Annotated in this window: 53 protein-coding genes and 1 tRNA gene (2 of these 54 cut by a window edge); 28 read left to right on the top strand and 26 right to left on the bottom strand. The window is 59.5% G+C overall.

What is annotated here, in order from left to right; translation table 11 throughout:
* Positions 1-12 carry the 3' portion of an I78 family peptidase inhibitor gene (locus JOE29_RS13900; RefSeq protein WP_004418197.1) on the top strand. 330 nt of this gene lie to the left of the window's left edge, so only the last 12 of its 342 coding nucleotides appear in the window; its start codon lies beyond the left edge, outside the window; the stop codon is at positions 10-12.
* Between the two features lie 66 nt (positions 13-78).
* On the opposite strand, the gene JOE29_RS13895 is transcribed toward JOE29_RS13900, so the two are convergent.
* Together JOE29_RS13895 and JOE29_RS13890 are read right to left on the bottom strand one after the other, a co-directional pair.
* Complete coding sequence (locus JOE29_RS13895; RefSeq protein WP_003315566.1) at positions 79-291, bottom strand: cold-shock protein; 213 nt, start codon at positions 289-291, stop codon at positions 79-81.
* A gap of 295 nt (positions 292-586) precedes the next feature.
* Positions 587-892: a hypothetical protein gene (locus JOE29_RS13890; protein ID WP_210080015.1), complete on the bottom strand. Its 306-nt coding sequence runs from the start codon at positions 890-892 to the stop codon at positions 587-589.
* A gap of 349 nt (positions 893-1,241) precedes the next feature.
* Here JOE29_RS13890 and thrS point away from each other — a divergent pair, with 349 nt between their 5' ends.
* The 16 genes from thrS (at position 1,242) to JOE29_RS13810 (ending at position 16,748) form a co-directional block, all read left to right on the top strand.
* Positions 1,242-3,164, top strand: a complete 1,923-nt coding sequence (gene thrS, locus JOE29_RS13885) for a threonine--tRNA ligase (protein ID WP_003315564.1) — start codon at positions 1,242-1,244, stop codon at positions 3,162-3,164.
* Positions 3,164-3,715, top strand: a complete 552-nt coding sequence (gene infC / locus JOE29_RS13880; RefSeq protein WP_170855886.1) for a translation initiation factor IF-3 — start codon at positions 3,164-3,166, stop codon at positions 3,713-3,715. The genes thrS and infC overlap by 1 nt, the downstream gene beginning before the upstream one ends.
* Positions 3,716-3,775: 60 nt before the next feature.
* Positions 3,776-3,970: a 50S ribosomal protein L35 gene (rpmI, locus tag JOE29_RS13875; RefSeq protein WP_002553160.1), complete on the top strand. Its 195-nt coding sequence runs from the start codon at positions 3,776-3,778 to the stop codon at positions 3,968-3,970.
* 29 nt (positions 3,971-3,999) lie between these two features.
* On the top strand, positions 4,000-4,356 hold the full coding sequence (gene rplT, locus JOE29_RS13870) for a 50S ribosomal protein L20 (RefSeq protein WP_002553161.1): 357 nt from the start codon (positions 4,000-4,002) through the stop codon (positions 4,354-4,356).
* 104 nt (positions 4,357-4,460) lie between these two features.
* A complete protein-coding gene (pheS, locus tag JOE29_RS13865; RefSeq protein WP_003367019.1) occupies positions 4,461-5,477 on the top strand; it encodes a phenylalanine--tRNA ligase subunit alpha in 1,017 nt (338 codons plus the stop codon).
* Between the two features lie 27 nt (positions 5,478-5,504).
* Complete coding sequence (gene pheT, locus JOE29_RS13860) at positions 5,505-7,883, top strand: phenylalanine--tRNA ligase subunit beta (protein WP_024647869.1); 2,379 nt, start codon at positions 5,505-5,507, stop codon at positions 7,881-7,883.
* A gap of 3 nt (positions 7,884-7,886) precedes the next feature.
* Positions 7,887-8,189, top strand: a complete 303-nt coding sequence (gene ihfA / locus JOE29_RS13855) for an integration host factor subunit alpha (protein WP_002553164.1) — start codon at positions 7,887-7,889, stop codon at positions 8,187-8,189.
* Entirely contained in the window at positions 8,170-8,526 is a 357-nt protein-coding gene (locus tag JOE29_RS13850; protein WP_003315559.1) for a MerR family transcriptional regulator, read from the top strand. Before ihfA ends, JOE29_RS13850 begins: the two co-directional genes overlap by 20 nt.
* An 88-nt stretch (positions 8,527-8,614) precedes the next feature.
* Positions 8,615-8,691: transfer RNA gene (locus JOE29_RS13845), tRNA-Pro, on the top strand.
* 403 nt (positions 8,692-9,094) lie between these two features.
* Positions 9,095-9,376 (top strand): hypothetical protein, encoded by a 282-nt coding sequence (locus tag JOE29_RS13840; RefSeq protein ID WP_235387510.1) that lies wholly within the window; start codon positions 9,095-9,097, stop codon positions 9,374-9,376.
* Positions 9,377-9,685: 309 nt separating this feature from the next.
* Positions 9,686-10,408 (top strand): GntR family transcriptional regulator, encoded by a 723-nt coding sequence (locus tag JOE29_RS13835; RefSeq protein WP_003347608.1) that lies wholly within the window; start codon positions 9,686-9,688, stop codon positions 10,406-10,408.
* Positions 10,405-11,193, top strand: coding sequence for an SDR family oxidoreductase (locus JOE29_RS13830; protein ID WP_210079614.1), 789 nt, complete (start codon positions 10,405-10,407; stop codon positions 11,191-11,193). The genes JOE29_RS13835 and JOE29_RS13830 overlap by 4 nt, the downstream gene beginning before the upstream one ends.
* Positions 11,194-11,283: 90 nt before the next feature.
* Positions 11,284-12,216: a 3-keto-5-aminohexanoate cleavage protein gene (locus JOE29_RS13825; protein ID WP_004410649.1), complete on the top strand. Its 933-nt coding sequence runs from the start codon at positions 11,284-11,286 to the stop codon at positions 12,214-12,216.
* Positions 12,217-12,263: 47 nt separating this feature from the next.
* A complete protein-coding gene (locus JOE29_RS13820) occupies positions 12,264-13,142 on the top strand; it encodes an SMP-30/gluconolactonase/LRE family protein (RefSeq protein ID WP_044311528.1) in 879 nt (292 codons plus the stop codon).
* An 83-nt stretch (positions 13,143-13,225) separates the two neighbouring features.
* On the top strand, positions 13,226-14,548 hold the full coding sequence (locus JOE29_RS13815) for an MFS transporter (RefSeq protein WP_044311527.1): 1,323 nt from the start codon (positions 13,226-13,228) through the stop codon (positions 14,546-14,548).
* A 577-nt stretch (positions 14,549-15,125) separates the two neighbouring features.
* Positions 15,126-16,748, top strand: coding sequence for a methyl-accepting chemotaxis protein (locus JOE29_RS13810; protein ID WP_016567915.1), 1,623 nt, complete (start codon positions 15,126-15,128; stop codon positions 16,746-16,748).
* A 195-nt stretch (positions 16,749-16,943) separates the two neighbouring features.
* On the opposite strand, the gene JOE29_RS13805 is transcribed toward JOE29_RS13810, so the two are convergent.
* Positions 16,944-17,279, bottom strand: coding sequence for a helix-turn-helix domain-containing protein (locus tag JOE29_RS13805; RefSeq protein WP_074997724.1), 336 nt, complete (start codon positions 17,277-17,279; stop codon positions 16,944-16,946).
* A gap of 59 nt (positions 17,280-17,338) precedes the next feature.
* Between JOE29_RS13805 and JOE29_RS13800 the strand changes: the two genes are divergently transcribed.
* Positions 17,339-18,430, top strand: coding sequence for an NADH:flavin oxidoreductase/NADH oxidase (locus tag JOE29_RS13800; protein ID WP_003396141.1), 1,092 nt, complete (start codon positions 17,339-17,341; stop codon positions 18,428-18,430).
* Between the two features lie 38 nt (positions 18,431-18,468).
* Here the strand turns inward: JOE29_RS13800 and JOE29_RS13795 are convergent, their stop codons facing one another.
* Positions 18,469-19,941 carry an efflux transporter outer membrane subunit gene (locus JOE29_RS13795; protein WP_099315019.1) on the bottom strand — a complete coding sequence of 491 codons (1,473 nt, stop codon included), beginning with the start codon at positions 19,939-19,941 and terminating at the stop codon, positions 18,469-18,471.
* Positions 19,942-20,028: 87 nt separating this feature from the next.
* Here JOE29_RS13795 and JOE29_RS13790 point away from each other — a divergent pair, with 87 nt between their 5' ends.
* The 3 genes from JOE29_RS13790 to JOE29_RS13780 all read left to right on the top strand — a co-directional run bounded on the left by JOE29_RS13790 (position 20,029) and on the right by JOE29_RS13780 (position 24,939).
* Entirely contained in the window at positions 20,029-20,643 is a 615-nt protein-coding gene (locus JOE29_RS13790) for a TetR/AcrR family transcriptional regulator (RefSeq protein ID WP_044311523.1), read from the top strand.
* Between the two features lie 76 nt (positions 20,644-20,719).
* Entirely contained in the window at positions 20,720-21,823 is a 1,104-nt protein-coding gene (locus tag JOE29_RS13785) for an efflux RND transporter periplasmic adaptor subunit (RefSeq protein WP_044311522.1), read from the top strand.
* Positions 21,820-24,939, top strand: a complete 3,120-nt coding sequence (locus tag JOE29_RS13780; protein WP_210079613.1) for an efflux RND transporter permease subunit — start codon at positions 21,820-21,822, stop codon at positions 24,937-24,939. Before JOE29_RS13785 ends, JOE29_RS13780 begins: the two co-directional genes overlap by 4 nt.
* 226 nt (positions 24,940-25,165) lie before the next feature.
* Here JOE29_RS13780 and JOE29_RS13775 read toward each other — a convergent pair whose 3' ends face one another.
* From JOE29_RS13775 to urtA, 11 genes are all read right to left on the bottom strand, one after another.
* Complete coding sequence (locus tag JOE29_RS13775) at positions 25,166-26,023, bottom strand: urease accessory protein UreD (protein WP_044311520.1); 858 nt, start codon at positions 26,021-26,023, stop codon at positions 25,166-25,168.
* On the bottom strand, positions 26,020-26,691 hold the full coding sequence (ureG, locus tag JOE29_RS13770; protein WP_044311519.1) for an urease accessory protein UreG: 672 nt from the start codon (positions 26,689-26,691) through the stop codon (positions 26,020-26,022). Before ureG ends, JOE29_RS13775 begins: the two co-directional genes overlap by 4 nt.
* 27 nt (positions 26,692-26,718) lie before the next feature.
* Positions 26,719-28,431 carry an urease subunit alpha gene (gene ureC, locus JOE29_RS13765; protein ID WP_044311518.1) on the bottom strand — a complete coding sequence of 571 codons (1,713 nt, stop codon included), beginning with the start codon at positions 28,429-28,431 and terminating at the stop codon, positions 26,719-26,721.
* A 3-nt stretch (positions 28,432-28,434) separates the two neighbouring features.
* Positions 28,435-29,130, bottom strand: a complete 696-nt coding sequence (locus tag JOE29_RS13760) for an urease subunit beta (protein WP_024960127.1) — start codon at positions 29,128-29,130, stop codon at positions 28,435-28,437.
* A 33-nt stretch (positions 29,131-29,163) separates the two neighbouring features.
* Positions 29,164-29,895 (bottom strand): urease accessory UreF family protein, encoded by a 732-nt coding sequence (locus JOE29_RS13755; RefSeq protein WP_044311517.1) that lies wholly within the window; start codon positions 29,893-29,895, stop codon positions 29,164-29,166.
* Positions 29,892-30,332 (bottom strand): urease accessory protein UreE, encoded by a 441-nt coding sequence (gene ureE / locus JOE29_RS13750; protein WP_044311516.1) that lies wholly within the window; start codon positions 30,330-30,332, stop codon positions 29,892-29,894. The genes JOE29_RS13755 and ureE overlap by 4 nt, the downstream gene beginning before the upstream one ends.
* A gap of 22 nt (positions 30,333-30,354) precedes the next feature.
* Entirely contained in the window at positions 30,355-31,044 is a 690-nt protein-coding gene (gene urtE / locus JOE29_RS13745; RefSeq protein WP_004410673.1) for an urea ABC transporter ATP-binding subunit UrtE, read from the bottom strand.
* A gap of 2 nt (positions 31,045-31,046) precedes the next feature.
* Complete coding sequence (gene urtD, locus JOE29_RS13740; RefSeq protein WP_003367067.1) at positions 31,047-31,784, bottom strand: urea ABC transporter ATP-binding protein UrtD; 738 nt, start codon at positions 31,782-31,784, stop codon at positions 31,047-31,049.
* A complete protein-coding gene (gene urtC / locus JOE29_RS13735; RefSeq protein ID WP_004412531.1) occupies positions 31,781-32,923 on the bottom strand; it encodes an urea ABC transporter permease subunit UrtC in 1,143 nt (380 codons plus the stop codon). Before urtC ends, urtD begins: the two co-directional genes overlap by 4 nt.
* 1 nt (position 32,924) lies before the next feature.
* On the bottom strand, positions 32,925-33,827 hold the full coding sequence (gene urtB, locus JOE29_RS13730) for an urea ABC transporter permease subunit UrtB (protein ID WP_044311515.1): 903 nt from the start codon (positions 33,825-33,827) through the stop codon (positions 32,925-32,927).
* 66 nt (positions 33,828-33,893) lie between these two features.
* Positions 33,894-35,075 (bottom strand): urea ABC transporter substrate-binding protein, encoded by a 1,182-nt coding sequence (gene urtA, locus JOE29_RS13725; RefSeq protein ID WP_016567925.1) that lies wholly within the window; start codon positions 35,073-35,075, stop codon positions 33,894-33,896.
* A gap of 728 nt (positions 35,076-35,803) precedes the next feature.
* On the opposite strand from urtA, the gene JOE29_RS13720 reads away from it, so the two are divergent.
* From JOE29_RS13720 to JOE29_RS13710, 3 genes are all read left to right on the top strand, one after another.
* Entirely contained in the window at positions 35,804-36,952 is a 1,149-nt protein-coding gene (locus JOE29_RS13720) for a transporter substrate-binding domain-containing protein (RefSeq protein WP_058444949.1), read from the top strand.
* Positions 36,949-37,581, top strand: a complete 633-nt coding sequence (locus JOE29_RS13715; RefSeq protein WP_003407311.1) for an ANTAR domain-containing protein — start codon at positions 36,949-36,951, stop codon at positions 37,579-37,581. The genes JOE29_RS13720 and JOE29_RS13715 overlap by 4 nt, the downstream gene beginning before the upstream one ends.
* A gap of 223 nt (positions 37,582-37,804) precedes the next feature.
* Entirely contained in the window at positions 37,805-39,340 is a 1,536-nt protein-coding gene (locus JOE29_RS13710) for an amidase (RefSeq protein WP_027902985.1), read from the top strand.
* Positions 39,341-39,400: 60 nt separating this feature from the next.
* On the opposite strand, the gene JOE29_RS13705 is transcribed toward JOE29_RS13710, so the two are convergent.
* From JOE29_RS13705 to JOE29_RS13695, 3 genes are all read right to left on the bottom strand, one after another.
* Positions 39,401-40,375: an aliphatic sulfonate ABC transporter substrate-binding protein gene (locus JOE29_RS13705; protein WP_024960122.1), complete on the bottom strand. Its 975-nt coding sequence runs from the start codon at positions 40,373-40,375 to the stop codon at positions 39,401-39,403.
* A 76-nt stretch (positions 40,376-40,451) separates the two neighbouring features.
* Complete coding sequence (locus tag JOE29_RS13700; protein ID WP_044311513.1) at positions 40,452-41,411, bottom strand: D-isomer specific 2-hydroxyacid dehydrogenase family protein; 960 nt, start codon at positions 41,409-41,411, stop codon at positions 40,452-40,454.
* Positions 41,408-42,754: an LLM class flavin-dependent oxidoreductase gene (locus tag JOE29_RS13695; RefSeq protein WP_058444953.1), complete on the bottom strand. Its 1,347-nt coding sequence runs from the start codon at positions 42,752-42,754 to the stop codon at positions 41,408-41,410. Before JOE29_RS13695 ends, JOE29_RS13700 begins: the two co-directional genes overlap by 4 nt.
* 832 nt (positions 42,755-43,586) lie before the next feature.
* On the opposite strand from JOE29_RS13695, the gene JOE29_RS13690 reads away from it, so the two are divergent.
* Genes JOE29_RS13690 through JOE29_RS25590 form a run of 3 tightly spaced genes read left to right on the top strand, consistent with a single transcriptional unit; the run spans position 43,587 to position 47,384 of the window.
* Positions 43,587-45,719: a PAS domain S-box protein gene (locus JOE29_RS13690; RefSeq protein WP_210079612.1), complete on the top strand. Its 2,133-nt coding sequence runs from the start codon at positions 43,587-43,589 to the stop codon at positions 45,717-45,719.
* On the top strand, positions 45,716-47,203 hold the full coding sequence (locus JOE29_RS13685; RefSeq protein ID WP_210079611.1) for a chemotaxis protein CheW: 1,488 nt from the start codon (positions 45,716-45,718) through the stop codon (positions 47,201-47,203). Before JOE29_RS13690 ends, JOE29_RS13685 begins: the two co-directional genes overlap by 4 nt.
* A gap of 55 nt (positions 47,204-47,258) precedes the next feature.
* Positions 47,259-47,384, top strand: a complete 126-nt coding sequence (locus tag JOE29_RS25590; protein ID WP_003315538.1) for a hypothetical protein — start codon at positions 47,259-47,261, stop codon at positions 47,382-47,384.
* A gap of 73 nt (positions 47,385-47,457) precedes the next feature.
* Here JOE29_RS25590 and JOE29_RS13680 read toward each other — a convergent pair whose 3' ends face one another.
* From JOE29_RS13680 to JOE29_RS13670, 3 genes are all read right to left on the bottom strand, one after another.
* Positions 47,458-47,943, bottom strand: coding sequence for a GNAT family N-acetyltransferase (locus JOE29_RS13680; RefSeq protein WP_029572484.1), 486 nt, complete (start codon positions 47,941-47,943; stop codon positions 47,458-47,460).
* Between the two features lie 61 nt (positions 47,944-48,004).
* Positions 48,005-48,403 (bottom strand): hypothetical protein, encoded by a 399-nt coding sequence (locus tag JOE29_RS13675; protein ID WP_024693942.1) that lies wholly within the window; start codon positions 48,401-48,403, stop codon positions 48,005-48,007.
* 122 nt (positions 48,404-48,525) lie between these two features.
* Positions 48,526-49,401, bottom strand: coding sequence for an MBL fold metallo-hydrolase (locus JOE29_RS13670; RefSeq protein ID WP_010410232.1), 876 nt, complete (start codon positions 49,399-49,401; stop codon positions 48,526-48,528).
* A gap of 108 nt (positions 49,402-49,509) precedes the next feature.
* Between JOE29_RS13670 and JOE29_RS13665 the strand changes: the two genes are divergently transcribed.
* Complete coding sequence (locus JOE29_RS13665) at positions 49,510-50,400, top strand: LysR family transcriptional regulator (protein WP_348635021.1); 891 nt, start codon at positions 49,510-49,512, stop codon at positions 50,398-50,400.
* A 104-nt stretch (positions 50,401-50,504) separates the two neighbouring features.
* On the opposite strand, the gene JOE29_RS13660 is transcribed toward JOE29_RS13665, so the two are convergent.
* From JOE29_RS13660 to JOE29_RS13640, 5 genes are all read right to left on the bottom strand, one after another.
* A complete protein-coding gene (locus JOE29_RS13660; protein ID WP_004418077.1) occupies positions 50,505-52,445 on the bottom strand; it encodes a methyl-accepting chemotaxis protein in 1,941 nt (646 codons plus the stop codon).
* Positions 52,446-52,667: 222 nt separating this feature from the next.
* Complete coding sequence (locus JOE29_RS13655) at positions 52,668-53,240, bottom strand: sarcosine oxidase (protein ID WP_044311509.1); 573 nt, start codon at positions 53,238-53,240, stop codon at positions 52,668-52,670.
* Positions 53,241-53,243: 3 nt separating this feature from the next.
* Positions 53,244-56,150, bottom strand: coding sequence for a 2Fe-2S iron-sulfur cluster-binding protein (locus JOE29_RS13650; RefSeq protein WP_210079609.1), 2,907 nt, complete (start codon positions 56,148-56,150; stop codon positions 53,244-53,246).
* Positions 56,147-56,452, bottom strand: a complete 306-nt coding sequence (locus tag JOE29_RS13645; protein ID WP_003396121.1) for a sarcosine oxidase subunit delta — start codon at positions 56,450-56,452, stop codon at positions 56,147-56,149. Before JOE29_RS13645 ends, JOE29_RS13650 begins: the two co-directional genes overlap by 4 nt.
* Positions 56,453-56,465: 13 nt before the next feature.
* Positions 56,466-57,083 carry the 3' end of an FAD-dependent oxidoreductase gene (locus JOE29_RS13640; protein WP_058444962.1) on the bottom strand. It continues 624 nt past the right edge of the window, so only the last 618 of its 1,242 coding nucleotides appear in the window; the start codon falls outside the window, past its right edge; the stop codon is at positions 56,466-56,468.

Raw genomic sequence — 57,083 nt, 5'->3', positions numbered from 1 at the left:
AATTGCGGTTGAGCCGGTACTTTCTTTTGCGCATAAAAAAACCCCGTCAATGACGGGGTTTTTTTTGTGTCAGGTGAATCAGGCCACCTGAACTTCTTCTGCTTGCATGCCTTTCTGGCCTTTAGCAGCAACAAAAGTAACGGTCTGGCCTTCTTTCAGGCTTTTGAAACCGTCGCTCTGGATTGCTTTGAAGTGTACGAACAGGTCGTCACCGCCACCTTGTGGAGTGATAAAGCCGAAGCCTTTTTCATCGTTGAACCATTTTACGGTGCCGGTTTGGCGATTAGACATGGTGTATCTCCAGAAACATAATTTTCAGTAACGTGCTGCTCAGGCCAACTGGGCACACCGGGCTATCATAGTCGAAATGAGCAAAAAAACAGCTATTAAGGTAGGCGCTTTGCGTAAAGGTCCCGTATATGCAGTTCACCATACTCTGTAAACCGCCCTCCGAGGTGCCAGACCCCGTACAGAACAGGCTTTATCAATGGCGCTTAAAGCCATGATTTCAATGGCTTTCAGAACAGTCTGGGCCAACCGCCATCAGTGCTTGCCGCGCGCGGTTTAGCCCAGCTGAAAAAAATGATTATTTTGTCGCCGTGCAGTTTTCCGCGACCAGTTTTTGCAGTTTTGTCGTCAAGGCAGCGGGAGTCTCTGCCTTGGTGTCCTTGAGCGAGGCTATTTCCTTGTCGGTGAAATGACTGTCCACCTGCTTTGCACCGCATTCGCAGTGAGTCGCGGCGGTCTTGTCATTCAGCCCCTGTTTCTTGGCCGCAGCAACGCATTCCTGAGTGAAAGTGGTGCGTGTCGCTCCGTCCATCGCGGCGTGAGCACCCAGCGGGATGAGGGCGGCGCTGCAGAAGAGGAGGCTGGTCAGGCGTGAAAACTTCATGGTGTTCTCCTTATTGCTGGAAAAAACGTACGGGGTTTCGCTGGTTTCTGACGCCCATGAAGCCTGCCAGTTCAGGCGCCGTGTTAATTCCATTTGATTTGCGTGGATGTGCATCCCGGTCGGCCTGGCTGTGGTAGGATGCGCGTCCTGTTATTTTCAAGCGCCCCATGGCCTATGGCTTTCGGTGCAGCGCAGGCAGGTTTTTTCGTACATTCCAGTCATCTGGTCCGGTTCAAGGTTGGCCCCAAGGCTCCTGCCACTGTGAGGCAGGCATACCACCGGATCACGTACTGGCTCATCCCAACCCACGTGACCTTTGGTAGGGGTCACCACTAGGAGAGGAGGCGCCATGCCAACTATTACTCTTCCCGACGGCAGTCAACGTTCATTCGATCATGCGGTTTCCGTAGCCGATGTCGCGCTTTCAATCGGTGCCGGTCTGGCCAAGGCCACCGTTGCCGGCAAGGTCGACGGCAAGCTCGTCGACGCCTGCGACCTGATCGAAAACGATGCCAGCCTGCAGATCATCACCCCCAAGGATCAGGAAGGACTGGAAATCATCCGTCACTCCTGCGCGCACCTGGTAGGACACGCGGTCAAGCAGTTGTATCCGACTGCAAAAATGGTCATCGGCCCGGTGATCGACGACGGTTTCTATTACGATATCGCCTACGAGCGCCCGTTCACGCCTGACGATATGGCGGCGATCGAGCAGCGCATGCAGCAGTTGATCGAAAAAGATTACGACGTCATCAAGAAAGTCACCCCGCGCGCTGAAGTGATCGAGGTGTTCACCGCCCGTCACGAAGATTACAAGCTGCGCCTGGTCGAAGACATGCCGAACGAGCAGGCCATGGGCCTGTATTACCACGAAGAATACGTCGACATGTGCCGCGGTCCGCACGTGCCGAACACGCGTTTCCTGAAGTCATTCAAGCTGACCAAGCTGTCTGGCGCCTACTGGCGTGGCGACGCCAAGAACGAGCAACTGCAGCGTGTCTACGGCACCGCCTGGGCTGACAAGAAGCAGCTGGCGGCCTACATTCTGCGCATCGAAGAAGCCGAGAAACGCGACCATCGCAAGATCGGCAAGCGTCTTGGTCTGTTCCATACCCAGGAAGAAGCGCCGGGCATGGTCTTCTGGCACCCGCAGGGCTGGACCCTGTACCAGGTGCTCGAGCAGTACATGCGCAAAGTGCAGCGTGAAAACGGCTACCTCGAGATCAAGACTCCGCAAGTGGTCGATCGCTCGCTCTGGGAAAAATCCGGGCACTGGGCCAACTACGCCGACAACATGTTCACCACCGAGTCCGAAAGCCGCGACTATGCGATCAAGCCGATGAACTGCCCTTGCCACGTGCAGGTGTTCAATCAGGGCCTGAAGAGCTACCGCGAGCTGCCGATGCGTCTCGCCGAGTTCGGTGCCTGTCACCGTAACGAGCCGTCGGGCGCCTTGCACGGCATCATGCGCGTACGTGGCTTCACTCAGGACGATGCGCACATCTTCTGTACCGAAGACCAGATGCAGGCCGAGTCCGCCGCGTTCATCAAGCTGACGCTGGATGTCTACGCCGATTTCGGCTTCAAGGATATCGAACTCAAATTGTCCACTCGCCCTGAAAAGCGTGTAGGCTCCGACGAGCTTTGGGACCGTGCCGAATCGGCGCTGGCTTCTGCACTCGATAGCGCAGGTCTGCCTTATGATCTGCAGCCGGGTGAAGGCGCGTTCTACGGTCCGAAAATCGAGTTCTCCCTCAAGGATTGTCTCGGTCGGGTATGGCAGTGCGGCACCTTGCAGCTGGACTTCAATCTGCCGATCCGCTTGAGTGCCGAGTACGTGTCGGAAGACAACAGTCGCAAGAATCCGGTCATGTTGCACCGCGCGATTCTTGGATCCTTCGAGCGTTTCATCGGAATTCTGATCGAGCATTACGAAGGCGCATTCCCGGCCTGGCTGGCGCCTACCCAGGCAGTGATCATGAATATCACTGACAAACAGGCCGATTTTGCCCTCGAAGTGGAAAAAACTCTGGCCGAAAGCGGGTTTCGTGCCAAGTCCGACTTGAGAAATGAAAAGATCGGCTTTAAAATCCGTGAGCATACTTTGCTCAAGGTTCCTTATCTCCTCGTGATTGGAGATCGGGAGGTTGAAATGCAAACTGTCGCTGTGCGTACACGTGAAGGCGCTGACCTTGGCTCGATGCCGGTCGCCCAATTCGCTGAATTCCTCGCACAAGCGGTTTCCCGGCGTGGTCGCCAAGATACGGAGTAATTATTATTAAGCGTGAAATGAGACAAGATAAACGAGCTGCACCCAAGGCCCCGATCAATGAAAATATCTCGGCCCGCGAGGTTCGTTTAATTGGCGCTGACGGCGAGCAGATTGGCATCGTCTCGATTGATGAAGCGCTTCGTATTGCCGAAGAGGCGAAGCTGGATCTGGTAGAGATTTCTGCCGACGCACTCCCTCCGGTCTGCCGTGTGATGGATTACGGCAAATCGATCTTCGAGAAGAAGAAGCAGGTTGCTGCAGCGAAGAAGAACCAGAAGCAGATCCAGGTTAAAGAAATCAAGTTTCGTCCAGGGACGGAGGAAGGGGATTACCAGGTAAAACTACGCAACCTGGTACGTTTCCTGAGTGACGGGGACAGGGCCAAGGTATCGTTGAGATTCCGCGGTCGTGAGATGGCCCACCAGGAGCTGGGTATGGAGCTGTTGAAGCGGGTTGAAGGTGACCTGCTCGAATACGGTTCCGTCGAACAGCATCCTAAGATGGAAGGACGCCAGCTGATCATGGTCATCGCCCCGAAAAAGAAGAAATAACCACCAGGGCACGGCAGGCCTTGCGGTTATATTTATCAACTGAATGCGGAGTATCCGAACATGCCAAAGATGAAGACTAAAAGTGGTGCAGCTAAGCGGTTTTTGAAAACCGCCAACGGCATCAAGCACAAGCACGCTTTCAAGAGCCACATCCTGACCAAAATGTCGACAAAGCGTAAGCGTCAATTGCGCGGTAGCAGCTTGCTGCATCCGTCTGACGTGGCAAAAGTCGAGCGCATGCTGCGCCTTCGTTAATTTTGATCAAGATATAGAGGAAGTAACTCATGGCTCGTGTAAAGCGTGGCGTCATTGCCCGTAAGCGTCACAAAAAAATTCTGAAACTTGCAAAAGGCTACTACGGCGCGCGTTCACGCGTATTCCGTGTTGCCAAGCAAGCGGTAATCAAGGCAGGCCAATACGCCTACCGTGACCGTCGTCAGAAAAAACGTCAGTTCCGCGCTCTGTGGATCGCTCGTATCAACGCTGGTGCTCGTGTTAACGGTCTGTCCTACAGCCGTTTCATTGCCGGCCTGAAAAAAGCGTCCATCGAGATCGACCGTAAGGTTCTGGCTGATCTGGCAGTGAACGAAAAAGCGGCGTTTGCTGCGATTGTCGAGAAAGCTAAAGCCACCTTGGCCTAAGTCCCCGACAATCACTTGCCCCGGTTCTCCGGGGCCGGTGTTAAACGTCATAAATAGGGGAAGAGCCTTCAGCTCTTCCCCTATTTTGTATCTGGAGTCTGTACATGGAAAACCTGGACGCGCTGGTCTCTCAAGCTCTTGAGGCTGTGCAAAGCGCCGAAGATATCAATGCCCTGGAGCAAATCCGGGTTCACTACCTCGGCAAGAAAGGCGAGTTGACTCAGGTGATGAAGACCCTGGGGAACCTGCCTGCTGAAGAGCGTCCGCAAGTCGGTGCGCTGATCAACGTTGCCAAGGAACGTGTCACAGAGGTTCTCAATGCACGCAAGGCATCGTTTGAGCAGGCAGAACTGACTGCCAGGCTCGCAGCCGAATGCATCGATGTGACCCTGCCGGGCCGCGGTCAGACCTCAGGTGGTCTGCACCCGATTACCCGTACTCTGGAACGTATCGAACAATTCTTCACGCACATCGGCTACGGCATCGCCGAAGGCCCTGAAGTCGAAGACGATTACCACAACTTCGAGGCGCTCAACATCCCAGGCCACCACCCGGCCCGGTCGATGCACGACACCTTCTATTTCAATGCGAACATGCTGCTGCGCACCCATACCTCGCCGGTACAGGTACGCACCATGGAATCGCAGCAGCCGCCGATCCGCATCGTCTGCCCAGGCCGTGTGTACCGTAGCGACTCGGATATCACCCACTCGCCGATGTTCCACCAGATCGAAGGTCTGCTGGTCGATCGCGACATCAATTTTGCCGATCTGAAAGGCACCATCGAAGAGTTCCTGCGTGTGTTCTTCGAGAAAGAGCTGGCCGTACGCTTCCGTCCTTCGTATTTCCCGTTCACCGAGCCCTCGGCGGAAGTGGATATGGAATGCGTCATGTGCAGTGGCAAGGGCTGCCGCGTCTGCAAACAGACCGGCTGGCTTGAAGTCATGGGTTGCGGCATGGTCCACCCGAACGTGCTGCGCATGTCCGGCATCGATCCTGAAGAGTTTCAGGGCTTTGCGTTCGGCATGGGTGTAGAGCGTCTGGCCATGCTGCGTTACGGCGTCAATGATTTGCGCCTGTTCTTCGACAACGATTTGCGGTTCCTCGCGCAATTTCGCTAAGTCGTACGAACCTTTCAGGAGAGCAGGATGAAATTCAGTGAACAATGGCTGCGCGGCTGGGTAAGCCCGCAGGTTTCCCGCGACGAGCTGGTTGCTCGTCTGTCGATGGCCGGTCTTGAGGTTGACAGCGTGACGCTGGCCGCCGGCGTTTTCAGCGGCGTGGTGGTGGGGGAGGTGCTGAGCACCGAGCAACATCCCGATGCCGACAAGCTGCGTGTGTGTCAGGTCAGCAATGGTAGCGAAACCTTTCAGGTTGTCTGTGGTGCGCCAAATGTGCGTCCGGGCCTGAAAATTCCATTCGCCATGATCGGCGCCGAGCTTCCCGGCGATTTCAAGATCAAGAAAGCCAAGCTGCGCGGCGTCGAGTCCAACGGCATGTTGTGTTCGGCTGCCGAGTTGCAGGCCGGCGAGGGCAATGATGGTCTGATGGAGCTGGCAGCCGATGCGCCAGTCGGTCAGGACATTCGTGTCTATCTGAGCCTGGACGATGCCAGCATTGAGGTCGACCTGACCCCGAACCGTGGTGACTGCCTGTCGGTGGCCGGTCTTGCGCGTGAAGTCGGTGCGCTGTACGCCGCTGAAGTCACCCGTCCGCAGATCGCTGCTATCAGCGCTGCACACGATGAAGTGCGCCCGGTCGAAGTACTGGCGCCGGCTGCATGCCCGCGCTATTTGGGCCGTGTGATCCGCAATGTCGACCTTTCGCGTCCGACCCCGCTGTGGATGGTCGAGCGTCTGCGTCGTTCCGACGTGCGCAGCATCGATGCCGCTGTCGACATCACCAACTACGTGATGCTGGAGCTGGGTCAGCCTCTGCATGCGTTCGATCTGGCCGAAATCAACGGCGGGATTCGTGTGCGCATGGCCGAGGAGGGCGAGAAGCTCGTTCTGCTCGACGGTCAGGAAGTCAGCCTGCGTGCCGACACGCTGGTCATTGCCGATCACCAGCGCGCGCTGGCAATCGCCGGTGTCATGGGTGGCGAGCACAGCGGTGTGACTGCCGGTACCCGCGATATTTTCCTGGAAAGCGCGTTCTTCGACACCATTTCGGTGGCCGGCAAGGCGCGTTCCTATGGTTTGCATACTGACGCTTCGCACCGCTACGAGCGTGGTGTGGACTGGCAACTGGCCCGTGAAGCCATGGAGCGGGCCACTGGCCTGCTGCTGGAAATCACCGGTGGCGAAGCCGGCCCCGTGATTGAAGTGGTCAGCGAGCAGCATTTGCCGTCGATCGCCCCGGTTACGCTGCGCGCCAGCCGTGTCGAGCAGATGCTCGGTCTGGTGATCGAGAACGCCGAAATCGAGCGCCTGCTGAAAGGTCTCGGCCTGGCTGTGACTGCCGAAGCCGATGGGCAATGGCGTGTCGAAGTGCCAAGTCATCGTTTCGACATCAGCCTTGAAGTCGACCTGATCGAAGAGCTGGCGCGTCTGTACGGCTACAACCGTCTGCCGGTCCGCTATCCGCAAGCCCGCCTGGCTCCCCAGGCCAAGGCCGAAGCCAAGGGCGATCTGCCTGAGTTGCGCCGCCTGCTGGTTGCCCGCGGCTATCAGGAAGCGATCACCTACAGCTTCATCGACCCGAAATGGTTCGAGCTGTTCTCGCCGGGCGCCAAGCCGTTGCTGCTGGCCAACCCGATCTCCAATGACATGGCGGCCATGCGCGCCTCGTTGTGGCCGGGTCTGGTCAAAGCCCTGCAGCACAACCTCAACCGCCAGCAGGATCGCGTGCGGATGTTCGAAAGCGGCCTGCGCTTCGTCGGTCAGCTCGACGGCTTGAAGCAGGAGCCGATGCTCGCTGGCGTGGTGTGCGGCAGCCGCTTGCCGGAAGGCTGGGCGCAAGGTCGCGACGTAGTCGATTTCTTCGACGTCAAGGCTGACGTTGAAGCGGTTCTGGGCTTTGCCGGTGCATTGGGCGAGTTCACCTTCACGCCGGGTCAGCATCCTGCCTTGCACCCAGGCCAGACGGCTCGCATCGAGCGTGATGGCCGTGAAGTCGGTTTCCTGGGCGCCATTCATCCGGAACTGTCGAAAACCCTCGGCCTGGATCGTCCGGTGTTTGTTTTCGAGCTGGTTCTGGCGGAAGTGTCGACCGGCCGTCTGCCGAAATTCCACGAGCTGTCGCGCTTCCCTGAAGTGCGCCGCGACCTGGCGCTGCTGGCCGATCGGGATGTTTCGGCCAGTGCGGTTCTGGACGTTATTCGTGAAAATGCAGGCGAGTGGCTCACAGACCTCAGGTTATTTGATGTTTACCAGGGTAAAGGCATTGATCCGCATAGAAAAAGCCTTGCAGTCGGCTTGACCTGGCAGCATCCATCACGCACTCTTAATGACGATGAGGTAAACGCAACGACACTTGCTATCCTCACCTCGCTTGAGGAGAGGTTAAACGCCACGTTAAGGAAGTAGCGTATGGGGGCTCTGACGAAAGCTGAGATGGCCGAACGTCTGTACGAAGAGCTGGGCCTGAATAAACGGGAAGCCAAGGAACTGGTCGAACTGTTTTTTGAAGAAATCAGGCACGCTCTGGAAGATAACGAGCAGGTGAAGTTGTCAGGTTTCGGCAACTTCGACCTTCGAGACAAGCGCCAGCGGCCTGGGAGAAATCCCAAGACCGGTGAAGAGATTCCGATTACGGCGCGCCGTGTGGTCACCTTTCGTCCAGGGCAGAAGCTGAAGGCCCGAGTTGAGGCATATGCTGGAACCAAGTCATAACGACGAGCTGCCGCCGATCCCCGGCAAACGCTACTTCACCATTGGTGAGGTCAGCGAGCTCTGCGCGGTAAAACCGCACGTTCTGCGTTATTGGGAGCAGGAGTTTCCTCAACTCAACCCCGTCAAGCGACGCGGAAACCGTCGGTATTATCAGCGACAGGACGTGCTGATGATCCGCCAGATCCGCGGCCTGCTGTATGATCAGGGCTTCACCATCGGTGGCGCCCGACTTCGTCTCACCAGCGGTGAACCGAAGGACGACACCCAGCAGTACAAGCAGATGATTCGCGAGATGATTGCGGAGCTGGAAGACGTACTCGTCATGCTCAAGGCGTAATTGAGCAGTCAGGATACTTCCAAAATTCAAATGCTTAGGGTATATTCCTCAACGTTTTCGCACGTTGCAAAACAGATACACGCCTAGTCGGGGCGTAGCGCAGTCCGGTAGCGCACTAGCATGGGGTGCTAGGGGTCGAGTGTTCGAATCACTCCGTCCCGACCATATAATTCAATGACTTAGGCCAATGTTCGCAGCATTGGCCTTTTTCATGCGCGTGACTTTTGCGTGACTCGTTGGTTTTTCATGCCTGCCTCCTTTTCAAAATGTCAGACCCGGCCCACGCGAGTCAATTGCTGACACCATGTTTGCAGCATCCATCAGATATCCAGTATCCGAGCATTGGTCCCGTTCTAAGACCATTTCATGGAACGTTTAGGCGTTGCTGTCAGGCCCAGTCAATCACATTTCCCTGCTGATCTGACGCTCCCACTTTTCACGCATTGGCATGACGTTGCCCCGCCGCTGAGACTCAGTTTGAGAAGGGTATTGGAGCTTCGCGATTCGGTTCGGCTACTATCGCGCAGATCAATTTATGTATGGATGCAATGATGCTCAATGATGCTCAATGATGCTCAATGATTCCGATACCGTGGGAAGTGCTTTCAAGCGTGCCTTTTACCGGGTCGACGGTATAACCATGTATGCGTGTTGGGCGATATGGGTGGGGGTGCTGATTTGGGACCTGCTTGGTTCGGAAGGCTCGGGGATCCACACGGTTGTCCTGATTCTGATAGGCCTTTTAAATCCTTTCCTGTTTCTGCTGCTTGGCCTTTGGCGTTTACCCGGTCTGCTGACGGCGTTGATTATCATCGGCATCAATATCAAGTTTTTATTCGCTTGGCTTTGAACCTTACGACCTATGTAAAACGCGGTATTGAGGGCTGAAACCTTCTCGCGCTGCTTGCTTGCACATAAAAGGCCTGTCGCTTTTTATAACAGGCACAGCCCCGTGCCAGCGTCCTCATCCAGCCACTCGGAATAGCCAATAGCTGTTACCTAAAAGCCGTGGCGACGTTCCCCTGCACCAACGCTTTGCGCGTGTGCCTGCGACGCGAGCTCCGACTAAGGTGCCCACTACCTCCAAAAAAACAATTTGACATATGTTATTTGTGATCACATATTTGCTCTATAAGAACGCCAATATGAGTCACTCCCCATGACAGATCGTCCCATCCTCCTGCCCGCCATGCGGCAGGTCTCTCGCGATACCCTCCAAGACCAGGTCTACCGGCAGATCCGTGAAGCGTTGATGAGCGGGCGCTTTCAGCCGGGTCAGAAGCTGACGATTCGTGGCCTTGCCGAAGCGCTGGGTTCCAGTCCGATGCCGGTGCGCGAGGCGTTGAATCGTCTTAGCGCCGAGAACGCCTTCGAAGTCACCGAAACCGCCCGGTTGCGCGTGCCCATGATGACCCCGGAGCGGCTGCGCGAGATTCGCGATGCGCGGGTTGCGCTGGAAGGTCTGTTGGCCGAGAAAGCCGTGGTTCTGATCAACGACGCCGATCTTGCCGACATCAGCCAGCTCTGCGGGCAGATGCAGAAGGCTGCCGACAGCGTTGATGTCGCGCTCTATCTGTGGACCAACTTTGCCTTTCACCGACGTATTTATGCGGTGGCCAAGGCTGAGCTGATCGTTGCGGCGGTGGAGAATTTCTGGCTGCACATCGGTCCGTGTTTCGCGCTGGTTGCGCCTGACAGGGCGCATCTTCAGCGTTCGATGGAAGCACACAACCGTATCGTCGAGGCATTGGCGGCGCGTGATGGGGCGGCGGCTCGTGCAGCTGTCACCGACGACATCATGCAGGCTGCCGACTCTCTGACGCGCCTGATCGCAAACAGCGACCGCTCCAGGTCGCGTGTCTCGGGAGTGAAAAAAGCATGAGTGTTCTCAATCGGCTGGTTCCCTATGCAGGGCTGCGCGTCCTTATTTCCGGCGGTGCGGCCGGGATCGGTGAGGTGTTGGCGGCGGCTTACCTGGAAGCGGGGGCAAAGGTACACGTGTGCGATGTCAGCGAGGCGGCCATCGCGGCATTCCTCGATCGTCATCCGGGCAGTGTCGCCACCCACGCAGACGTCGCTGATCCGGCGCAGATCGAGGCGGTGTTCAGGGTGCAGCGCGCACGCTTCGATGGTCTTGATGTGCTGATCAACAATGCGGGGATCGCCGGACCGACGGCGGGTATCGATGCCATCAGCGAAGAGGAGTGGCAGCGCACCATCGACATCAATCTCACCGGGCAGTACCGCTTCGCTCATCATGCGGTGCCGTTGCTCAAGGCTTCACCCAATGCCCACCTGATCCATATCGCCTCGGTCGCCGGTCGCCTTGGCTATGCCTGGCGAACCCCATACGCCGCCACCAAGTGGGCGATTGTCGGGCTGATGAAGTCGCTGGCGTCCGAGTTGGGGGAAAGTGATATCCGCGTCAATGCCTTGCTGCCGGGTATCGTCGAAGGTCCACGCATGGACGGAGTGATTCGGGCCCGTGCGCAACAGATGAACGTGCCGGAGGAGGCGATGCGCGAGGGGTACCTGAAAAAGATCTCGCTCAAGCGCATGGTCACCGCCGAGGACGTTGCGGCGATGGCGCTCTTTCTGTGTTCGCCCGCCGCCCGCAACGTCACGGGGCAGGCCATCAGTGTGGATGGCAACGTCGAATACCTTTAAGGATTCGGCCCTATAGCAACGATGACCGGACGACGTCCGAGTCATGTTCCACATCAGACTTCTCGCCAACAACAAGAATGGAGAATGCTCATGCCTAAAAAACGTCCGGTCATCATTACCTGTGCCGTCACGGGAGCAATCCACACGCCGTCGATGTCGCCTCATTTGCCGATCACGCCGCAGGAAATCGCCGATGCAGCCATCGGTGCCGCCGAGGCCGGGGCCTCGATTGTTCATTTGCACGCCCGCGACCCACATGACGGAAGGCCCAGTCAGGATGTCGATCTGTTTCGGCAGTTCCTGCCGCAGATCAAGGCCAAGAGCGACGTGGTGATCAATATCACCACCGGTGGCGCGCCGACCATGGGCGTGGAAGAGCGCCTGCAGCCGGTGGCGCAGCTCAAGCCGGAACTTGCCTCGTTGAACATGGGGTCAATGAACTTCGGGCTGTACGAAATGCTGGATCGCTACAGCGAATTCAAGCACGACTGGGAGCGGCCCTATCTGGCCGACAGCGACGACCGGATCTTCCGCAACACCTTCCGCGACATCGCGCACATCCTCAATACCTGTGCCGAGAACCGCACACGCTTTGAGATTGAATGCTACGACATCGGTCATCTGTATACCGCAGCACACTTCCTGCAGCGTGGGTTGCTCAAGGCGCCGATTTTCATCCAGTCTGTATTCGGTTTGCGCGGAGGGATCGGTGGGCACCCTGAGGACTTGGCGCACATGCGCCGTACGGCTGACCGCCTCTTTGGCGATGCCTATCAGTGGTCGATACTGGGGGCCGGTCGCAATCAGATTCCGCTGGGCACCATGGGCCTGTCGATGGGCAGCCATGTGCGGGTCGGCCTGGAGGATTCGCTGTGGGACGGGCCGGGCAAACTGGCGGCGTCCAATACCGATCAGGTCAAGCGTATCCGCACGGTGATCGAAGCGCTGGGCGGGCAGGTGGCGACGCCGGATGAGGCCCGTGAAATGCTCGATCTGAAGGGGCAGGACAAGGTTAATTTCTAGTCGCCGCAAAATGTGTCATCTCAATAACAACAAGACAGAGGTGAAAAATGCGTATCGAAATCGTTGTCGACGTAAAGACCACGCTGGGCGAAGGTCCGGTCTGGGATGTCGAGCAACAGCGCCTGTACTGGATCGACAGCTTCGACGGCCGCGTCCTGCGCTGCACGGACGACGGGCGTGAACTGCGCGCCTGGGAGGTCGGCCAGAAAATCGGCTCCATGGCCTTGCGCAAGCATGGCGACGCGGCGCTTGTCGCGTTGCAGACCGGCATCTATAACCTCGATCTGCCGAGCGGCGATCTGGAGCTTATCGTCGACCCTGAGCCCGGTTTGCCGAACAATCGCCTCAATGATGGCAAGGTCGATCGGCAGGGCCGGTTCATCGTGGGCTCGATGGACACGCAGGAGGATCAGGCCAGCGCAAAGCTGTATCGCCTCGACCCGGACCTGAGCCTGCACACCCTGGATGAGGGCATCATCGTGTCCAACGGCCCTTGCTGGAGTCCGGGCGGGGAAACTTTTTATTTCGCCGACACCTGGTCAGGAGAGATCTGGACCTACGATTACGACAACGCCAGCGGCGCAGTCGCCAACAGACGCACCTTTACCAAGGTCGACACCTCGGCAGGGGGCGCGGCGGATGGCTGCACCGTGGATGCCGAAGGCTGTCTGTGGCAAGCGCTGGTGTATGCCGGAAAGCTGGTGCGTTACACCCCTGACGGGCGGGTGGATCGCATCATCGACATGCCGGTGAAAAAAGTGACCAGTCTGACCTTCGGCGGCCCGAATCTGGACACACTGTTTGTCACCTCCATGGCCAAGCCGCCGTTGCCGCGCTTTCCGCAAGATGGCCAGCAGCGCGGTGCCCTGTTCGCCATCACCGGGCTGGGTGTGAAAGGCATCGCCGAGCGGCGCTTTGCCAGTTAACCCGCCGACAGACCGAACCTGAACGTTAAGGACGACTGGACCCTTTCTCGCTGGGGCGTGTGCAGCACGCCTGGAGATTTCCCATGCCAAATAACAAGAACGCATCGCTGGGCAAGATTCATCGTTTTTCGTGGGTGTCATTGCTGGTCTGCTGGATGATCTGGATTTTGAACGCTTACGATCGCGAGATCGTCTTGCGCCTGGGCCCGACGATTTCCAAGCATTTCGACCTGTCTGCGGACCAGTGGGGGACGGTGGCGACGGTGGTCATGCTGGCGCTGGCCGTTCTCGATATTCCCGGCTCCATCTGGAGCGATCGCTACGGCGGAGGGTGGAAGCGGGCGCGCTTTCAGGTGCCGTTGGTACTGGGTTACACCGCGCTGTCGTTTCTGTCGGGCTTCAAGGCATTGAGTGGCAGCCTCGCCAGTTTCATCGCCTTGCGCGTTGGGGTGAATCTGGGTGCTGGCTGGGGCGAGCCTGTCGGTGTCAGCAACACTGCCGAGTGGTGGCCAGTAGAACGTCGCGGTTTTGCCCTGGGCGCGCACCATACCGGTTACCCCATCGGCGCGATGCTCAGCGGCATCGTCGCCAGTTTCGTGATCAGCACCTACGGTGAGGAAAACTGGCGTTATGTGTTCTTCTTCGCCTTCGTGTTAGCACTGCCATTGATGATCTTCTGGGCACGTTATTCGACTGCCGAGCGCATCACCCAACTGTACGTGGACATCGCTGCCAAAGGCATGACGCCGCCGGACAGCACGCCGTCGACCAATGTAAAAGGCCAGGTCTGGAAGTCGGTGAAGGCGACGCTGAGCAACCGCAATATCGCCCTGACTGCCGGTAACACCCTGCTCACGCAAGTGGTGTACATGGGCGTCAACATTGTCCTGCCAGCCTATCTGTACAACATCCTCAACTTGTCGCTGGCCGAGTCGGCGGGCATGAGCGTGGTGTTCACCCTGACCGGCATCCTCGGGCAACTGATCTGGCCTTCGCTGTCGGACATCATCGGCCGGCGCATCACCTTGATCATTTGTGGCATATGGATGGCGGTCAGTGTCGGGGCCTTTTACTTCGCCAACACCATCCTGATCGTCATCGCCGTACAGTTGCTTTTCGGCCTGGTCGCCAATGCCGTCTGGCCCATCTACTACGCAGTCGCTTCCGACTCGGCACAGCCTTCGGCGACCTCCACAGCCAACGGGATCATCACCACGGCGATGTTCATCGGCGGCGGTATTGCCCCGGTGCTGATGGGAACGCTGATTTCCATGGGCGGCGGCTGGACCAGCCTCAGCGGTTATACCGTGTGCTTTTTCGTCATGGCCGGTTGCGCGTTGGGTGGGGCGTTTCTGCAACTGTTTTCTCACCGCCCGGAGCTGCTGACAGTGCAGCGGAGCGTGTGAGGGTGGACAGGGATGCCGCCTGGCTTTGATCTGACATGGCAATAAGTGACTAGTAAGGACGCTGGATATCTGACTAATGCGTCAGTCTGCGGGGACAGGAAATATAGCGACATCGCTCAAAGTCCGTCCCCGTTTCAATCAGAAAGTGCCACTTTCAAGAATGGCAGCATTCGCTTGCCGGGCCCTCCAGCCAATTGAAGAGGGGAGAATAAAGTATTACTTTTCCGACCATTACTTGCTGTTAGCGACATTTAGGCTGTCGCAATCAGGACGTACCTTGACTGCTGTGAGCAAAAAATTGACGTCATAAATTCTCAGGTGTCAAGTTTTTTCTGGCACTACAGTCAATCAGATGCCAAGTGTAATAAAAATTTTTTATCCTTGAATATCATTGCTTTAGAGGAGAATAGAGCTTTTATTCAGGTCCGGTGAAGTTGCAGCCCCTAAAGTTACTGAGCTGGCGGGCGACATGAGTAATATCTCAATGACATCAATCATAAAAGTTGGTTCAGCCCATTTTTACGATTGATAGCGCCCATCATGCAAGCCACGGAATGGCTAGTTCAGGACCGACATCATGTTCAGCAAACTCAGCATCTCGCAAAAGCTTTACCTCAGCTTTGCTGCGATCATCGTGCTTATCGCCGTCCTTGTCGCGAGTGCTTACAGAGGTTTCGAGCAGGTCGAAGAAGCTACCAATAGCAATGTTCATACGTATCAGGTGCTGAGCGACGCGCAACTCGCCCTTGAACAGCTGATCAATATCGAGACCGGGATGCGGGGCTTTGTAATCGCTTCGAAGGATGCCTTCCTGGAACCACTGGTGGCGGGGGAGAGGCGTTTCACCGAAGAACTCGATTCGCTCAAGCGCCTGACAGCCGACAATGCGGAACAGCAGCGCCGCCTGGCTGCATTGGGTGAGATGCAGAAGCGCTGGCTCGACGAAGACATCAATCCGATCATCGCTCTGCGCCGTGATCTGACTGCACGCGGTGCAGCTGATGATCAACTGGATGCACGCATCAGCTCGGGGGCCGACAAAGCCAAGATGGACAGCATGCGTGCCCTGCTCTCTGAACTCAGCGGTACCGAGCAAAAGTTGCTGGTTCAGCGCAGTCAGGAAATGGCCGATGCCAAGCGGTTTGCGATCATGATTCTGATGTGCGGCGGCCTGGCCGCGGCTGTTCTCGCGATGATCCTTGCCGCTGTATTGGGGCGCAGCACCACGGCGCGCCTGCAACTGGCCATTGATGCCGCAACGGCAATTGCCAATGGCAAGCTGGACACTGTGATCGACACCAGCAGCCACGACGAACTGCCGAAAGCCTTTGATCGTATGCAGAATCGCCTGCGCGAAATGATTCAACAGATCAGCCAGGCGGCCAATCAACTGGTCGTTGCCGTACAACAGATTTCCGGTGCCTCCGAGCAGTTGTCCGGTGCTATCCAGGAACAGTCGACGTCCGCCTCGGCGATGGCGGCCACAATCGAAGAACTGACCGTCAGCATCCATCACGTATCCGAAAACGCCGACGAGGCGCATGAACTCGCCAGCCGTTCAGGGCAGCAGTCGAAAGATGGTGCGCAGGTCATCGAAAACACCTTGTCCAGCATGAATGGCATCGCCCGGACCGTGCAGCTTTCCTCCACTCAGGTCGCAGGTCTGGGTCAGCACTCCGAGCACATTTCATCGATCGTCAGCGTGATTCAGGGCATTGCCGACCAGACCAACCTACTGGCCCTCAACGCTGCCATCGAGGCTGCTCGGGCCGGTGAGCAAGGCCGTGGCTTCGCAGTGGTTGCCGACGAAGTACGCCTGCTGGCGCAGAACACCGGCAAGTCCACCAAGGAAATCGCCGGGATGATCGAGAAAATTCAGGCGGGCGTGCGGGAAACCGTCGAGAGCATGCGCAGCGGCGTTCAGGAAGTGAACGAAGGTGTTGCAATGGCTGGCACCGCCGGTCAAGCGATCATCGAGATTCGCGACAGTTCGGGCAAGGTTCTGCAGGTGGTCGACCAGATATCCTTCGCGCTGCGTGAGCAAACCGCAGCCAGCCAGGATGTCGCACGTAACGTCGAGCGCTCCGCGCAAATGGCTGAACAGAACAACATGTCGGTTCAGGAACTGCTCAAGACCAGCGGCGGCCTGAAGACCCTTGCCACCAGCCTGCAGACGGAAGTGGGCAAGTTTCGGCTTTAAGGTCTGAAAGCGCATCAGCAGCAGGGTCACCCTGCTGAAAAAACCGGTATTAGTCGAAGCGCTAATGCCGGTTTTTTTGCATATTAAAAAAATGCGCCTAACCTTTGGTGCCTCGATGACGATCCCGAGCAGCGCATCGAAATTCATGCAATGAAATGGCAGCGCAGGCTGTCTCAGGACTGATGCCTTGTTACGTCAGTGCTGAGCCAGAATACTGTCCAGCAGACCCGGGAAACGGCTCTCGAGCACCTGTTTGCGTAGCGAGTTCATGTGCGTGGTGCCCACGTTGCGCGTCTGTACAAGCCCCGCGTCGCGTAGCACGCGGAAGTGATGGGACATGCTGGATTTCGGGCGTCCGCCGTCCAGTTCGCCGCAGGTGGCCTCTGCAACGCCAGCCAGGCAGCGCACGATTCCCATGCGAACGGGATCACTCAAGGCATAGAGTAAGCGTTCGAGGGTGAGGTCTTCAGGATCGGGGTGTTGGAAGGTTCGCATGCTGAGGATGATATCAAGGCTTTCGTTTATTGCCATAGTTCGATTACCATCGAACAACTGAAATCAAAAGTCATCTGGCCTACGGGAGCTTTCCAATGTCTGCATTGTTCGAACCCTTCAAACTGAAAGACGTCACGCTGCGCAATCGAATCGCCATTCCTCCGATGTGCCAGTACTCGGCAACCGAAGGTGTTATCAACGACTGGCACCAGGTGCATCTGGCCAGTATGGCGCGCGGTGGTGCGGGTCTGTTGGTGGTCGAAGCTACCGCCGTTGCGCCGGAAGGGCGTATTACCCCAGGTTGCACCGGTATCTGGAACGACGAGCAGGCGCAGGCATTCGTGCCTGTCGTCAAAGCCATCAAGGCCGCAGGATGCGTGCCGGGTATTCAGATTGCCCACGCCGGTCGCAAGGCCAGCGCCAATCGCCCATGGGAAGGTGATGACCATATCGCAGCGTCCGATTCGCGCGGCTGGGACACCATCGCTCCGTCCGCCATCGCGTTCGGTGCCAATCTGCCGAAAGTCCCGCGCGCCATGACCCTGGAAGACATCGCGCGTGTTCGCCAGAACTTCGTCGATGCTGCCCGTCGCGCCCGCGATGCCGGCTTTGAATGGATCGAGTTGCATTTTGCCCACGGCTACCTGGGGCAGAGCTTCTTCTCCGAGCACTCCAACCAGCGCACCGATGAGTACGGCGGCAGCTTCGATAACCGTAGCCGTTTCCTGCTGGAAACCCTGGCTGCAGTACGTGAAGTCTGGCCTGAGAACCTTCCGCTCACCGCACGTTTTGGCGTGATCGAATACGACGGTCGCGACGAGCAGACTCTGGCAGAATCGATCGAACTGGCGCGCCGCTTCAAGGCTGGCGGACTGGATCTGTTGAGCGTCAGCGTCGGTTTCAGCACCCCGGACGCCAACATTCCGTGGGGGCCTGCGTTCATGGGGCCGGTTGCCGAGCGTGTGCGCCGTGAAGCGGATATTCCCGTGACCAGCGCCTGGGGTTTTGGCGAGCCGAAGCTGGCTGAAGAGGCGGTCAAGTCAGGCCAGCTCGATCTGGTCTCGATTGGTCGTGCACATCTGGCCGACCCGCATTGGGCCTACTTCGCAGCGAAAGAACTGGGCGTTGAAAAATCGGCCTGGACCTTGCCTGCGCCTTACGCTCACTGGCTTGAACGTTATCGCTGAGCACGCCTGACCTGAAGATATGCATGCGTTGGTGGCACCTACAGCGTATGCACCTTATCTTCTGCTGAAGTGGTGGTAGGCGTTTGCCAACCACCACCCAGCGCTTTGAATACGGCGACCGCCGCCTGCGCGGATTCGACGTGTGCCTGCGCCTTGGCGTCAGCGACCTGCAGCATTTTCTCGTCGGCGCGCAGAACCTCGATCAAACTGGCAGCACCTTTGCTGTAGCTTGCGAATGAGGATTGCCGGGCAGAAGCAAGCGCAGTTTCGCTTTTACCTAGCATTGCAGCTTGAGTTTCGCGGCTGGCCAACGAAGAAAAAGCATTTTCAACGTCCTCAGTGGCGCGTAAAACTGACTGTCGATAAGCCGCCAGAGCTTCTGCCTCTTGTCCCTTGGCTTGGCTGATCCGGGCGTTCACCCGGCCGAAATCAAAAAGCCTCCAGCGAAGCCCCAAAATACCTGCTGACTGACTGGCACCGCCGGTAAACAGATTGCCGCTCGACACGGCTGTGGCGCTGCCCAGCAATGCGCTGAGTGAGAGTTTGGGGTAATACTCGCTGATCGCCACGCCGATACGCGCGTTCGAAGCGGCGAGGCGCCGCTCGGCCACGATCAGATCAGGTCTGCGACGCAGGAGATCGGCTGGCGTTCCTGTCGATGTGAGCGTGGGTGCGTGTGGGATTCGACCTGTTTCAGCCAGAGAGCCCCGATGAGTGCCAGGCGGTACGCCCAGCATCACGTCAAGCGCGTTCATTGCAGCGTCGAGACCTGTTTGCAGAATCGGCACTGTTGCCTGCACCTGTAAAAGCTCAGCTTCGATCTGACGGACTTCATAGTCAGGGGACAGACCACGCTCATGAAGGAGCTGGACTTTTTCCAGCAGGTCTTGCCGGGTTTTAACCTGTCGGTTTGTGATCGCGAGCCTGGCTTGCAGACCACGGATGGTGATGTAGGTATCGGCGGTCCGGGCTGCCACAGCGAGCCTCGCAGCCGCAACACCTGCCTGCGAAGCCTGATATTCAGCCAGTGCAGCCTGTCGGCTGCGTCTCAAACCGCCAAAAACATCCAGCTCCCAGCTTGCGGTCAGATTGGCTTCATAGGCATTGCCATAACGATCGTAGCCAGGTGCCGAGTTCAGCACCTGGCCGAGTGGAGTCTCTACCGATTGATGAGCCCGCGCCGCCTGTGCATCGATGTTGCCCGACGGGAGCAGGGCGGCGGTTGCCGCATCTGCTCCGGCGCGTGCCTGAGCCAGTTGCGCGCTGGCTTGAGCGAGATCGAGGTTCTGCGCCAGTGCGCGTGACACGAAGCTGCTCAGTAACGGATCATCAAAACCGTCCCACCACGCGGCACTGACAAGCGGATGCGCGGTAATATTCGCAGCGCCACGTGGTTGAGTCAGATAGCGGTCAGGCAGGGGCGCATCCGGGCGTTGGTAATCCGGACCCACGGCGCAGCCCGACAGCAGGCCGGTGCTCATGACCAGTACATAAGTACAAAGCGTGCGCATGGAAATTCCTTGAGATGATCAGGTTGTGACTATATTACGATCTGGTCACTTGTTGTCAATGAGTGTTCACATAGCTAAGCTGGAAACATGACTAATCAAATCAAGACATCCCCAACGCGTGGTCCCTCCGACCACAGCGTTCGCGATCAGGTTGTCGAAGCGGCAACACAGCATTTCGGCCACTACGGCTATGAGAAAACCACGGTCTCCGATCTGGCCAAGGCCATCGGTTTTTCCAAGGCCTACATCTACAAGTTCTTCGACTCCAAGCAAGCCATCGGCGAAGTGATCTGCTCGAACCGGCTGGCGATGATCATGGCGCTGGTGAACTCGGCCATCAGCGACGCGCCAACGGCCTCCGAGAGGCTGCGCCGCCTGTTCCGCTCGCTTGTGGAGGCCGGTAGCGACCTGTTTTTTCACGACCGGAAGCTGTATGACATAGCCGCTGTCGCAGGCCGCGATCAGTGGCCTTCTGCTGCCGCGCACGACGAGCGTATTCGCCAGCTCATCCAGCAAATCGTTCTTGAAGGCAGGGAGTCGGGAGAGTTCGAACGCAAGACACCTCTGGACGATGCCGTTCAGGCCATTCACTTGGTCATGCGTCCGTACATCAACCCGGTGCAATTGCAATACAACCTCGACATCGTGTCGACGGCTCCGGTCCATCTGTCGGCGCTGATACTGCGAAGTCTGGCACCCTGAAACTGTGACCATTGACTAATTTGGTCACTTTAAGGAGAATCGTTTCCCTGCTCACTTGATTTCAAGTAGGGATCCCATGCTCCTGTTCAGACCCAAAGCCACTGCGTTGTTGTTATTGCCTCTCTTCCTGACTGCGTGCAGCGAGTCGTCCGGGGGGCGCGATCCACGTACCCAGCCGCCTCTGGTAAGGGCGGCCACTGTTGCAAATACTGATCAAGCCTCCCGTTCATTCACCGGGGTTGTGGTCGCTCGGGTTCAGAGCGACCTGGGGTTTCGGGTTTCCGGGAAGGTGCTTGAGCGCCTGGTTGATACCGGCCAGACCGTCAAGCGCGGTGAGCCACTGATGGGCCTGGACCCCGTTGACCTTGGGCTTCAGGCTCAGGCCCAACAGCAGGCGGTTGCTGCGGCTGTGGCGCGAGCCAGGCAGACCGCCGATGACGAAGCGCGTAATCGTGATCTGGTTGTTGCTGGTGCGATATCCGCGTCCGCCTACGACAGGATCAAATCCCTGGCCGACACCGCCAAGGCAGAGCTGAGTGCTGCACAAGCGCAGGCCAGCGTGGCGCGTAACGCAACCGGATACGCCGTTTTACTGGCGGACGCCGACGGCGTGGTGGTCGATACCCTGGTCGAGCCTGGACAGGTCGTCAGCGCAGGCCAGCCCGTGGTCAGGCTGGCAAAGGCCGGGCCACGTGAAGCCATTGTCCATCTGCCTGAAACCTTGCGGCCGACTATGGGGGATCGGGCTGAGGCCAGACTGTATGGCGACGGTGCGCGCGTCATACCGGCAAGACTGCGGCTGCTCTCTGACGCCGCAGACCCGCTGACGCGTACGTTTGAAGCCAGGTATGTGCTTGAAGGCTCAAACATCAGTGCACCTCTGGGTTCAACGGTGTCCCTCGATATCGCTGTCGGCAAGGCTGGCCGGCAGTCGCTGGCGATACCCATTGCCGCTCTGCATGACCCGGGTCGAGGCCCGGGTGTCTGGGTCATTGCAGGTACGCCTGCAAAAGTCACCTGGCGCGCCGTGCAACTGCTGGGTGTGAGTGACGATTCGGCAAATGTGAGTGGCGGTCTCGAGGCCGGTGAGCAGGTCGTGGCACTGGGCACGCATTTGCTTCACGACGGTGAGGAAGTGCTCGTGCAGCAAGGTGGTATCACCGCCGAGGCACGACCATGAGTCCGGGACGTTTCAACCTTTCTGCACTGGCCGTTCGCGAACGCGCCATCACGCTGTTTCTGATTATTTTGATCGGCGTGGCCGGTACGCTTTCATTTTTCAAACTGGGGCGTGCGGAAGATCCGCCTTTCACCGTCAAGCAAATGACCGTTATTTCTGCATGGCCTGGCGCAACCGCTCAGGAGATGCAGGATCAGGTCGCCGAGCCGCTTGAAAAACGCATGCAGGAATTGAAGTGGTACGACCGTAGCGAGACCTACACCCGGCCAGGTCTGGCATTCACTATGGTTTCATTCCAGGACAAGACGCCACCTTCTCAGGTGCAGGAAGAGTTTTATCAGGCGCGCAAGAAACTCAGTGATGCCGCGAAGTCATTGCCTGCGGGTGTCATTGGTCCGATGGTCAATGATGAATTCTCGGACGTGACCTTTGCGCTGTTTGCGTTGAAAGCAAAAGGTGAGCCGCAGCGGCTACTGGTACGCGATGCCGAGTCACTGCGCCAGCGTCTGTTGCATGTGCCGGGCGTGAAGAAGATCAATATCATCGGCGAACAGGCCGAACGAATTTTCGTGTCGTTCTCCCACGAGCGGCTGGCAACATTGGGTATCGCTCCTCAAGATATTTTTTCGGCGCTCAACGACCAGAACGTCCTGACGCCCGCCGGTTCGATTGAGACCAGCGGGCCACAGGTGTTTCTGCGCCTGGACGGTGCCTTCGACACCCTTGAGAAAATCCGCAATACGCCGATTGTGGCGCGGGGTAAAACGCTGAAGCTCCAGGACGTGGCGACAGTGGAGCGCGGTTACGAAGACCCCGCGACCTTTATGGTCCGCAATCAGGGTGAGCCTGCGCTGTTGCTGGGCATCGTGATGCGCGACGGCTGGAACGGGCTGGACCTGGGTAAGGCGCTGGATGCAGAAACGGCCAGCATCAACCAAGGCATGCCCTTGGGAATGACGCTTTCAAAAGTCACTGACCAGTCGGTGAACATCGGTTCGGCCGTTGACGAGTTCATGATCAAGTTCTTCGTCGCCCTGCTTGTGGTGATGCTGGTGTGCTTCCTCAGCATGGGTTGGCGAGTCGGTGTGGTGGTCGCTGCAGCGGTACCGCTGACGCTGGCTATGGTCTTCGTCGTGATGGAAGCGACGGGCAAGAACTTTGATCGTATTACCCTGGGATCACTGATCCTGGCGCTGGGCCTGTTGGTGGACGACGCCATCATTGCCATCGAAATGATGGTGGTGAAAATGGAGGAGGGCTACGACCGGATCAAGGCCTCAGCCTATGCCTGGAGCCACACAGCGGCGCCCATGCTTGCCGGTACCCTGGTGACCGCGGTCGGCTTCATGCCGAACGGCTTTGCGCAGTCGACTGCCGGCGAGTACACCAGCAACATGTTCTGGATTGTCGGCATCGCCCTGATTGCTTCCTGGATAGTTGCAGTGGTCTTCACACCTTATCTGGGGGTGAAGATGCTGCCGGAAATCAAGCCGGTTGAAGGCGGACACGCCGCCATCTACGACACGGCGCATTACAATCGTTTCAGGCGGATTCTGGCCCGCGTCATTGCCAGGAAGTGGTGGGTGGCGGGTGCGGTTATCGCTGCATTTGTGGTGGCGATTCTCGGGATGGGGGCAGTCAAGAAACAATTCTTCCCGACTTCCGATCGTCCGGAAGTACTGATCGAAGTGCAGATGCCCTACGGCACATCCATCGAGCAGACCAGCGTCACCACCGCCAAAGTAGAGGCATGGCTGAAAAAGCAGGATGCCGCGAAGATCGTCACGTCCTACATCGGCCAGGGCTCGCCACGCTTTTATCTGGCAATGGCGCCGGAGCTGCCCGACCCGTCGTTTGCAAAGATCGTTGTACTGACTGAAAGCCAGGAAGCACGTGAGGCGCTCAAGCTACGGATTCGTGAGGCGGTTGCTGACGGACTTGCACCTGAAGCCCGGGTCAGGGTCACACAGCTCGTGTTCGGTCCTTATTCACCGTTTCCCGTGGCGTATCGCGTGAGCGGGCCGGACCCTGACACATTGCGCGAGATCGCCGCGCGGGTAGAAACCGTGATGGCGGCGAGTCCGATGATGCGTACCGTCAACAGCGATTGGGGGACACGAGTGCCCACGCTGCACTTCTCTCTGGATCAGGATCGTTTGCAGGCCGTCGGGCTGACATCAAGCGCAGTTGCCCGGCAATTGCAGTTCCTGCTTTCAGGTGTCCCAGTCACCTCTGTCCGCGAAGATATCCGTTCAGTGGACGTGATGGGCAGGGCGGCGGGTGACATCCGCCTGGACCCTGCGAAGATCGAGGGTTTCACGCTGGTAGGGGCTGCCGGTCAGCGTATTCCTCTGTCGCAGACCGGAGTGGTCGAAGTGCGCATGGAAGACCCGATTCTGCGCCGAAGAGATCGTGTGCCGACTATCACCGTGCGCGGTGATATTGCTGAAGATCTGCAACCGCCGGATGTCTCCGCCGGGATCATGAAAACACTGCAGCCGATTATCGACAGCCTGCCGCAGGGTTATCGGATCGAGCAGGCCGGATCAATAGAGGAGTCGGCAAAGGCCGCTGTGGCATTGGCTCCGCTGTTTCCGATCATGATTGCCGTTACCTTGCTAATCATCATCCTTCAGGTGCGTTCGATGTCGGCGATGATGATGGTGTTTTTCACCGCGCCGCTCGGCTTGATCGGCGTTGTGCCGACATTGCTTCTGTTCAATCAGCCGTTCGGTATCAACGCTCTGGTCGGGCTGATCGCGCTGTCCGGCATTCTGATGCGCAATACCTTGATCCTGATCGGGCAAATCGACCACAACGAAAAGCAAGGGCTCGACCCGTTTCATGCGGTGGTCGAAGCGACCGTACAGCGGGCACGCCCGGTGCTGCTCACGGCACTGGCGGCGATCCTGGCGTTCATTCCCCTGACCCATTCGGTGTTCTGGGGCACGCTTGCCTACACGCTGATCGGAGGCACCCTCGGCGGGACTGTCATGACGCTGGTCTTCCTGCCAGCGATGTATTCGATCTGGTTCAAAATCCGTCCGGATAGAGGAACGCAGCCCCGAAACTCCAGCAGTCACGCCTCAACTGGCACAGAGATGAAGGGGATTTGATCATGAGTCGTTACGCTTAAAGGCGGAGTGCGGCTTTGCGATCAGTTCTACAAAATCGACTACCGTACATGCGTCCGGTGCTGGCGTTGCAAGACCCGCTCGTCCTCATGAGAGTAATCTCGCTTAACCGGATTCGCGGGGTCAATGCCAGCATTCTCTTTCGGCGCTGGGAAGGCATGCCGTAAGTCGTTTGAGCCTGGAAAGTGCTCTGCAACGGCCTGGCTGCTCACTTGCGCCGCACCCGCGGCGCAAGTCCTGTCAATTGCTGCCGAACGCATGCCCAGGCCAGGTGCAGGGCATTACGCAACGCCACTGCATCGGCGCTTATCACGCGTACGGACACGCCGCAATCGTTCGGCAATGCGCTGACGCCCTGGTAGCTATCGGCAACGTCGTGTAACGCCTCGCGTAACGTCCGTTTCAAATCCCCTACCGGTAAACCCTGACCCACCAGCATGAACGTTGCCAAGGCTTGCCGTTGTCCGCTTACGCCGGGCAGTCGGCGTTGCAGGTCTGCGCCGGTCATTGCCAGTCGGTCACCGGCCAACAGTTTTCCGGCCGGGCTGTAGACCTGCAGATCGGCGCGGTAAAAGTCGGGCAGTCCTTCGCTGCCTTGAGGTGTATGCAGGCAGAATGCGTCGCACAGCAGCACACGTGCGCCGGGGTGCAATGTCACGTCCACCCGGCTGTGCAGTCGTGTCTGTGGAAACAGAATGGTCGCCATCGGCAGGTACTCCAGCAGCGCATCGGCTTCGGCGACCAGTGTCACGGTCTGCCGCGCTGACTGCTCGAGCATGCTGTGCGCAACCGTCGCAGCGCCGGTGCTGACGTGCACTTGTGTACCTGGCCCCGCGTGCAGATGCAGGTGCAGTTGTTCCCCGGCGAACAGGCCTCCCGAGCACGATTGCAGGTAGACCGCCGCCATGCCGGGCGGGTCCTGCGGCAGGGTCAGGGTACGCCCCAGATGGAAGGGGTAGCCGACCTCCTGACGAGACACATAACTGGCCCCGGAAGGCGCTTTGCTGAAGGCAATATGCGCCGTGCGTTTCGTCTGTGCGGGCAGTAACGATTGATGGGCGTTCATGTGCGGTCGAACAACACGGCACGGCTTATCGCTTCAACCACCGCATCGACGCCTTCGCCGGTGTTGCAGTTGGTAAACAGCACTGGCTGGCCGTTGCGCGCCTGCGCCGACTCGCGCCGCATGCGCGGCAGGTCGACACCCACATAGGGCGCCAGGTCGTATTTATTGACTACCAGCAGGTCGCAGCTCAGCACGCCGGGGCCGCGTTTGCGCGGGATATCGTCGCCGCCTGCCACATCGATGACGAAAATCCAGTAGTCCACCAGATCCAGCGAAAAGGTCGAGGCCAGGTTGTCGCCGCCGGATTCGATCAGCACCAGATCAAGATTACCGAAGCGCGCTTCCAGCTCATCGGCCATTTGCAGGTTGAGGGTCGGGTCTTCACGAATGGCCGTGTGCGGGCAGGCACCGGTTTCCACCGCACGAACCCGCTGCGGGTCGATCAGTCCGCTGCGCTGCACACGCTCGGCATCCTCACGGGTGGCAAGGTCATTGGTGATGATCGCCAGCTCGGTGCCTCGTTCGATGAAGCGCGGGATCAGTTGTTCCAGCAGACGTGTCTTGCCCGAGCCGACCGGCCCGCCGATGCCGACACGCGCTGCGCCGGGATGTGGGTGGGCAGCGGCATGTTCGGAAGATGGAGCGGGAGCATTCGTGGTTTGGTTCATTGGCGGGTTTCCTGTGCGGATAGGGTTTCAACGCAGCATGTAGCGCTGCGCGAGTGGCACTTCGCTGACCGGCTCGCAGTGCAGGCGCTCGCCGTCGGCGTACACATCGAAGGTCTGCGGGTCGACGCGGATGTCCGGGCAGGCATCGTTGTGCAGCATGTCGGACTTGCGCAGGGTGCGAGTGCCGAACGCGGGCAGCAGTTGCTTCTTGAGCCCCAGTCGCGCGGCGGTGTCGTCCTCGACGGCAAGACGATTGACGAAGTTGACCGACAGCGCCTGTTTCGCCTCGCCAAACGCGCCCCATTGCGGGCGCATCACCAAGGGTTCGCAGGTGTACAGCGAGGCGGCGGAATCACCCATTACGGCGTGCACGATGAAGCCACCCTTGACCACCAGCTCCGGCTTGATGCCGAAGAAGGCCGGCCGCCAGAGCACCAGATCGGCCAGCTTGCCAGGCTCCAGAGAGCCGATGTAGCTGTCGATGCCGAATACCCGCGCGGCGTTGATGGTGTATTTGGCGATGTAACGCTTGATCCGTTCGTTATCGCCCAGTGCCGTGGTTTCTTCCGGCAGGCGACCGCGTTGGTCTTTCATTTTCGACGCCAGTTGCCAGGTCCGGCAGATCACCTCGTTGATACGGCCCATGCCTTGACTGTCGGAGCCCAGTATCGAAATGGCGCCGGTGTCGTGCAGGATGTCCTCGGCAGCGATGGTCTGCGGGCGCACTCGCGATTCGGCGAACGCCACGTCTTCCGGCACATCCGGATTGAGGTGGTGGCAGACCATGATCATGTCCAGGTGCTCGTCGAACGTGTTCACAGTGTAGGGGTTGGTCGGGTTGGTCGAGGAGGGGATGCAGTTGCTTTTTCCGGCGACGCTGATGATGTCCGGCGCATGTCCGCCGCCTGCACCCTCAGTGTGGTACATGTGGATGGTGCGGTCGCCGATGGCCGCCAGCGTGTCTTCGAGAAAGCCGGATTCATTGAGCGTGTCGGTGTGCAACTGCACCTGAAAGTCGTATTCGTCGGCGACTTTCAGGCAGGTGTCGATCACTGCGGGCATGGCGCCCCAGTCCTCGTGGATCTTCAGCCCCAGACAACCGCCGCGCAGTTGCCCGAGCAGCGATTCGGGCTTGCTGGAATTGCCGCGTCCCAGAAAACCGAAGTTGATCGGCCAGGCTTCGGCAGCCTGCAACATCTTGCCGACGTTCCACTCCCCGCCACAGTCTATGCCGACCGTGATCGGCCCCAGCGAACCGCCGATCAGTGTGGTCAGACCTGCCGCCAGCGCGTGATCGCAGAGTTGCGCGGAGTCGAAATGCACATGCACGTCGATACCGCCGGGGGTGACGATCAGGCCTTCGGCATCGCGTACGGTCGTGGCGACGCCGCAGATCAGTTGCGGATGTACGCCGTCCATGATCTGCGGGTTGCCGGCCTTGCCAATGGCGACAATCTTGCCGTCCTTGATACCGATATCGCCTTTGACGATGCCGATCACCGGGTCGATGATCAGCGCGTTGCAGATCAGCATATCCAGAGCGCCGTCAGCGCTGTCATGCCCGGGCATCAGGCCCATGCCGTCACGCAGCGTCTTGCCACCGCCGTGCAGGCATTCATCGCCGGGCACCGAGTGGTCGAACTCGACTTCGGCCAGCAACGAGGTGTCGCCCAGGCGCACGGCATCGCCAGTCGTGGGGCCGTACATGGCGGCGTATTCCTTGCGCGTCATCGTTGCCATGGTTCAGGCTCCCTTGAAGTATTGGGCGCGGGCACGCTCCAGCGCTGCGAGCTTGCAGGCCGGATCGTGCAGGTTGCCATTGGTCAGGCCACTGAAGCCGTGGATGTCGCCAGTTCCGCCAAACTGCACCAGTTGCACTTCGCGCAGCTCGCCGGGTTCGAAGCGCACGGCCGTGCCTGCGGGAATATCCAGGTGCATGCCGAAGGCACGTTCACGCGGAAAATCCAGCGCCTTGTTGACCTCGAAAAAGTGATAGTGACTGCCGATCTGCACCGGCCGGTCGCCGGTATTGATCGCGCGCAGGGTGGCGGTCGGCCGGTCGCCATTGAGGTGGATATCGCCGTCAGGTGAAAGGATCTCCCCCGGTGTCGGCATGACCGCCAGCGGCAGTCGGCCCGGCCGGATCGGTTGATGCACGGTGACCAGTTTGGTGCCATCTGGAAACGTGCCCTCGACCTGCAGCACCGGCAGCAGGTCGGCGACCCCTGGCATCACGTCATCGGTGTTGAGGATCGTCGAGCCGAAACCGATCAGCTCGGCGACGCTGCGACCCTCACGCGCGCCTTCGAGGATTTCGTCAGCGATCAGTGCCGAAGCTTCCGGGAAGTTCAGGCGCAGGCCCTTGCTGCGGCGTTTGCGTGACAGCTCGGCAGCGGTGTACAGCGTGAGTCGTTCAAGTTCGGTAGGGGTCAGCAACATGAGGGGGCTCCAGAGCTGTCAGTAGAAGGCCGGTCAATTGGCAAACAGGCGCAGGTCCTGGGTTTCGTGGCGCATCACGGCGATTTCGCCCATGGGGGTAAAGCCGCATGCGTCGTCCGGCGACGGCGGCTCCTGCGCCAGCAGTTCGGTGATCAGCGGTTGAATATCGGTCAGCACCCGTTGCGCATCGATGTGGCCCATGACCCCGAGCCGCACGGCGGCGCTGACCAGCCCGGTACACAACGCGTGCGCGGCAGCCAGTTGGCAGTGATCGCGGTGCATGCCGAGGTGATTCCAGAGCAAGCCCTGCACCACGGGCAGATGGCCCGGTGTGTTGCCTGTCAGAACCTGCTGTTGATAGGACGCCGCGCCCGATGTGCCCAGCGCGACATGCACGCCCAGCAATGCCTGGCCGACACGTCGTGAGCCCTGACGCAGTTCCTCGGCCAGGGTCAACGCTTCGATCTGGGCGTCCATAGCCATCAACGCCGGCGGGTCATCAGCCGCGTGCCAGGCGGCGAGCAGAAACACTCGATCAAAACTGTTCCAGCGATGGCGCAACTGGCCCTCGACGAAGCCATGCACTTCGGCACTGCGGCTATGGCGAACACTCCGTTGCCGACGTCGTGGCGCGACGATTTCGCCGTGGCCGAGGTGCCCGTCAGCGACCAGCGTTTCCAGACCCCACGACCACGCCACCGCGCCGCCGGGAAAGAAACTGTCGGCCTGCTGCAGGGCCAGCAACAGGCTGCTCGAGGCGTTCATGCGCGCTGCACCCGGCCGTCCGCGAGCATGGGCGCCAGACGCTCGAGGTAGTCAGCTTCCGGGCCGTTGAGCGGGATCTGCAAGGTGTCTCCGGCAAAGCGCACCGCCCAGTGCATGTTGCCGGCGAAATAACCCAGTTCCAGCGCGGCGGCCGCATCGCGCGGCTGCAGGTCGAGGTATTGCTGATCTTGCATTTGCACGACGATGGCGCGTTGATTGTCGAGCATCAGCACCGAGCCGTTGCGCAGCTGTTGGTGACGTTCCAGGCGGATTGCGCAGTCGGTGCCCCGGTCGCTCGCCAGACGCAGGCGATGGCGCTGAATGTCACTGCCCGACAGGCTCAGGGTTTCGATCTGGCCAGCGTGGCTCAGGTCATGCAAGCGGTCGGCGAGGGCAGGGTCGCTGGCCTGGCCCAGAATGCGGTCGAGTATCAGCATGGCGATGGCTCCTGTGCGTTGTTCAGATTGTCAGGTAGCGCAGGATGCGCTCGCGGTCGACGGTCTCGCGGACTTCGCTGTGCACGAATTCGCCTTTTTCGATGATCAGGTAGCGGTCTGCCACCGCCATGGCGAACGACAGCACCTGCTCGGAAACAATCAGCGAAAACCCGCGTTCCTTTTTCAGCAGGTTAAGGGCTTTTGCGATGTCTTTGATGATCGACGGCTGGATGCCTTCGGTGGGCTCATCGAGGATCAACACCTTGGGGTTGGAGACCAGCGCCCGCGCGATGGCCAACTGTTGCTGCTGACCGCCGGACAGGTTGCCGCCCTTGCGTCGGCGCATTTCGAACAGCACCGGGAAGTATTCGAAGATGTAGTCGGGAATCGGCGCGGCAGGCGCACCCTGCATGCCGGTGAGGATGTTTTCCTCGACACTCAGGTAGGGGAAGATCATCCGCCCCTGAGGCACGAAACCGACCCCGGCGGCGACCCGCTCGTAGCTCTTGCTGCCGGCCAGCTCCTGCCCGGCGAGGGTGATGCTGCCGCTGCGCGTCGGCAACATGCCGACCAGACTTCTGAGCAGCGTGGTCTTGCCCATGCCGTTGCGGCCCATGACCGCGAGTGACTCGCCTGCCGCCAGCTCCAGGCTGAGGTCACGCAACACGTGACTGTCACCGTAATACACATTGAGGTGAGAGACATTCAGCATGTTCAGTGCCCCAGGTAGACGTCGATGACGCGAGGATCGTTTTGCACCTGATCCATCGAGCCGTAGGCCAGGGTCTTGCCCTGATGCAGGACGGTGACCTTGTCGGCCACCGATTTCACGAACTCCATATCGTGCTCGATGATCACCATCGCGCGACCCTTGGCGATGAGCTTGAGCAGGCCAGCGGTTTTCTCCCGCTCGCCTGCGCTCATGCCGGCGACGGGCTCGTCGAGCAGTAGCAGCTCGGGGCGCTGCATCAACAGCATGCCGATCTCCAGCCACTGTTTCTGGCCGTGGGACAACAGCCCTGCCTTGCGTCCCAGCTGGTCCTTGAGAAAGATCATTTCGGCGGTCTGATCGATTTCGGCATTCAGCGCCGCATTCTTTCCGGCGAACAGGCAGTTGAAGATGCCGCGCTTGTCCGGCGAGGAAATGTCGAGGTTTTCGCGCACGGTGAGGTCTTCGTAGACCGACGGGTTCTGAAACTTGCGGCCCACGCCAGCGCGGGTGATCTGGTACTCGATCATGTTCGCCAGTTGCAGGTCCTTGAAGCGGATGCTGCCGGCACTCGGGCGGGTCTTGCCGCAAATCATGTCGAGCAGGGTGGTCTTGCCCGCGCCATTGGGCCCGATCACCACGTGCACCTGGTTTTCCTCGACATAGAAATTGAGGTTGTCGACCGCCTTGAAACCGTCGAATGACACGGTCAGGTCTTCGACGCTCAGTAACATTGCACTCATGACTGTGTCTCCTTGTTGCTCAGGCGCTGCAGCAGCCCGGCCAGCCCGGTGGGCAGGAACAGCACCACGGCCATGAACAGGAAACCGATGAAGTACTGCCAGAAACTGACGAAGTTTTCCGACAGCCAGGTTTTTGCCGTACCGATCAGCAGCGTGCCGTACACCGCACCCACCAGCGAGAGGCGCCCACCCAGTGCGGCGTAGATGACGATCTCGGTGGACGGAATGATGCCCACCAGCGAGGGCGACGCCAGGCCGACCTGCAAAGTGAACATCACCCCGCCCAGCGCGGAAATCAGTGCGGCCACGGCAAAAATAAAGGCCTTGAACAGCGCAGTGTTGTAGCCCGAGAAGCGCACCCGGTCTTCGCGATCACGGATTGCCACGATCACCTTGCCCAGGCGGCTGCGCAGAATGAACCCGCACATCGCGACGCTGGCCAGCAGCAACAGTGTGGTGATCAGGTAGAGAATCCAGGGCGTCTGGGGCGTCTGCAGGCTCAGGCCGAAGGCCGTCTTGAAATCGGTCAGGCCATTCACGCCGCCTGTGTAGCCCTGTTGGCCGATGATCATGATCGACATGATCGAGGCCAGTGACAGGGTGATGATCGAGAAGTACACGCCGCCCACGCGCTTCTTGAAGTAGGCATAACTGAATAGAAACGCCAGCAGTGCAGGCAGGATCAGGATCGCCGCCAGGGTAAAGGTCGCCGACTCGAACGGCTTCCACCACCAGGGCAGGGCTTCGACGCTGTTCCAGATCATGAAGTCCGGCAGTGCCGAGCCGTAGAAAGCGGCGAGGGCGCTGGCCGCTTCGTCCGTGGCGGTGGCTTCGAGTTTGAGATACATCGCCATCATGTAGCTGCCCAGGCCGAAGAAAATCCCCTGGCCGAGGCTGAGGATGCCGCCGTAGCCCCAGATCATCACCATGCCCACTGCGCAGAACGCCAGGCTCAGGTATTTGCCGGCCAGACCGAGGCGAAAATCACCCAGTATCAGGGGTAACGCCACCAGCAACAGCAGCGACAGCCAGATCAGGCTGTAGCGCTCGATCAGCGTCAACCAGCCACCCGCTGGCTTGCCTGCGCCCGGCACTGTGGCCTGCGGCCGCAGCGTCGGCTTTTCAGTCATGTCATTCATCTCAACGTCTCACTTTCGTGGCGAACAGGCCGTTGGGGCGGAAAAACAGCAGCACGATGACCACCAGCAGGGTGATCGCCTTGGCCATGGAGCCGGTGGTCAGGTATTCCAGCGAAACCTGGGTCTGGCCGATGGCGAACGCCGACAGGAAGGTGCCCAGCAAGCTTTCCACGCCGCCGAACACGACGACGATAAAGGTGTCCACCAGGTACTGCTGACCGCTGACCGGGCCAGTGGACGCAAGCATGGTGAACGAACTGCCGGCAATGCCCGCAAGGCCACAGCCCAGCGCGAAGGTCACCGAGTCGACCCGCGCGGTATTGATCCCGGCTGCACCGGCCATGGCGCGGTTCTGGGTCACGGCGCGAATGCGCAGGCCCCAGCGACTGCGGTAGAGAAACAGGAACACCGCGGCGGCAATCACGAAGGTCAGACCGATGATGAAAATCCGGTTGAGGGGCAGCTCCAGCCCATCGCTGATTTTCCATGCGCCCTGCAACCATTGCACGGTGGGCACGCTGACTTCCTTGGGGCCGAAGACCTGGCGGAACAGCTGCTGCAGGACCAGAGACAGCCCCCAGGTCGCCAGCAGGGTGTCGAGCGGTCGGTTGTACATGAAGCGGATGAAGCAGCGTTCCAGCAGGAGGCCGAAGGCAAAGGTCACCACAAAGGCCATCCCGATGGCGATGATGAAATACCAGCCCATGAGCTCGGGAAAGTAGCGCTGAAACACCACGGAGGTGGCGTAGGTCATGTATGAGCCCATCGCCATCAGTTCGCCGTGCGCCATGTTGATCACGCCCATCAGGCCGAACACGATGGTCAGCCCGAGTGCCATCAGCACCAGCACGGAAAACAGCGAGAACCCGCTGAAGACTTGCATTACCAGCGTATCGAGAGTCATGCCGTCGCTACCTGTTGCTGCACATTGACGAAAGCGGGCGCGAAGCGGATCGCGCCCGGGCCGGAATCAGAGTTTCGGAAAGGGGTTGGGCTCGATCGGTGCCGACTCGTAGATCACGTCGACCTGGCCCTGCGCATTGAGGGTGCCGATGCGCGCACGCTTCCACAGGTGGTGATTGTCCTTGTGCACCTTGATCTCGCCTTCAGGCGCATCGAGGGTCAGTTCCGAGGATGCGGCGATCACTTTCGGCACGTCGAAACTGCCTGCTTTCTCGACGGCCTTTTTCCACAGGTACACCGCGGTGTACGCCGCTGCCATCGGATCACCGACGACGCGCTGCTGCCCATAGCGCGTTTTGAACGCCTGGACGAATTTCTCGTTGACCGGGTTTTTCAGGCTCTGGAAATAGCTCATGCAGGTCAGGAAGCCGACGAGGTTTTCCGCACCGATGCCGGTGACTTCCTCTTCGGTGATCGCCAGCCCCATCAGCGTCTGGTTACTGCTGTCGATACCCGCGGCCTTGAGCTGTTTGTAGAACGCTACGTTGGAGCCGCCGACGATGGTCGACAGCACGATGTCCGGCTTGGCCGCCTTGATCTTGTTGATCACCGAGGAAAACTCGATGGCCCCCAGCGGCAGATAGTCTTCGCCGACGATGGAGCCGCCCTGTTTGGTCACCGACGCCCGTGCCAGCTTGTTGGTGGTGCGTGGCCAGATGTAGTCGGAACCGACCAGATAGACGCTTTTGCCCTTGTTGGCCATCAACCAGGTGACGGCCGCCAGAGTCTGCTGCGACGCTTCGGCACCGGTGTAGATAATGGCCGGGGATTTCTCCAGCCCTTCATAGAAGGTCGGGTAGTAGAGCAGGCCCTTGTTGCGCTCGAAGACCGGCAGTACCGCTTTGCGCGAAGCCGAGGTGAACGCGCCAAAGGTGACCGCAACGTGGTCGTTTTCCAGCAGTTTGCGTGCCTTCTCGGCGAAGGTCGGCCAGTCGCTGGCACCGTCCTCGACGATCGGTTCGATGGTTTTGCCCATCACGCCGCCACTGGCGTTGATCTCTTCGATGGCCAGTTTTTCTGCGTCGACCACCGAGGCTTCACTGATGGCCATGGTGCCGGTCAGCGAGTGGATGATGCCGACTTTCACAGTCTCGTCCGCCTGCGCCTGACCGATCAGGGAAAACGGCAGCAGGCTGATCGCGCCCAGCAACAGAGCATGCTTGATCAAACGGCGTTTGTCGTTGTGCATTCACTTATCTCCCAGGAATGAAAAAAGCCCGACGTCCCGGCCAAATCAATGGGCGGGAGGTCAGGCTTTTGTGCCGAATCTGGCGGGACAACTGCGTCCGATCCAGTCGTACGCGAGGTGTCTCCCTACTTGCCGAGAGGGGCGTAGGGCAAACAGCTGGCGCGATGTCTCAGGAGGAACTTAGCAAGGGCAATGCCAACTGGCGAAACCGCTGTTGGCGCGCGTTTCGAAACCCGGAGGCAGAGCATCCCTGCATTAATTGCACGAACATACCGACATGCGCCGCTTTGGCGCGAGCAGCGCTTCTACGCACCAAAAGCGTGATGCAGAAGTCCCTTTTTTCTCGCGATATGTACTCATGCATAGACTGAGATATTGGGCTTTTGCAGGAGCGAACTTGTTCGCGAAGGCAATGTTCGAGGCGACCTAAACCCCACGTATGCACGGACGTCTTCGCCAACGAATTCGCTTCCCCCTGATGCGCCTCGTCACGCATGGCCCGCTCCCTGCATGAGCCTGCCCGACACCCTCGCAGGGTCTCTTGCCACACGCCCATTCTCGGCAGGTGTGGAAGGTCCCTCGCACGACTGGTCCTGACACTGCCGTCACGCCAGCCCCAGGCACAACCGCCTGAGAGCCACCGTTGAATCCACGGTTATTCGCTCAGTCTTCTTTTCAGGCTCCCGGCCACCTGCGGGCGTCTCATCTCACGTGAAAGGTTTATAGGCATGGCTGACCCGTCGATCCGCATAGGAGGTCTGTTTTCCAATACCGGCGTCACCGCTGCCGGTGAGTGTTCAACAATGCGCGGCGCACAGTTTGCAATTCATCAGATCAATGCCGCCGGGGGCGTGAATGGGCGTCCTCTGGAACTGATCACCCGCAATCCGGATTCCACACCTGCGCTGTTTGCCATGCATGTCGAATCGCTGATTCGCGAAGAGAACCTGCGGTTTTTCTTCGGTTGCTACACCTCGGCGGCGCGCAAGGCCGTATTGCCTGTCGTCGAACGCTACAACGCATTGCTGCTTTATCCGGTGTACTACGAGGGCTTCGAGTATTCGCGCAACATCATCTACACCGGCGCTACGCCGAACCACAACGCGGTGCCACTGGGCAGCTACATGTTCGATCACTTCGGCAGTCGCGTGCTGATGATCGGCTCGGAGTACGTCTACCCGTACGAAACCAACCGGTTGATGAGCGACCTGCTTTACGAGCGGGGCGGCAGCAAGCTGGGCGAATACTACTTGCCACTGAAAAACGCCAGGGCAGAGGACTTCGCCAGGCTCATGGTCAAGGCCAGAGAGCTGAAACCCTCGTTCATCTTTTCGACAGTGGTCGGCGACACCATGGCGCACCTGTATCAGGCCTACGCCGATGCCGGTTTCGACCCAGCGGTCATGCCGATCGCCAGTGTCACCACCAGCGAGACCGACATTCAGCAGATGGGCGTCCATCTGGGCACCGGGCACATTTCGGCAGCGACTTATTTCCAGTCGATCGACACGCCGCTCAATCGCCAGTGCATCGCCCAGTACCGGGAAATGTTTGGCCAGCATCAGGTGACCGACCGCTGCTGGGAGGCTGCTTACTTTCAGGTCCATCTGCTGGCCAAGGCGATCGCTCGTGCTGGCAGTACCGAAGTGGAGAGTGTGTTGCAGACCATGCGCGGTCTGGAATACGACGCGCCTCAGGGACGGGTGCGTATCGATGAACACAACCACCATACCTACCTGTACTCGCGGATCGGCCGTGCCAATGCCGACGGGCAGTTCGACATCCTTTACGAAAGTCAGAAAGCGTTGAAGCCCGACCCTTATGCAGTGGCGCCTGACTTCAATGGCTGGTCCAGCCTGACCGGGAGGCGTCCATGACCCTGCGTGCCGCCAAGAAACGTTTGCGCAACGACAGCGCAGGCGGCATCAAGGACCTGCGCGATATCAGCGTGCTGGTGATGCATCCCGATGACGAAGACGGTCGCAACCTGATCGCTCAGTTGCAGCGCATCGGTTGTCAGGTGCGGGTGCAGTGGCCGATCCCCGAGCGTCTGCACAGCGAGGCTGATGTGATCGTACTGGCGGTATCGCCGGAAAGCCTGTCGACCAACACGCCCTGGCTGCTGCACCACTCGACGCCGCCGATCATTCCGGTGATCGCCTATGAAAACCCGATCATTGTAGAGGCGCTGGTGCAGCTCAACGCCTGTTCGGTGATTCCGTCGCCGGTCCGCTCGTTCGGCCTGCTGACCGCTCTGGCCATCACCCTCAGCCAGGCCCGCAAGACGCGGGAACGGGAAAAGCACGTCAAGCGCCTGGAAGGGCGCATGGCGGTCATGCGCACCGTGCAGCAGGCCAAGATCATCCTGATGGAAACCAAGGGCCTGTCTGAAACGGACGCCTACAACGCGCTGCGTGATCAGGCGATGGCCAAGCGCGAGCCGGTGGAAAAAATCGCCGAGGCCCTGGTCAAGGCCCATGAACTGTTTCAACAAGCCTGTTCCTGACAGGTTGCAGACAAGCTTCGAGTGTCGGGCGCCACGCCTGATCCTCTTCTGCGCGGAAGGTTGCCATACGCCCTGACCCGGCAGGTATGGAACACCGCGTGGCGACCGGCGTGGACAACGACGTCCTCCGGATCGAGCCCAGGCCTGTGCGCGCCCTGCGCAGGCGGCTCCAGTCAATGACTGCCTGAACCCGGGCTGTCCTTACCGTTATCTGGAGAACACCATGTCCGTAAAACGTCCCAGCAAAGCCGACTTTCTGATTGCCGCCCAGGACCATGGCTACGACCTGTCAGACAGTCAGATGGAGTCGTTCCTGAGTCTCGCAGACGAAACTCTGGGTTCCTACGAAGCCATCGATGCCCTGTACGCTGCGCATGTTGCCCAGCCTGCGCCGTTGCGCGAACACAGCAAACCGGCTGCGGCCGAGAACCCGTACGGGGCCTGGTACGTCAAGACCCACATTGCCGGTGCTGCCAGTGGCCCGCTGGCAGGCAGAACGGTGGTTATCAAGGACAACGTATCGGTGGCCGGTGTGCCCATGGCCAATGGCTCGCTGAGCCTTGATGGTTACGTGCCGTCCGAAGACGCCACGGTGGTCAAGCGCCTGCTGGCTGCGGGTGCGACGGTGATTGGCAAGTCGGTGTGCGAAGACCTGTGCTTCTCCGGAGCCAGTTTTACCTCGGCCACCGGCGCGGTGAAAAACCCTTGGGACCTGACCCGCAACGCAGGTGGTTCATCCAGCGGCAGCGCCGTGCTGGTCGCCCTGCAGGAAGTGGACATGGCCATCGGTGGCGATCAGGGTGGGTCGATCCGGATGCCGTCGGCCTGGAGCGGCATCGTCGGACACAAACCCACCTACAGCCTGGTGCCTTACACCGGCGCCTTCCCGATTGAACGGACCATCGACCATGTTGGCCCGATGGCCAACAACGTGCGCGACTGCGCGATCATGCTCGATGTGATCGCCGGCGCCGACGGGCTCGATTCAAGACAGAAAAACCCGCCAGCCGTCAGTTGCGTCGCGACCCTCGATCAAGGCGTTGCAGGCCTGAAAATAGGCCTGCTGCGTGAAGGCTTCGCGATTCCCGGCATGTCCGAGCCGCAGGTTGACGCACTGGTTCGTGCTGCCGTGGCGCAACTGGAAAGTCTCGGTGCGACGGTTGGTGACGCCAGTGCGCCGTGGCACCGCGGGGTGGCGCTGGACATGTGGAATGTCATCGCCACCGATGGCGCGGCCTACCAGATGCTGCAAGGCAACGGTTATGGCATGAATGTCGACGGCTATTACGATCCCGAGATCATGAGTTACTTCGGCGCCAAGCGTCGCGAACACGCCAATGCGTTATCCAGCAGCGTGCGTGCTGTGGCGCTGACCGGGCATTACAGCCTGAAAAACCTGCACGGTGCGTACTACGCCAAGGCGCGGATGCTGGTGCCGGAGCTCACCCGTCAATACGATGAAGCCTTCCAGCAGTTCGATGTGCTGGTAATGCCGACCATGCCGTTCGTGGCGACCACACTGACCGCCGCCGACGCGCCGATTGAAGAGTACGTGCATAGCGCGTTGAACATGCTGGCCAACACCGCACCGTTCGACCTGACCGGCCACCCGGCCACTTCAGTCCCGGCCGGTCTGGCCGACGGACTGCCGGTCGCCATGATGATCGTCGCGCCGCGCTTCAAGGATGCCTTGGCGTTGCGTGTCGCGCAGGCTTATGAAACCGCCCGCGGAACGTTTCCCACGCCTCCGGGTGTTTGAGTCCGGAGACTGATCGAGGGGCATACTCGCTCCATGCGAGCGGGTGTGCCCCTTCATTCCTCAAGGCCTCCACACCTCCACATCCTGCGCATCCACCGCCTTGGGCAGCAGGCCAGCAGCGAAGAAGGCGTCGGCGATATGCTGTTGTTCGTCCAATTGATCGTGCGTGACTGGCTGGATCTGATAAGTCCGATGGCTGTTGGCGATTTCAACCGTTTCGATATCCAGATTGCCCCACAAAGGGCTCAGTAGCTGCGCTGCTTCGCTTGGATTGGCCTTGAGCCAGATGCCTGCCTTGTGCAACTGCTCGTAAACCACGCTGAGCACTTGTGGGTGGTCCTTGGCGTAGCCGGTGCCGGTCAGGTAATAACGCTTGTAGCTGGACAATCCCTTGCCGTCAGCCAGAGTGCGCGTCGGCAATTGCCGTTGGGCGCTGGTCAGGAAGGGTTCCCAGGTGACCCAGGCGTCAACTTTATTGTTCTCGAAGGCCGCGCGGCCGTCGGCGGGCGACAGGTAGGCGGGCTGAATATCGGAAAATGTCAGACCGGCCTTTTTCAATGCTGCGATCAGCAGGTAGTGAGAACCCGCCGCCTTGGTGACCGCGACCTTTTTGCCTTTCAGATCCGATAACTGCTGCACGGGCGAGTTTTTATGGACGATGATCGCCTGCGCGGAAGGCGAGGCCGCTTCCTGGGCAAAGTAGGTCAGCCGGGCCTGCGCTGCCTGGGCGAAGATCGGTACGGTGTCCGCCACATCCGCGCTGATGTCCACGTTGCCGATGTTCAAAGCCTCCAGCAGCGGCAGGCCACTCGGAAACTCATGCCAGGTGACGGTGACGTTTTGCGGCGCGAGGGCTTTTTCCAGAATGCCCTGTGTTTTCAGCAGGGTGATCAGCGTCGACGATTTCTGGTAACCGATTCGCAGCGTTTCCTGCGCTTCGGCAGGGAAGGTGATGCACAAGGCCAACGCCGCGAGCAGACCTGCCAGCAGCGGACGACGATAGCCGGTTTGTGTGTTTTTTATCGGTTTGGGCATGGCGCGCTCGGTATTTGAAGGTGACGCTGAGTGTCAGGAGTGGTATCCCCACGCAGCGCAATGAGGATGATCTGTGTCAGTAGCCGCGCTGGCGATCAGCCTGATTCTGCAAGGCCTGCCCGCTGAGAAAACGGTCAAGGTTGGCCAGAAAGCTGTCGGCTATTTCGTGGCGGCTGTTGCTGGAGATCGCTGAGGTGTGGGGTGACAGGCGTACTCTGGGGTGTGCATACAGGGGATGACCGTCCGGCAGGGGCTCGGGGTCGGTGACGTCCAGCGAGGCAAGGCCAATGGTTCCCCTATCGAGCGCCTTGAGCAGCGCCTCATGGTCAAGCAGGCCACCACGGGCGATGTTGATCAGGTGCAGGCCGGGTTTGGCGCTGTTCAGTACGTCGGCGTTGACGATGTGCCGTGTGGCAGGTGTCAGAGGTGCGGCCAGTACCAGATGGTCGGCGCGGGAAAAAAGCTCGTGAATGTCGCGCGCGCTTTCGACGCCATCAACCTCGAACGGCGTCTGGCTCTGCCGCAACGCCACGACAGTGATGCCCAGTGCCAGCGCTTTACCGGCCAGGCTGCGACCGATGGCGCCGAAGCCGAGAATCCCGAGCGTAGTGCCCTTGAGCGGTGTCAGTGCAGTGAAATTCCATTGCGAGTCATGCACCCAGATGTCCGGCAAGTGTTTGGCAGCAGCGAAAATGGCGGCCAACGAGAACTCGGCAATGTTTTCTGCCGCGCTGCCCCGCGAGGTGCTGACCGGCGGGCCGTCGAACAGCCAGCCGGGATAGAAGTCGATGCCCGAAGACACCACCTGAATCCATTTCAGGCCATAAGGCCAGCCCGGAGGCGGCGAGGCAGGGGCTTCATAACCACGCACATTGATAGGGCGCGCCAGCAGAATGCTGACCTCGCCGGGCAGGTCGCTCGGCACGCCGGCCGGTACGCCGATGACCCTGGCTTCTGGATGGGTCACTGCAAGCCGCTCGCTGATGACCTGATTGAAGTCATCATCCAGTTGGCTGGCTATCACGAGTCGAGTCATGCCACAGCCTCGTCTGATTGATGGGCGACAGCCTTTGCATGACGATTGGCCGGTATTTCAAGACCGAGATTGTCACGCAGCGTATTGCCGGTGTATTCGGTGCGGAACAGTCCGCGCTGCTGCAGCACCGGCACCACCTGTTCAGTGAAATACTGCAAACCGTCCGGCAGGACGCTGTTGATGATGAAGCCATCGGCTGCGCCTGCCTCGAACCATGTCTGTATCGCGTCGGCAACCTGATCGGGCGTGCCGACGAAGTCGCGGCGGGGCAGGGAGAAGCGCAGGGCGACCTCACGCAGGCTCAGGCCTTCGTCTCTGGCCAGTTGCTTGATCCGGTCCGAACCGCCTTTCTGGCTGTTGGAGCCCAGATCACCTAGTTCCGGGAAGGGTTCGTCCAGTGGGTACTGGCTGAAATCGTGATCATTGAAGGGGCGGCCAAGGGCGACAATGGCATCTTCGATCGTCACCAGCTCCACGGCCTGGCGATAGCGGCTCTCCACCTCGGCCTCATCACGCCCGACAATCGGGCGAATACCCGGCAGAATCGACAGCGCGTGGGGATCTCGGCCAAAGCCGCCAGCTCTCTGTTTCAGGTCCTGATAGTAGGCGCATGCTTCATCGAAGCTCTCGGCGTGGACAAAGATCGCATCCGAATTCTGAGCGGCGAAGTTACGCCCGGCCTCGGAAGTGCCTGCCTGAAAAATCACCGGTTGACCCTGCTTCGACCGGGCGATGTTGAGCGGGCCTTTCACCGAGAAAAATTCGCCCTTGTGGTTCAGCGCGTGCAGTTTGCCTGGCGTGAAGAACTCGCCTTTCTGCTTGTCGTAGGCGAAAGCGTCGTCTTCCCAGGAATCCCAAAGGCCCTTCACCACCTCGATATGCTCTTTGGCGATTCGGTAGCGCACCGCATGTGGCGGGTGTTCGCCCTTGCTGAAGTTATCGGCGGTGCCACTCAGCCACGACGTCACCACGTTCCAGCCAGCCCGGCCGCCGCTGATGTGGTCCAGTGAGGCAAACTGGCGAGCGACCTGGAAGGGCTCTGTGTAACTGACCGTGACCGTTGCTACCAGACCGATGTGCCGGGTGGTGGCTGCGAGTGCGGACAGAATGGTCAAGGGTTCGAAGCGATTCAGGTAGTGAGGACTGGATTTCTCGTGGATGTGCAGGCTGTCGGCAATGAACACGAAATCGAATCGGGCCGCTTCTGCCAGGTGGGTCTGTTGCTGATAAAACCCTAAATTCACACTGGCGTTGGCCAGCGCCTGCGGGTGGCGCCATTCGCCCCAGCCATGGCCGACCCCGTGGACCATGGCGCCAAGTTTAAGGTGTCGTTGTTTGCTCATGAAGTGTGCCCCGGGCGTGATGAGGAAGGTAGATTCACCTCCGCCTGGAGAAAGGGGTCGGTAATGGGATTACGGTATTCCTATAAAAAACTGCCGTGAAATTCTTTTTTGTTATAGGTTTATTATTAAAGTAAATAATTATTAATTTACAAATTATGCGTTATTTGAATTTTAAGGATTTCCCTTCGCACGCCATGTCCCGGGCCTGATTATCTGTTCGTGAAATATCTGGCCGACGCCTTGCTCAAGTGCCTAACCGGGTCGCAGCGAACAAACATTGATCCAGGACAAAACCTGCACGTCTACAGTGTTTCAAGGTGACGAAAATAACTGATATGTCGGTGATCCAGCCGATATAGGCCTACGTATGCAGCCCTCAGCCTACCCAGGCCTTCTAGAACAGGAGTTCCATGGATCCGCGTCTTGCTGGACTTTCCTTCTTGCTGACCCTGGGCTGGACTGGCGCTGTCATTCTTGTCATCTGGTTTTATGCCTGATGAACAAGAGGTGTTCGACGTCGGTAGAGGCGTGGTGTTCGAAGCGCTCTTCGCTGACGACCGGTAGCCTGTCTGTGTGATGGCGAAATAGCGGCCCTAAAGCTGCTCCATTTGATGCCGATGTTAATACTACAGCTACCTGCCAGGTGGAGTCGGTCATTCCATCCAGCGCTGACGGCCTGACAGTTCGCGCTATGGACGGCATTGAGAAAGACGATTAACCGGCTTGATCGGCAGCCTCCATAGTCCACACATTGGTGTGTCTGACAGGGCTCGCAGAGACCGGCGCTTCATAACAATACTTCCATAGATGCTTACTCGCAGAGTATTTCCACATGTCGACCACGATTGAAAGCACCCACAAGGACAGGGCCAGGCTGGAACTTGATCTTCACTCGCTGATGACGGCCATTGACCGTTCCCAGGCGATGATCGAGTTCGATCTTGAAGGCAATATCCTGCGGGCCAATACCAATTTTCTGGATTGCGTCGGCTATCGGCTGGATGAGGTCCAGGGTCGGCATCACCGCATGTTCTGCACGCCGGAACATGCGTCCAGCGTCGAATATGCAACGTTTTGGGAAAAACTGGGCAAGGGCGCTTTCGACGAAGGGCAGTACAAGCGCCTGGGCAAGAACGGGCGCGAGATCTGGTTGCAGGCGACTTATAACCCGGTCTTCGACGAGCAGGGCAATCCGTTTAAGGTCGTGAAGTTCGCCACGGACGTGACTGCGCAACGCAAGTCCAATGCCGAGTACGAAGGCAAGGTTGCGGCCATTGATCGTTCGCAGGGCATTATCGAATTCGACCTGAACGGTCGCGTGCTCAACGCCAACGAAAACTTTCTCAAGGTCCTGGGCTATCGTCTGGACGAGATTCAGGGTCAGCACCATCGCATGTTCTGCGAAGACGACTACCTGAATAGCCCGGCCTATCGTGCCTTTTGGGCCAAGCTCGAACGTGGTGAGTATGACTCCGGCGAATACAAGCGCATCGGCAAGAACGGGCGCGAGCTGTGGATCAGCGCCACTTACAACCCGATCTTTGACCCGGAGGGTCGTCCTTACAAGGTCGTGAAGTTCGCCAACGATGTGACCGAGAGCCGCATTCGTCAGGCTGAGTCCGCGGGCAAGGTGACGGCCATCGAGCGCTCCCAGGCGGTGATCGAATTCGATCTGACGGGCAAGGTGCTGCACGCCAACCGCAATTTTCTGGCGGTATTCGGCTACGATCTTGACGAAATCGTCGGTGAACACCACCGTATGTTCTGCTCCGAGGAATTCGTCAGCAGCCTGCAGTATCGTGAGCTCTGGGAGAAGCTGGGTCGCGGCGAGTACGACGCCAACGAGTACAAGCGCAAACGCAAGGACGGTAAGGAGATCTGGATTCAGGCCACCTACAACCCGATTTTCGATGCGCAGGGCAAACCCTACAAGATCGTCAAGTTCGCGCTCGACGTGACTGTGGCCAAGGAAACCAGCGTCGAGGACCAGGGCAAGGTGAATGCCATCGACCGCGCCCAGGCCGTCATCGAATTCGACATGGCCGGCAACATCATCACCGCCAATGCCAACTTTCTCAAAGCGCTGGGTTATGGCCTGCTGGAAATCAAAGGCAAGCATCACCGTATCTTCTGTGAGGAAGAATACGTGCGCGGCACCGAGTACCGTGAATTCTGGCACGGGCTGGGGCAGGGCGAGTTCTATTCCGGGCGCTTCATGCGTGTCAGCAAATACGGGCAGAAAATCTGGATTCAGGCGACGTACAGCCCGATTTTCGACCACGACGGCTTGCCGTTCAAAGTGGTGAAATTCGCCACGGACATTACCCGTCAGGTTGAGATGGAACAGGCGATAGAGGCCAAGACCCGCACCATGGGCGAGTCGGTAAAAGCACTGATGAACGCCATTTCCTATGTGGCGCAAAGTACCGAGACGGCCACCGATCTGGCCAGAATGACGCGTGAGCAGGCCAGTTCCGGTTCGCAGACGCTGGTCAAGGCGTCCGACGCAATGGGCATGATTGCCAAGTCCGCCGAGGGCATTCAGGACATCATTCAGGTGATCAGCGAGATCGCCAGTCAGACCAACATGCTGGCCTTCAACGCAGCCATCGAAGCGGCCAGGGCCGGTGAGCATGGCCTGGGCTTTTCGGTCGTCGCCGACGAGGTGCGCAAGCTGGCCGAGAAGTCCTCGCGTGCGACCAAGGAAATCAACAAGCTGATTCTGGAAACGGTCAGCCGGATCGAGTCGGGCAACGAGATTTCGCGCAGTGCCGGCGAAGCCTTTGAACACATCGTGGAAGGCGTGATGCAGACCACGCAGGCGATCGACGGGATCAACACGGCGACAGAGAAGCAACGCCTGTCGGCGCAGGAAGTCGAGACCCTGATCGTCGAGCTGCATAAAGCCAACCTGACCGGCTACACCGAAACTCTGAACAAGGTATCCATCGGACAACCTGCATGAGCAGCCTGAATGCCTATGGCGTCGTGCAGATCAATGGTGTGTATCTGGCGGTGGTTGCCGATGCATTGATGGAGGCCGTGCACTGGCCCGCTGATCTGCATCCCCATCCATTGACCCGGGGAGCGCTGCGTGGGGTGTTTACCCTGCGTGGCAAACCGGTGCCATTGGTCGACCTGCGGGCTCAACTGGCGGAGGGTGGCGATATGTCTTCGCCGACGCCACTGGTCGCGATTCTCAAGTACGGCGGTGGCTACCTCGGGCTGGCGATTGACGCGGTGTGCGACATTCTCAAGGCCCGTGATTCTCAGTTCAGCCCACTGGGGCCCGAGGGCAGCGCTGTCGGGCTGCTGCCCTCTCTGCTGCTCGGCGCCGAAGAGTCGCGGATGATCTACAAGCTCGATCTTGCCTTCATGAGTGGTTTGCCAGGCGTACTGTTCGCTGCCGACCCCAACGCGCAAGTGCTCAAGGATGATGCGCTGGCCGCCAAGAGTCGCTTGCTGCATTACCTGGTATTCGAGTGCGATGGCCGCAACTTCTGTATCGATGCCAGCGTTGTGACCGAGTTGGTGGACGGTCCCGAGATCACAGCCTCGGACTTTGCCAGTGACTGCTGCTTTGGCGTCACCTCGGTGCGTGGCACCAAGGTTCCGGCGCTCAACCTGTCCGAAGTGCTTGGTCTGGATCATCTACGTCAGACGTCCAAGCCGCAGTTGCTGCTGTTGACTGCGCCAGACGGGCGGGTGTGCGGGTTTGGCTATGACCGCATGGTCGCCATTCAGCGTCAGGATCCGGACAGCCTGTTGGCGGCGCCGGGCTATGGCCTGCCGCATCCAGAGCTGCTGGCCGGGGTAATGAACCTGGAGGAGGGGCAGCAGGCCTTGTTGCTTGATCATCCGATGCTGCTGCAGCGCCCGGAAGTCAAAAGCTACACCCAGGTTTATCAGCACGACGTCAAACCTGCCCAGGCCTCGCACGATGTGACCAAGGCCATGCTGCGCCACGCCTGCCTGCTGTTCGATGCGCCGACCCGCTTCGTGGCACCGTTGAGCCAGATCGTGGAAATCATGAGCATGCCGCAGCAACTGATCGGCCTGTCGCAGCCGGAAACGCATTTGCTGGGGCAGTTCAATTTGCGCGGCGAGCAGGTACCGCTGATCTGCCTGAGCAGCCTGTTGGGCGAAGGCGCACAGGTCCAGGGCGAAGCGTCGCGTGTATTGATCGTGCGTGGCGAGCGGCTGTGCTTCGGTTTTGCAGTGAACCGCGTCGATGCAATCGACGCGTTCAATCAGTTCGATCCGGCCATGCTGGAACAGGGCTGGCAAGCCAGTACCGGCAAGGGCATTTCGGTCAATGACCGGGTCCGTTCGCTGGTCAGTGTCGGCAGTCAGGAGCGCAGCTGGCGCGCGACCCTGCTCGATCTGCAGGGGCTGGCCAGGCAACTGGAATGCAACGTCGATCAGCGCCGCACTGTGCAATCAGTCTGAACCGAATGCTCCGCGCGTGGCCTTATTTGAGTGTCCACCAGCGGAGTCAACGACCATGACTGACAAGAAAGACGAGAAAAAACCGGAACCGCAAAGCGATGTGCCCGCGCACTCGACGCCCGAAGAAAAGGAACGCCTGAAAGACTTCAACAAGGACGGCATCCCGCCTGGGGTTTGCTGACAGCTGTTGAATGCTTTTCCCGAAGCGCCCGGCCTATTACAGGCCGGGCGTTTTCGTATCAGGCCCTTGTGTTTCAATCGCCGCCCTTGGCGAAGTCCAGCAGCCCGGCACCCTCCATTCGGTAACGAACCCATTCACTTTGCGGTGCCGCGCCGATGGCTTCGTAGAACTGGATGGCTGGCTCGTTCCAGTCCAGAACGCTCCATTCCAGGCGGCCACAATCGTTGGCCACCGCTTCGCGAGCGATCTGTCGAAGCAGTGCGCGTCCAGCGCCGATGCTGCGTTTCTCCGGCGTGACATACAGGTCCTCCAGATAAACACCATTGCGTCCCAGCCAGGTCGAGTAGCTGTAGAAATAGACGGCATAGCCAACGGGCTTGCCGTCATCCAGGCACATCAGCGCCTTGGCAGGTGCGTTGTCGGCGAACAGGCTGCGTTGAATATCGTCGGCACCGGCCTTGACCTCGTGCCCGGCGCGTTCATAGATGGCAAGTTCGGTGATGAACGCCAGAATCTGACTGGCATCAGAAGCAATGGCTGGGCGTATTTCGAGGGACACGGAGGGCATTCCTTGGCTTATGGGCGCAGCATGATAGCCGCATTCGCCAGGCGCTCGATAGTCAGGCGTCGCGCAGCAGGTCGTTGGCGTTGAGCAACTGATAGGCGATCTGGGGACGTGCTTCCAGGGCGCGGCGGATGGCGGCAGGAATCGATTGACGCGTCTTGCGACACAGCCCGACCTTTTCCTCGACGACAATGCTGATGCCGCGCATGGTGCGCACTTCATTGAAGCCCGGCGCGACGTCGACACGCACGCCCAGTTGCTGGAAAATCTTGCGCTGCATGTGCTCCAGATCTTCCAGACTTTCGATACGCTCCAGGCGATCCAGCAGGGTTTTTTCCGCGTCGCGGGACAGCAGCAGAATCCGCAGGTCTGCATCTTCCGCGTCCAGCAGCTCGCGCTTGCAGTCGCAAGCGCCGGGCGGGCAGGGGTTACGGATTTTCAGAGGGGCGTTCATGGGCGCAGCATAGCGACTGATATGGGCGTCTGACCATAGCTGAGTGCATGTGCGCCGCGCAGGTAAAAGCCTGGCCCCTGCTGATATTCGCAGCGCTCCGCCGGGGCCTTACAGGTGCCGGATCAATTCGGCCACTTCATCTCGCCCTTGATGACCTTTGCACTCATCTCCAGCGAAGCCGGTTCGGCCAGTTGCGGCCAGGCTTTGTGCATGGCGTCGATCAGCGTGGCGGAATCCTTGGCCTTGGCGGTCTGTTCTTCGAAGGACTTCAGGTAGTCGGCGGTGAACGTCACAGCCTGGGTGCCTGACGGGACCTCGCCCAGGTAATGACCCGGAATCACGGTGGCCGGTTTCAGCGCCTCGATGCCTTTGAGTGTCGCGAGCCAGTCCTGACGCGATTTCGTGCTTTGCGTGTCAGCGACCCAGACATGAATACCGCTGGAGACCACGACACCGCCAACCACGGCTTTAAGGGACGGAATCCATACGTAGCTGCGCTCGGGCGCCGGGCCGTTAAGGCCTTTGATCTGCAACGGCTGGCCTTCAAGCGTCAGGTGATCGCCCTTGAGCACTTCCGGCACAACCAGGCTGGCTGGCGCATTGTCCTTGAGAATCGGGCCCCAGTAGGCGAGTTTGCCCTGCATCGACGCCTTGATCGCCTTCACGGTAGGTGCGCTGGCGACGATCTTCGCCTCGGGGAACGCGGCTTTGATGACGTCCAGACCGAAGTAGTAATCCGGGTCGCTGTGGCTGATATAGACGGTGGTAAGTTGCTTGCCGCTGGCCTTGATCTTTTGCACCAGGGCCTCGGCGTCGTTGCGCTGGAACTGCGCATCGATAAGCACCGCGTCATGCTTGCCCGTGATCAGTTCGGATGACACCGGGAAGACGGCTTTTTCGGCCGGGTTGTATACCTCGATTGCCAACGGGGCGGCGGCCTGTGCTGCGAGAGGGAACAGAGCAGCGAAGGACAGGGCAAGCAGGGATTTACGCAACATGGGGTACGACCTTCGTTCGGGCAGGACTGAGGTCGTTATCTTATGTTGCCTCAGATGAAACAAAAGCCTCAGTATTGGCAACTATTGATTGCTTATATCGGACGAATCGTGGATCGGATCATAGCGGCACGGGTATTCATCGCTATCAACGAAAGGGGCAGCCTCATAGCCGCTGCCGAGGCGCTGGACATGTCTCGGGCAATGGTCACACGTTATCTGGCGCAGATGGAGAGCTGGGCCGGAGCGCGACTGCTGCACCGGACCACGCGCAAGCTCGGCTTGACCGCACCAGGGCAAGTGACCTTGTTGCGGTGTCAGCAACTGGTCGAGCTGGCCGACGCAGTGCCGCTGGCGGCCGATACGCAAGTCGACGAGCCACGCGGCATGCTGCGCATCGCCTGTTCGCAGTCACTGGCGCTGGCCGTTCTGGCACACGCGGTGACGGCTTACCTGCGCCGTTATCCCGGCACCTCGGCAGACCTGCTTATCGGCAACGAGGCCGTGGATCTGGTCAGCGAGCGAATCGATCTGGCGATCCGCATCACCAATCAGCTGGACCCCAATGTCATTGCCCGTCCGCTGGGGCAATGCGATTCGGTGGTGTGTGCTTCTCCAGCCTATCTCGCCGTGCACGGCACGCCGTCCAGGCCGCAGGAACTGCCTGCCCACAACTGCCTGACCTATTCGTATTTCGGCAAAAGCCTTTGGGAGTTCACCCGCCAGCAACTGCCGCTCAGTGTGCCGGTCGGCGGCAACCTGAGTGCCAACGATTCAGTGGTGCTGCTGGAGGCCGCAGTGGCGGGCGCCGGTATCAGTCTGCAGCCTGTGCATTCGGCGGCGCCGTTGATTGCAAGCGGCAAGCTGATCGCCCTGATGCCGGAGTACCAGCCACGGGCTCTGGGGATACACGCGATCTACACCTCAAGGCACCATCAGTCAGCAACGCTGCGCACTTTTCTGGATTTTCTGACTGAATGGTTTGAGAGGGACGGAGATTAAATCTCCTGCTGTGGACAGGGCTCAGAGTGTCCAGAACACGCGGAGGATGGGCACGATAGGGTACGCACAGACGCCCATCGTTCCCACGCTCCGTGTGTGCAGTATCAGGTCTTGAACTTGCGCACCAGGCCGTCCAGTTCGCTGGACAGCATCTCCAGGCTTCTGGAATCCGCGCGGGCCGAGTCCGATAGTTCGGCGATCAACTGCGCATCACCATGGATCTGGCTGATGTGCCGGTTGATGTCTTCGGCCACCTGATGCTGTTCCTCGGCGGCGGTTGCGATCTGGGTATTCATGTCGCGAATCACATCCACTGACTCGCGGATTTGCCCGAAGCTGCTGCGTGCCTGTCCGATCTTGGTCACCGATTGCTGCGACACGTCGAGGCTGGCATGCATCTGTTGCGCCACCGAGGCAGTGCGTTTGGCCAGGTTGCCCAGCAAGCTGTCGATTTCTGCGGTCGAGTCCGACGTGCGTTTGGCCAGTGCGCGGACTTCGTCGGCCACCACGGCAAAGCCGCGACCCTGTTCGCCTGCACGTGCTGCCTCGATGGCCGCGTTGAGCGCCAGCAGGTTGGTCTGCTCGGCAATCGAGCGGATGGTGTTGAGGATCGACTGAATGCCTGCGCTGTCCTTTTCCAGTTGCGTCATGTCCTTGGCCGAGCGGGTTAGCTCTTCGCTGAGCTGGTCGACGCTGCGCACCGCTTCATCGATCTGCCGCTGACCTTCACGCGCCTGTTGCTGACCGTTGTCGGCCGAGTCGGCGGCCTGGCTGCAGGAGCGGGCGACTTCATTGGAGGTAGCGACCATTTCATGAAACGCCGTGGAGACCATGTCCACCGCTTCGCGCTGTCGGCCAGCAGCTTCGGCCATGTCGTTGGAGACACGTGTCGAACTGTGTGAGGCTTCGAGAATCTTCCCGGCCGCCTGCCCGATGTGCTGGATCAGGCTGCGGATCGCGGTCAGGAACTTGTTGAACCAGCCCGCCAGCTGCGCGGTTTCATCCTTGCCGCGCACGGCGAGGTTCTGGGTCAGGTCGCCTTCACCGCCCGCGATGCCTTCCAGACCACTGGAAACACTGTGGATCGGACGCACGATAACGCGGGCGAAACTGGCACCGACAATTGCAAAGACCACCGCCAGCACCGCCGCGATGATACCGATCAACCAGGTCAGGCGGGTGGCCGAGGCCATCACTTCGTCCTGCTTGATCAGGCCGATGAAGTTCCAGCCCAGTTGCTCGGACGAGTACACATTGGCCATGTAGCGTTCGCCGTTGAGTGTCACCTCGACCAGACCACTGGCAGTTTTCGCCAGATCGCTGAAGCCGTCGCCCAGTTCGCCCAGTTTCTTGAAGTTATGCTCGGGCTGTTTCGGATCGACCAGCACGGTGCCGTTCTTTTCCATCAGCATCAGATAGCCGCTTTCGCCCAGTTTGATCTGCTTGACGATGTTGGTCAGTTGCTTGAGCGATACGTCAATATTGACCACGCCGCCAGGGTTGCCCAGCTTGTTGGGTATCGCCCGGATAGTACTGACCAGTACGGCATCGTCGTTGGCCCAGTAATAGGCATCGCTACGCACGGTCTTGCCGGCATTGGCCATCGCCGTCTTGTACCACGGCCGCACACGCGGGTCGTAGTTGCTCATTTTCGGGTCTTCCGGCGTCATGATGTAGCTGCCGTTGATCAGACCATAAGAGACGTAGGAGTAGGCTGGGTGAGCCTTGGCGATACTGGCGAACAGCTCGGTCGCCTGCCTGTCATTCTCGGACTGCGGGGGAGGCGTTGCGCCCATGTAGTTGCGGAAATCATCGCTCGCCCCGGCGATCAGCGGGTGCGCCGCGATGTAATTGACGTTCTGCGTAATGCCGTCGAAAAACAGCTGCATGGCATTGTCGACCTGACGAATTTCGCGCGCGCTGCTGTCCGCGAAATCACTGGTCGCCTTGTCACGCAGATTCACGATCACGATGGCGGCAACGACTAATATGGGCAAGCACGCAATGACTGCGAACGCCCAAGTCAATTTCTGTTTGATATTCATTTGAGCTCCGGGATGTCCGTTACTGCCGCAGGTGTTGGGCGCTGCATGGACGCAGTCTGCGCCACCAGGCGTTGGCCTGAGAGTCGTTCTTATGGTCTACCAACAGGACAACGGCTTTTTGCTGGCATTCTTTAACTGGCTTGGCGGTAACAGACACTTGTTGTCGTTTATGAGCACGACACGACCTTTGCTCAGTAACTCAGTAACTCAGTAACCCAGGGTTTATAAATAGCGTCCTCCAAACTCGGTCATGGCATCCAGCATCGCGTCCTTGAAGTAAGCCAGCGAGGCCCGATCGAAGAGGATCTGGAAACAGGGTTCGGCATGCGCGCCGAGGTTGATGACGATTACATTGATGCGCGCCGCCGAGGTCTGCGCCACCGAACCTGGCGCAAAAGCGTTGGGACGCAGATCTACGCCACACAGCTTGGCCATCACCTCGGCGATACACGCGCCACTCAGTTGCAGCCAGGCATGGCTGTCTTCGCGAGGCAGCAGGTAATTGGCGCTGTGGTCCAGCTCCCAGCGAGCTTCTTCATCGGCGATGCGCTGCCCGTCATCAAGCGGGCTGCCCAGCAGCAGGTATTCGGTCTGCGAAAGGCGCGCGACATGGCTGCCGTCCGCCTGTGTGACGGCGCGGTTCGGTGCCTCGGGCAGGCTGAAACCGCGTGCCGTGAGGTAGTCAGCGCTTTGCGTGCCGCGAAATCCCACGCGTGGCCGATCTGTCAGGTCTTGCAGCGTGCACAAGGCGCGCGCGGTGGCGCCGACAGGGCTGTTCTGGATAAGGCTGGTCATGGGTCAGAGCTCCTGGCGCTGGTTTTCAGGGTCGAAGAAGGGCAGCTTCACGACGGTTGCCTGGACCACCACGCCATCTTCGACGCGGATCGGAATCTGCTGGCCGGGAGTGCTCTGGTCGAACGCGGCATAGGCCATGCCAATGATCATGCCCAGGGTCGAGGAGTACTCGCAGGACGTCACGTTGCCACTGATGTCCGGGCCCTTGAGCACCAGATGGCCCTCAAGCGGCAGCGGGCTGGCCTTGGGCAGGGTGAACCCAACCAGCTTGCGCTTCAGCGGCCGGGCTTCGAGGATGTCCACCGAGCGGCGGCCGACGAAGAACGGCTTGCTGCGGCTGACGGCCCAACCCATGTCGATCTCGGCCGGATGCGTCATGCCGTCGGTGTCCTGGCTGATAATGACGTGGCCTTTTTCCAGACGTAACAGGCGTTGCGTTTCGACGCCGAACGGACGCATGTCGAAGGCCTTGCCAGCCTCGACAAGTGCATCCCAGAGCCTGAGCGCGTGACGAGCGGGAACGTGGATCTCGTAGCCCAGTTCACCTACAAAGCCGACCCGCAACAGCCGCGCCTTGATGCCGGCAACCGTGCCCAGTCGCACGCCAAGATAAGGGAAACCCTCGGCAGACAGATCAAGGTCGGTACAGACCTGCTCCAGCACCCTGCGCGAATCCGGACCTGCCACGTTGACCGCAGCAATGGCCGCCGTGACATTGGTGATGTCCACGTTCAGACGCCATTGGGCATTCCACTTGAGCATCTGCTGATAAATGCGATCCACACCGCTGGTGGTGGCAGTGACGTAGAAATGCTGTTCGGCAAAGCGCGCGCAAACGCCGTCGTCGATGACCACGCCTTGCTCGTTGGTCATCAGCGCGTAACGCGAACGCCCGACCGGCTGTTTGAGAAAGGCGAAGGTATACAGGCGGTTGAGCAGCTCGGCGGCATCGGGGCCGCGCACGTCCAGGCCGCCGAGTGTCGACACGTCGATGATGCCGACCTTGTTGCGCACGTGCAGTGCTTCCTGCTGCATGCAGGCATCGGGTTGCGAGGGTTTGCCATAGAACGCGGGACGCTGCCAGATCCCGGCCGGCATCATCTTCGCACCTGCCTGCAGATGACGCTGGTGCATGGGCGTCTGCCGATACGGATCGAAGGCACGGCCTGCAACGTGTGCCAGCTTCTCTGCCTCGAAGGGCGGACGGGCCGTGGTCACGCCGGTTTCACTGATACTGCGCTGGGTCGACGCGGCCACCAGTCGTGCGGTCGGCAGTGCCGAATGACGGCCTTGTGACGGGCCCATGCCCACCGTGGAATAGCGTTTTACCAACTGGATGTCGCGATAGCCGATGCGCGTGGCATTGACGATATCGCGCACCTGAAGGTCTTCGTCGAAATCGACGAAATCCTTGCCGTCAGGGTGCGGGAAGATCGGCCAGGCGAAGTTGACCTGCGCTTCGCTGCGCAGCGCGGCAGGTGTGTCAGCCGATGCCAGGCCAAGTGCCGAGACCACGCTGGCGGCGGCATGCGCCGCATCGGCCAGTACGTTGTCCAGCGCGTGGTAACCGTTGACCGAGCCTGCGATGCTCAGGTTCTGTGGCAGGCTACTGATGGCGAATTCGGCCTGTTGATCGTCATAGGCCAGCTTGCCGCCGGCCTGACACAACAACTGGTAGACCGGCATGTAGCCGCCGGACATGCACAGCAGGTCGCAGTCGACATGCGAACCGCTGTTCGCCACCTGACCCTGGCCGGTGATCTTGCGCAGCTCGGCGCCGCTCACATGGCGCATGCCTTTCTCATGCAGTGCTTCATAGACCGTTGTGTTCACGTGGCAGACGATGCCGCGCTTCTCCAGCGCAAGCCGCAGCGTGCGGTCCGACGGGCTGCTGCGCATATCGGCAACCGCGACCACGTCGACGCCCTGATCGTACAAATCCAGTGCGGCGAGGTAACCGTCATCATTTCCGGTCAGCACCACCGCGCGTTTGCCGGGCTTGACGGCGTACAACTTGATCAGGCGCTGTACGGCGCTGGTCAGCATCACGCCGGGGAGGTCGTTGTTACGGAAAATCACCGGCTGATCGAACGAGCCGCTGCACACCAGACAGTGCGTGGCGCGTACCTTGTACAAACGCTTGCCCTGAATCACCGGCAGGTAGTTGTCGGTGAACCAGGCATTGCAGGTCGCTTGCTTGAGCACCTCGATATTGTCATGTGCTTCTACCGCAGCGACCAGCTCACGCCGCAGCTGTTCGGCACGCAGGCCTTCGACATCAAAGCGGGCATACGCCAGCGAACCGCCGAGGATCGGCTGCTGTTCGATCAGCAATACCTTGGCGCCGGCATTGGCAGCACTCAGTGCTGCCTGCAAGCCGGCAGGTCCCGCGCCGATCACCGCCAGATCCGTGAACAGGTAGGCCTTGTCGTAGTACTCGGGCTGGAAGGTCAGGTCCAGCACGCCAAGGCCGGCCTTCTTGCGAATGATCGGTTCCCAGACTTTCCACATGCCCTTGGGCTTGTAGAAAGAACGGTAGTAGAAACCCACCGGCATGAACTTCGAGAACTTGCCCAGGTACGCGTCCCGGTCGTTGTCCAGCGAGCCGCTGAAGTTCTGCCCGGTGGCCTGCAACCCTTCCTGCAGCGCAACGGTGTCGGCCATTACGTTGGGCTCGTGAGGCAACTGGATCAGGCTGTTGGCGTCCTGTCCGGCCATGGTCAGCGGACCGCGCGGGCGGTGGTACTTGAATGACCGTGAAAGCAGGAAGCGACCGTTGGCCAGCAGCGCACTGGCAATACTGTCGCCCTGCAGGCCCTGATAGGTTTTGCCATCGAAGCTGAACGTGAGCGGCCGGGTGCGATCGATCAGCAGGCCCATGGGCGCGGGCAGGCGGGCGGGGGTGGTCATCCTGCGATCTCCTTGGAGGCGAGAGGGGCGAAGTCGATACGTGCGGTAAATAGTTCGCGTGGATCGAAGGTGCGGATGATCTCGTCGCTGCCGGTGTGGCGCTCGGCCAGGAACCAGTAGCTGGAGGGATTGTGCATCCACCACTCGCGCACCACGCCCAGCGTGTCCTCACTGTTGAACACGTAATCGGCCCACTCGGCGTCGCTGCAGGTTTGCGGGTCGGGCATGTGTTTGAATTCCCCGCCGTAGGTGAACTCGCTGATGTTGCGCGGCCCGTTGAGCGGGCAGGTCATGATTTTCATGTGTCGCTCTCCGTCAGTGGCTGGCCGCTGTTGCGCCCATTTCGTTGACTTGCTGAAAGGTCGAGAAGCGTTCGAGCGCGAACGGCTTGATCAACTCGGGTACCTTGCCGCCGCTGGCCACCAGTTCGGCCATGGTCTTGCCGCAGATCGGCGTGGCCTTGAAGCCCCAGGTGCCCCAGCCCGCATCCAGGTAGTAATTCCTGACCGGGGAGAGGCCCATGATCGGGCTGTAGTCCGGGGTCATGTCGGTGATCCCGGCCCATTGGCGCATCAGTTTGGCGTTCGCCAGAAACGGAAACATCTCGATGGCGTGGGCCAGCAGGCTTTCCTTGAGGTCCAGCGTCGAGCGGCTGTTGAACAACGGGTAGGGATCAGAGCCACCGCCAAACACCACTTCGCCACGGCTGGTCTGCTGCACATAGCAGTGCAGGGCGGACGAACTCACCAGCGGGTCAAGAAAGGGTTTGAAGGGTTGAGTGACCATCGCTTGCAGCGGGAAAGTCTGGATCGGCGAACGAATCCCGGCCTTCTTCATCATCTGCGAACTCATACCTGCCACCGCCTGCACGGCGCAACCGCACTGGATGGTGCCGCGATTGGTCTTCACCGCCTTAATGGTGCCGTTCTCGAT

The organism is Pseudomonas sp. PvP009, from assembly GCF_017832995.1.
GTDB lineage: Bacteria > Pseudomonadota > Gammaproteobacteria > Pseudomonadales > Pseudomonadaceae > Aquipseudomonas > Aquipseudomonas syringae.
The sequence above is the reverse complement of the archived record's forward strand: the minus strand, read 5'-3'. Positions and strand labels throughout refer to the sequence as shown.

Coding starts and splice junctions, on each gene's coding strand:
- JOE29_RS13895 (WP_003315566.1), bottom strand. CDS start 291: ATGTCTAATCGCCAAACCGGCACCGTAAAATGGTTCAACGATGAAAAA.
- JOE29_RS13890 (WP_210080015.1), bottom strand. CDS start 892: ATGAAGTTTTCACGCCTGACCAGCCTCCTCTTCTGCAGCGCCGCCCTC.
- thrS (WP_003315564.1), top strand. CDS start 1,242: ATGCCAACTATTACTCTTCCCGACGGCAGTCAACGTTCATTCGATCAT.
- rpmI (WP_002553160.1), top strand. CDS start 3,776: ATGCCAAAGATGAAGACTAAAAGTGGTGCAGCTAAGCGGTTTTTGAAA.
- rplT (WP_002553161.1), top strand. CDS start 4,000: ATGGCTCGTGTAAAGCGTGGCGTCATTGCCCGTAAGCGTCACAAAAAA.
- pheS (WP_003367019.1), top strand. CDS start 4,461: ATGGAAAACCTGGACGCGCTGGTCTCTCAAGCTCTTGAGGCTGTGCAA.
- pheT (WP_024647869.1), top strand. CDS start 5,505: ATGAAATTCAGTGAACAATGGCTGCGCGGCTGGGTAAGCCCGCAGGTT.
- ihfA (WP_002553164.1), top strand. CDS start 7,887: ATGGGGGCTCTGACGAAAGCTGAGATGGCCGAACGTCTGTACGAAGAG.
- JOE29_RS13850 (WP_003315559.1), top strand. CDS start 8,170: ATGCTGGAACCAAGTCATAACGACGAGCTGCCGCCGATCCCCGGCAAA.
- JOE29_RS13840 (WP_235387510.1), top strand. CDS start 9,095: ATGATGCTCAATGATTCCGATACCGTGGGAAGTGCTTTCAAGCGTGCC.
- JOE29_RS13835 (WP_003347608.1), top strand. CDS start 9,686: ATGACAGATCGTCCCATCCTCCTGCCCGCCATGCGGCAGGTCTCTCGC.
- JOE29_RS13830 (WP_210079614.1), top strand. CDS start 10,405: ATGAGTGTTCTCAATCGGCTGGTTCCCTATGCAGGGCTGCGCGTCCTT.
- JOE29_RS13825 (WP_004410649.1), top strand. CDS start 11,284: ATGCCTAAAAAACGTCCGGTCATCATTACCTGTGCCGTCACGGGAGCA.
- JOE29_RS13820 (WP_044311528.1), top strand. CDS start 12,264: ATGCGTATCGAAATCGTTGTCGACGTAAAGACCACGCTGGGCGAAGGT.
- JOE29_RS13815 (WP_044311527.1), top strand. CDS start 13,226: ATGCCAAATAACAAGAACGCATCGCTGGGCAAGATTCATCGTTTTTCG.
- JOE29_RS13810 (WP_016567915.1), top strand. CDS start 15,126: ATGTTCAGCAAACTCAGCATCTCGCAAAAGCTTTACCTCAGCTTTGCT.
- JOE29_RS13805 (WP_074997724.1), bottom strand. CDS start 17,279: ATGGCAATAAACGAAAGCCTTGATATCATCCTCAGCATGCGAACCTTC.
- JOE29_RS13800 (WP_003396141.1), top strand. CDS start 17,339: ATGTCTGCATTGTTCGAACCCTTCAAACTGAAAGACGTCACGCTGCGC.
- JOE29_RS13795 (WP_099315019.1), bottom strand. CDS start 19,941: ATGCGCACGCTTTGTACTTATGTACTGGTCATGAGCACCGGCCTGCTG.
- JOE29_RS13790 (WP_044311523.1), top strand. CDS start 20,029: ATGACTAATCAAATCAAGACATCCCCAACGCGTGGTCCCTCCGACCAC.
- JOE29_RS13785 (WP_044311522.1), top strand. CDS start 20,720: ATGCTCCTGTTCAGACCCAAAGCCACTGCGTTGTTGTTATTGCCTCTC.
- JOE29_RS13780 (WP_210079613.1), top strand. CDS start 21,820: ATGAGTCCGGGACGTTTCAACCTTTCTGCACTGGCCGTTCGCGAACGC.
- JOE29_RS13775 (WP_044311520.1), bottom strand. CDS start 26,023: ATGAACGCCCATCAATCGTTACTGCCCGCACAGACGAAACGCACGGCG.
- ureG (WP_044311519.1), bottom strand. CDS start 26,691: ATGAACCAAACCACGAATGCTCCCGCTCCATCTTCCGAACATGCCGCT.
- ureC (WP_044311518.1), bottom strand. CDS start 28,431: ATGGCAACGATGACGCGCAAGGAATACGCCGCCATGTACGGCCCCACG.
- JOE29_RS13760 (WP_024960127.1), bottom strand. CDS start 29,130: ATGTTGCTGACCCCTACCGAACTTGAACGACTCACGCTGTACACCGCT.
- JOE29_RS13755 (WP_044311517.1), bottom strand. CDS start 29,895: ATGAACGCCTCGAGCAGCCTGTTGCTGGCCCTGCAGCAGGCCGACAGT.
- ureE (WP_044311516.1), bottom strand. CDS start 30,332: ATGCTGATACTCGACCGCATTCTGGGCCAGGCCAGCGACCCTGCCCTC.
- urtE (WP_004410673.1), bottom strand. CDS start 31,044: ATGCTGAATGTCTCTCACCTCAATGTGTATTACGGTGACAGTCACGTG.
- urtD (WP_003367067.1), bottom strand. CDS start 31,784: ATGAGTGCAATGTTACTGAGCGTCGAAGACCTGACCGTGTCATTCGAC.
- urtC (WP_004412531.1), bottom strand. CDS start 32,923: ATGAATGACATGACTGAAAAGCCGACGCTGCGGCCGCAGGCCACAGTG.
- urtB (WP_044311515.1), bottom strand. CDS start 33,827: ATGACTCTCGATACGCTGGTAATGCAAGTCTTCAGCGGGTTCTCGCTG.
- urtA (WP_016567925.1), bottom strand. CDS start 35,075: ATGCACAACGACAAACGCCGTTTGATCAAGCATGCTCTGTTGCTGGGC.
- JOE29_RS13720 (WP_058444949.1), top strand. CDS start 35,804: ATGGCTGACCCGTCGATCCGCATAGGAGGTCTGTTTTCCAATACCGGC.
- JOE29_RS13715 (WP_003407311.1), top strand. CDS start 36,949: ATGACCCTGCGTGCCGCCAAGAAACGTTTGCGCAACGACAGCGCAGGC.
- JOE29_RS13710 (WP_027902985.1), top strand. CDS start 37,805: ATGTCCGTAAAACGTCCCAGCAAAGCCGACTTTCTGATTGCCGCCCAG.
- JOE29_RS13705 (WP_024960122.1), bottom strand. CDS start 40,375: ATGCCCAAACCGATAAAAAACACACAAACCGGCTATCGTCGTCCGCTG.
- JOE29_RS13700 (WP_044311513.1), bottom strand. CDS start 41,411: ATGACTCGACTCGTGATAGCCAGCCAACTGGATGATGACTTCAATCAG.
- JOE29_RS13695 (WP_058444953.1), bottom strand. CDS start 42,754: ATGAGCAAACAACGACACCTTAAACTTGGCGCCATGGTCCACGGGGTC.
- JOE29_RS13690 (WP_210079612.1), top strand. CDS start 43,587: ATGTCGACCACGATTGAAAGCACCCACAAGGACAGGGCCAGGCTGGAA.
- JOE29_RS13685 (WP_210079611.1), top strand. CDS start 45,716: ATGAGCAGCCTGAATGCCTATGGCGTCGTGCAGATCAATGGTGTGTAT.
- JOE29_RS25590 (WP_003315538.1), top strand. CDS start 47,259: ATGACTGACAAGAAAGACGAGAAAAAACCGGAACCGCAAAGCGATGTG.
- JOE29_RS13675 (WP_024693942.1), bottom strand. CDS start 48,403: ATGAACGCCCCTCTGAAAATCCGTAACCCCTGCCCGCCCGGCGCTTGC.
- JOE29_RS13670 (WP_010410232.1), bottom strand. CDS start 49,401: ATGTTGCGTAAATCCCTGCTTGCCCTGTCCTTCGCTGCTCTGTTCCCT.
- JOE29_RS13660 (WP_004418077.1), bottom strand. CDS start 52,445: ATGAATATCAAACAGAAATTGACTTGGGCGTTCGCAGTCATTGCGTGC.
- JOE29_RS13655 (WP_044311509.1), bottom strand. CDS start 53,240: ATGACCAGCCTTATCCAGAACAGCCCTGTCGGCGCCACCGCGCGCGCC.
- JOE29_RS13650 (WP_210079609.1), bottom strand. CDS start 56,150: ATGACCACCCCCGCCCGCCTGCCCGCGCCCATGGGCCTGCTGATCGAT.
- JOE29_RS13645 (WP_003396121.1), bottom strand. CDS start 56,452: ATGAAAATCATGACCTGCCCGCTCAACGGGCCGCGCAACATCAGCGAG.